58 protein-coding genes and 1 tRNA gene (1 of these 59 running past the window's edge) are annotated in these 57,671 nt (G+C 44.0%); 11 read left to right on the forward strand and 48 right to left on the reverse strand.

Features of this window, described 5'->3' with window-relative positions:
* Nucleotides 1-167 precede the first annotated feature (167 nt).
* Complete coding sequence (locus tag RA086_RS07760; protein WP_308703266.1) at nucleotides 168-890, forward strand: HAD family hydrolase; 723 nt, start codon at nucleotides 168-170, stop codon at nucleotides 888-890.
* 155 nt (nucleotides 891-1,045) lie between these two features.
* On the opposite strand, the gene RA086_RS07765 is transcribed toward RA086_RS07760, so the two are convergent.
* From RA086_RS07765 to RA086_RS07785, 5 genes are all read right to left on the reverse strand, one after another.
* A complete protein-coding gene (locus RA086_RS07765) occupies nucleotides 1,046-2,827 on the reverse strand; it encodes an ABC transporter ATP-binding protein (protein ID WP_308703267.1) in 1,782 nt (593 codons plus the stop codon).
* On the reverse strand, nucleotides 2,824-4,548 hold the full coding sequence (locus tag RA086_RS07770) for an ABC transporter ATP-binding protein (protein WP_308703268.1): 1,725 nt from the start codon (nucleotides 4,546-4,548) through the stop codon (nucleotides 2,824-2,826). Before RA086_RS07770 ends, RA086_RS07765 begins: the two co-directional genes overlap by 4 nt.
* Nucleotides 4,549-4,797: 249 nt before the next feature.
* Entirely contained in the window at nucleotides 4,798-5,796 is a 999-nt protein-coding gene (locus tag RA086_RS07775) for a D-2-hydroxyacid dehydrogenase (RefSeq protein ID WP_308703269.1), read from the reverse strand.
* Between the two features lie 66 nt (nucleotides 5,797-5,862).
* On the reverse strand, nucleotides 5,863-6,153 hold the full coding sequence (locus RA086_RS07780) for a GIY-YIG nuclease family protein (protein ID WP_308703270.1): 291 nt from the start codon (nucleotides 6,151-6,153) through the stop codon (nucleotides 5,863-5,865).
* Nucleotides 6,143-6,895, reverse strand: coding sequence for a tRNA1(Val) (adenine(37)-N6)-methyltransferase (locus RA086_RS07785; protein WP_308703271.1), 753 nt, complete (start codon nucleotides 6,893-6,895; stop codon nucleotides 6,143-6,145). The genes RA086_RS07780 and RA086_RS07785 overlap by 11 nt, the downstream gene beginning before the upstream one ends.
* 109 nt (nucleotides 6,896-7,004) lie before the next feature.
* On the opposite strand from RA086_RS07785, the gene RA086_RS07790 reads away from it, so the two are divergent.
* Entirely contained in the window at nucleotides 7,005-7,640 is a 636-nt protein-coding gene (locus tag RA086_RS07790; RefSeq protein WP_308703272.1) for a lysophospholipid acyltransferase family protein, read from the forward strand.
* Between the two features lie 19 nt (nucleotides 7,641-7,659).
* Here RA086_RS07790 and RA086_RS07795 read toward each other — a convergent pair whose 3' ends face one another.
* Both RA086_RS07795 and RA086_RS07800 read right to left on the reverse strand, forming a co-directional pair.
* Nucleotides 7,660-7,896 (reverse strand): YneF family protein, encoded by a 237-nt coding sequence (locus tag RA086_RS07795; protein WP_137616293.1) that lies wholly within the window; start codon nucleotides 7,894-7,896, stop codon nucleotides 7,660-7,662.
* Nucleotides 7,897-7,992: 96 nt separating this feature from the next.
* Nucleotides 7,993-8,256 carry a DUF896 domain-containing protein gene (locus tag RA086_RS07800; RefSeq protein ID WP_308703273.1) on the reverse strand — a complete coding sequence of 88 codons (264 nt, stop codon included), beginning with the start codon at nucleotides 8,254-8,256 and terminating at the stop codon, nucleotides 7,993-7,995.
* A gap of 132 nt (nucleotides 8,257-8,388) precedes the next feature.
* Here RA086_RS07800 and lexA point away from each other — a divergent pair, with 132 nt between their 5' ends.
* The gene (gene lexA, locus RA086_RS07805; protein ID WP_308703274.1) at nucleotides 8,389-9,018 is read left to right on the forward strand and encodes a transcriptional repressor LexA; all 630 of its coding nucleotides are present in this window, start codon (nucleotides 8,389-8,391) and stop codon (nucleotides 9,016-9,018) included.
* 40 nt (nucleotides 9,019-9,058) lie between these two features.
* Here lexA and RA086_RS07810 read toward each other — a convergent pair whose 3' ends face one another.
* Nucleotides 9,059-9,694 (reverse strand): DNA alkylation repair protein, encoded by a 636-nt coding sequence (locus RA086_RS07810; RefSeq protein WP_308703275.1) that lies wholly within the window; start codon nucleotides 9,692-9,694, stop codon nucleotides 9,059-9,061.
* A 97-nt stretch (nucleotides 9,695-9,791) separates the two neighbouring features.
* Between RA086_RS07810 and RA086_RS07815 the strand changes: the two genes are divergently transcribed.
* Complete coding sequence (locus tag RA086_RS07815) at nucleotides 9,792-10,409, forward strand: hypothetical protein (RefSeq protein WP_308703276.1); 618 nt, start codon at nucleotides 9,792-9,794, stop codon at nucleotides 10,407-10,409.
* A gap of 87 nt (nucleotides 10,410-10,496) precedes the next feature.
* Here the strand turns inward: RA086_RS07815 and RA086_RS07820 are convergent, their stop codons facing one another.
* The 19 genes from RA086_RS07820 to rnz all read right to left on the reverse strand — a co-directional run bounded on the left by RA086_RS07820 (nucleotide 10,497) and on the right by rnz (nucleotide 27,902).
* A complete protein-coding gene (locus tag RA086_RS07820; RefSeq protein ID WP_308703277.1) occupies nucleotides 10,497-11,666 on the reverse strand; it encodes a hydroxymethylglutaryl-CoA synthase in 1,170 nt (389 codons plus the stop codon).
* A 37-nt stretch (nucleotides 11,667-11,703) separates the two neighbouring features.
* Entirely contained in the window at nucleotides 11,704-12,087 is a 384-nt protein-coding gene (locus RA086_RS07825) for a hypothetical protein (protein ID WP_308703278.1), read from the reverse strand.
* A 377-nt stretch (nucleotides 12,088-12,464) separates the two neighbouring features.
* Entirely contained in the window at nucleotides 12,465-13,712 is a 1,248-nt protein-coding gene (locus tag RA086_RS07830; protein WP_308703279.1) for a Fic family protein, read from the reverse strand.
* Nucleotides 13,713-13,910: 198 nt separating this feature from the next.
* Nucleotides 13,911-13,998 (reverse strand) — tRNA-Ser (locus RA086_RS07835).
* 119 nt (nucleotides 13,999-14,117) lie between these two features.
* Entirely contained in the window at nucleotides 14,118-14,537 is a 420-nt protein-coding gene (locus RA086_RS07840) for a hypothetical protein (protein ID WP_308703280.1), read from the reverse strand.
* A gap of 167 nt (nucleotides 14,538-14,704) precedes the next feature.
* A complete protein-coding gene (locus RA086_RS07845) occupies nucleotides 14,705-15,454 on the reverse strand; it encodes a class I SAM-dependent methyltransferase (protein ID WP_308703281.1) in 750 nt (249 codons plus the stop codon).
* A gap of 27 nt (nucleotides 15,455-15,481) precedes the next feature.
* Nucleotides 15,482-16,723: a tyrosine--tRNA ligase gene (tyrS, locus tag RA086_RS07850; RefSeq protein ID WP_308703282.1), complete on the reverse strand. Its 1,242-nt coding sequence runs from the start codon at nucleotides 16,721-16,723 to the stop codon at nucleotides 15,482-15,484.
* Between the two features lie 248 nt (nucleotides 16,724-16,971).
* On the reverse strand, nucleotides 16,972-18,039 hold the full coding sequence (locus tag RA086_RS07855; RefSeq protein ID WP_308703283.1) for a hypothetical protein: 1,068 nt from the start codon (nucleotides 18,037-18,039) through the stop codon (nucleotides 16,972-16,974).
* Nucleotides 18,029-19,099, reverse strand: a complete 1,071-nt coding sequence (locus tag RA086_RS07860) for a hypothetical protein (RefSeq protein ID WP_308703284.1) — start codon at nucleotides 19,097-19,099, stop codon at nucleotides 18,029-18,031. Before RA086_RS07860 ends, RA086_RS07855 begins: the two co-directional genes overlap by 11 nt.
* Nucleotides 19,100-19,321, reverse strand: coding sequence for a hypothetical protein (locus tag RA086_RS07865; protein WP_308703285.1), 222 nt, complete (start codon nucleotides 19,319-19,321; stop codon nucleotides 19,100-19,102).
* Nucleotides 19,321-19,992 (reverse strand): ABC transporter ATP-binding protein, encoded by a 672-nt coding sequence (locus RA086_RS07870; protein ID WP_308703286.1) that lies wholly within the window; start codon nucleotides 19,990-19,992, stop codon nucleotides 19,321-19,323. Before RA086_RS07870 ends, RA086_RS07865 begins: the two co-directional genes overlap by 1 nt.
* On the reverse strand, nucleotides 19,976-20,365 hold the full coding sequence (locus RA086_RS07875) for a GntR family transcriptional regulator (RefSeq protein WP_308703287.1): 390 nt from the start codon (nucleotides 20,363-20,365) through the stop codon (nucleotides 19,976-19,978). Before RA086_RS07875 ends, RA086_RS07870 begins: the two co-directional genes overlap by 17 nt.
* A 137-nt stretch (nucleotides 20,366-20,502) precedes the next feature.
* Nucleotides 20,503-22,257, reverse strand: coding sequence for a thiamine pyrophosphate-dependent enzyme (locus tag RA086_RS07880; protein WP_308703288.1), 1,755 nt, complete (start codon nucleotides 22,255-22,257; stop codon nucleotides 20,503-20,505).
* A 99-nt stretch (nucleotides 22,258-22,356) separates the two neighbouring features.
* Nucleotides 22,357-22,773: an Rrf2 family transcriptional regulator gene (locus RA086_RS07885; RefSeq protein WP_308703289.1), complete on the reverse strand. Its 417-nt coding sequence runs from the start codon at nucleotides 22,771-22,773 to the stop codon at nucleotides 22,357-22,359.
* Between the two features lie 125 nt (nucleotides 22,774-22,898).
* Nucleotides 22,899-23,417: an adenine phosphoribosyltransferase gene (locus RA086_RS07890; RefSeq protein ID WP_308703290.1), complete on the reverse strand. Its 519-nt coding sequence runs from the start codon at nucleotides 23,415-23,417 to the stop codon at nucleotides 22,899-22,901.
* Nucleotides 23,418-23,435: 18 nt separating this feature from the next.
* The gene (gene recJ, locus RA086_RS07895) at nucleotides 23,436-25,772 is read right to left on the reverse strand and encodes a single-stranded-DNA-specific exonuclease RecJ (RefSeq protein WP_308703291.1); all 2,337 of its coding nucleotides are present in this window, start codon (nucleotides 25,770-25,772) and stop codon (nucleotides 23,436-23,438) included.
* Nucleotides 25,773-25,800: 28 nt separating this feature from the next.
* Nucleotides 25,801-26,151, reverse strand: coding sequence for a LapA family protein (locus tag RA086_RS07900; RefSeq protein WP_308703292.1), 351 nt, complete (start codon nucleotides 26,149-26,151; stop codon nucleotides 25,801-25,803).
* Nucleotides 26,152-26,166: 15 nt separating this feature from the next.
* On the reverse strand, nucleotides 26,167-26,958 hold the full coding sequence (locus RA086_RS07905; protein WP_308703293.1) for an SDR family NAD(P)-dependent oxidoreductase: 792 nt from the start codon (nucleotides 26,956-26,958) through the stop codon (nucleotides 26,167-26,169).
* 8 nt (nucleotides 26,959-26,966) lie between these two features.
* Entirely contained in the window at nucleotides 26,967-27,902 is a 936-nt protein-coding gene (gene rnz, locus RA086_RS07910) for a ribonuclease Z (RefSeq protein WP_308703294.1), read from the reverse strand.
* A 147-nt stretch (nucleotides 27,903-28,049) separates the two neighbouring features.
* Between rnz and RA086_RS07915 the strand changes: the two genes are divergently transcribed.
* Complete coding sequence (locus RA086_RS07915) at nucleotides 28,050-28,331, forward strand: hypothetical protein (RefSeq protein WP_308703295.1); 282 nt, start codon at nucleotides 28,050-28,052, stop codon at nucleotides 28,329-28,331.
* Between the two features lie 55 nt (nucleotides 28,332-28,386).
* Here RA086_RS07915 and obgE read toward each other — a convergent pair whose 3' ends face one another.
* Nucleotides 28,387-29,682: a GTPase ObgE gene (gene obgE / locus RA086_RS07920; protein ID WP_308703296.1), complete on the reverse strand. Its 1,296-nt coding sequence runs from the start codon at nucleotides 29,680-29,682 to the stop codon at nucleotides 28,387-28,389.
* A 431-nt stretch (nucleotides 29,683-30,113) separates the two neighbouring features.
* Between obgE and RA086_RS07925 the strand changes: the two genes are divergently transcribed.
* From RA086_RS07925 to RA086_RS07940, 4 genes are all read left to right on the forward strand, one after another.
* On the forward strand, nucleotides 30,114-30,869 hold the full coding sequence (locus tag RA086_RS07925) for a DeoR/GlpR family DNA-binding transcription regulator (RefSeq protein ID WP_308703297.1): 756 nt from the start codon (nucleotides 30,114-30,116) through the stop codon (nucleotides 30,867-30,869).
* Nucleotides 30,866-31,792, forward strand: a complete 927-nt coding sequence (pfkB, locus tag RA086_RS07930) for a 1-phosphofructokinase (RefSeq protein ID WP_308703298.1) — start codon at nucleotides 30,866-30,868, stop codon at nucleotides 31,790-31,792. The genes RA086_RS07925 and pfkB overlap by 4 nt, the downstream gene beginning before the upstream one ends.
* Nucleotides 31,793-31,809: 17 nt before the next feature.
* Nucleotides 31,810-33,777, forward strand: coding sequence for a PTS fructose transporter subunit IIABC (locus tag RA086_RS07935; protein ID WP_308703299.1), 1,968 nt, complete (start codon nucleotides 31,810-31,812; stop codon nucleotides 33,775-33,777).
* A gap of 119 nt (nucleotides 33,778-33,896) precedes the next feature.
* Nucleotides 33,897-35,219 carry a metallophosphoesterase family protein gene (locus RA086_RS07940; protein WP_308703300.1) on the forward strand — a complete coding sequence of 441 codons (1,323 nt, stop codon included), beginning with the start codon at nucleotides 33,897-33,899 and terminating at the stop codon, nucleotides 35,217-35,219.
* Between the two features lie 44 nt (nucleotides 35,220-35,263).
* Here the strand turns inward: RA086_RS07940 and uvrC are convergent, their stop codons facing one another.
* The 3 genes from uvrC to RA086_RS07955 all read right to left on the reverse strand — a co-directional run bounded on the left by uvrC (nucleotide 35,264) and on the right by RA086_RS07955 (nucleotide 39,503).
* Nucleotides 35,264-37,078, reverse strand: coding sequence for an excinuclease ABC subunit UvrC (gene uvrC, locus RA086_RS07945; protein WP_308703301.1), 1,815 nt, complete (start codon nucleotides 37,076-37,078; stop codon nucleotides 35,264-35,266).
* Nucleotides 37,079-37,291: 213 nt separating this feature from the next.
* Nucleotides 37,292-38,032: an amino acid ABC transporter ATP-binding protein gene (locus tag RA086_RS07950; protein ID WP_308703302.1), complete on the reverse strand. Its 741-nt coding sequence runs from the start codon at nucleotides 38,030-38,032 to the stop codon at nucleotides 37,292-37,294.
* Nucleotides 38,025-39,503, reverse strand: coding sequence for an ABC transporter substrate-binding protein/permease (locus RA086_RS07955; protein ID WP_308703303.1), 1,479 nt, complete (start codon nucleotides 39,501-39,503; stop codon nucleotides 38,025-38,027). Before RA086_RS07955 ends, RA086_RS07950 begins: the two co-directional genes overlap by 8 nt.
* Nucleotides 39,504-39,707: 204 nt before the next feature.
* Here RA086_RS07955 and RA086_RS07960 point away from each other — a divergent pair, with 204 nt between their 5' ends.
* Complete coding sequence (locus RA086_RS07960) at nucleotides 39,708-39,875, forward strand: SPJ_0845 family protein (protein WP_308703304.1); 168 nt, start codon at nucleotides 39,708-39,710, stop codon at nucleotides 39,873-39,875.
* A gap of 50 nt (nucleotides 39,876-39,925) precedes the next feature.
* On the opposite strand, the gene RA086_RS07965 is transcribed toward RA086_RS07960, so the two are convergent.
* The 11 genes from RA086_RS07965 to rpsO form a co-directional block, all read right to left on the reverse strand.
* Nucleotides 39,926-40,333 (reverse strand): iron-sulfur cluster biosynthesis family protein, encoded by a 408-nt coding sequence (locus RA086_RS07965; protein WP_308704435.1) that lies wholly within the window; start codon nucleotides 40,331-40,333, stop codon nucleotides 39,926-39,928.
* 222 nt (nucleotides 40,334-40,555) lie between these two features.
* Nucleotides 40,556-40,852 carry a nucleoside triphosphate pyrophosphohydrolase family protein gene (locus tag RA086_RS07970; protein WP_308703305.1) on the reverse strand — a complete coding sequence of 99 codons (297 nt, stop codon included), beginning with the start codon at nucleotides 40,850-40,852 and terminating at the stop codon, nucleotides 40,556-40,558.
* Between the two features lie 2 nt (nucleotides 40,853-40,854).
* Nucleotides 40,855-41,448 (reverse strand): ribosome biogenesis GTP-binding protein YihA/YsxC, encoded by a 594-nt coding sequence (gene yihA, locus RA086_RS07975; RefSeq protein WP_308703306.1) that lies wholly within the window; start codon nucleotides 41,446-41,448, stop codon nucleotides 40,855-40,857.
* 115 nt (nucleotides 41,449-41,563) lie between these two features.
* Nucleotides 41,564-42,805 (reverse strand): ATP-dependent Clp protease ATP-binding subunit ClpX, encoded by a 1,242-nt coding sequence (gene clpX / locus RA086_RS07980; protein ID WP_308703307.1) that lies wholly within the window; start codon nucleotides 42,803-42,805, stop codon nucleotides 41,564-41,566.
* Between the two features lie 221 nt (nucleotides 42,806-43,026).
* Nucleotides 43,027-44,346 (reverse strand): trigger factor, encoded by a 1,320-nt coding sequence (gene tig, locus RA086_RS07985; RefSeq protein WP_308703308.1) that lies wholly within the window; start codon nucleotides 44,344-44,346, stop codon nucleotides 43,027-43,029.
* A 203-nt stretch (nucleotides 44,347-44,549) separates the two neighbouring features.
* Nucleotides 44,550-45,737: an elongation factor Tu gene (gene tuf, locus RA086_RS07990; RefSeq protein WP_308703309.1), complete on the reverse strand. Its 1,188-nt coding sequence runs from the start codon at nucleotides 45,735-45,737 to the stop codon at nucleotides 44,550-44,552.
* 215 nt (nucleotides 45,738-45,952) lie between these two features.
* Nucleotides 45,953-46,870 carry a hypothetical protein gene (locus RA086_RS07995; RefSeq protein ID WP_308703310.1) on the reverse strand — a complete coding sequence of 306 codons (918 nt, stop codon included), beginning with the start codon at nucleotides 46,868-46,870 and terminating at the stop codon, nucleotides 45,953-45,955.
* Between the two features lie 62 nt (nucleotides 46,871-46,932).
* Nucleotides 46,933-48,663 carry a ribonuclease J gene (locus RA086_RS08000; RefSeq protein ID WP_308703311.1) on the reverse strand — a complete coding sequence of 577 codons (1,731 nt, stop codon included), beginning with the start codon at nucleotides 48,661-48,663 and terminating at the stop codon, nucleotides 46,933-46,935.
* 15 nt (nucleotides 48,664-48,678) lie between these two features.
* Nucleotides 48,679-49,554 carry a 4-hydroxy-tetrahydrodipicolinate synthase gene (gene dapA / locus RA086_RS08005; protein WP_308703312.1) on the reverse strand — a complete coding sequence of 292 codons (876 nt, stop codon included), beginning with the start codon at nucleotides 49,552-49,554 and terminating at the stop codon, nucleotides 48,679-48,681.
* 129 nt (nucleotides 49,555-49,683) lie between these two features.
* Nucleotides 49,684-50,877 carry an MFS transporter gene (locus RA086_RS08010; protein ID WP_308703313.1) on the reverse strand — a complete coding sequence of 398 codons (1,194 nt, stop codon included), beginning with the start codon at nucleotides 50,875-50,877 and terminating at the stop codon, nucleotides 49,684-49,686.
* Nucleotides 50,878-51,022: 145 nt separating this feature from the next.
* Nucleotides 51,023-51,292, reverse strand: coding sequence for a 30S ribosomal protein S15 (gene rpsO, locus RA086_RS08015; RefSeq protein ID WP_122551502.1), 270 nt, complete (start codon nucleotides 51,290-51,292; stop codon nucleotides 51,023-51,025).
* A 227-nt stretch (nucleotides 51,293-51,519) separates the two neighbouring features.
* Between rpsO and rpsT the strand changes: the two genes are divergently transcribed.
* The gene (gene rpsT / locus RA086_RS08020; protein ID WP_308703314.1) at nucleotides 51,520-51,774 is read left to right on the forward strand and encodes a 30S ribosomal protein S20; all 255 of its coding nucleotides are present in this window, start codon (nucleotides 51,520-51,522) and stop codon (nucleotides 51,772-51,774) included.
* A 98-nt stretch (nucleotides 51,775-51,872) separates the two neighbouring features.
* Here rpsT and holA read toward each other — a convergent pair whose 3' ends face one another.
* The 6 genes from holA to coaD all read right to left on the reverse strand — a co-directional run.
* The gene (gene holA / locus RA086_RS08025) at nucleotides 51,873-52,913 is read right to left on the reverse strand and encodes a DNA polymerase III subunit delta (RefSeq protein WP_308704436.1); all 1,041 of its coding nucleotides are present in this window, start codon (nucleotides 52,911-52,913) and stop codon (nucleotides 51,873-51,875) included.
* The gene (locus tag RA086_RS08030; RefSeq protein WP_308703315.1) at nucleotides 52,891-55,092 is read right to left on the reverse strand and encodes a DNA internalization-related competence protein ComEC/Rec2; all 2,202 of its coding nucleotides are present in this window, start codon (nucleotides 55,090-55,092) and stop codon (nucleotides 52,891-52,893) included. The genes holA and RA086_RS08030 overlap by 23 nt, the downstream gene beginning before the upstream one ends.
* A 69-nt stretch (nucleotides 55,093-55,161) precedes the next feature.
* Nucleotides 55,162-55,647 (reverse strand): ComE operon protein 2, encoded by a 486-nt coding sequence (locus RA086_RS08035; RefSeq protein WP_308703316.1) that lies wholly within the window; start codon nucleotides 55,645-55,647, stop codon nucleotides 55,162-55,164.
* A 52-nt stretch (nucleotides 55,648-55,699) separates the two neighbouring features.
* Nucleotides 55,700-56,452 (reverse strand): helix-hairpin-helix domain-containing protein, encoded by a 753-nt coding sequence (locus tag RA086_RS08040; protein ID WP_308703317.1) that lies wholly within the window; start codon nucleotides 56,450-56,452, stop codon nucleotides 55,700-55,702.
* A 121-nt stretch (nucleotides 56,453-56,573) separates the two neighbouring features.
* Nucleotides 56,574-57,617 (reverse strand): SepM family pheromone-processing serine protease, encoded by a 1,044-nt coding sequence (locus RA086_RS08045; protein WP_308703318.1) that lies wholly within the window; start codon nucleotides 57,615-57,617, stop codon nucleotides 56,574-56,576.
* On the reverse strand, nucleotides 57,617-57,671 hold the 3' end of the coding sequence (coaD, locus tag RA086_RS08050) for a pantetheine-phosphate adenylyltransferase (RefSeq protein ID WP_308703319.1). Its footprint extends 431 nt past the window's final position; the window shows 55 of its 486 coding nt (coding positions 432-486); its start codon lies beyond the right edge, outside the window — the gene reads right to left on this strand; the stop codon is at nucleotides 57,617-57,619. Before coaD ends, RA086_RS08045 begins: the two co-directional genes overlap by 1 nt.

A 57,671-nucleotide genomic window follows, 5' to 3' on the forward strand; every position in this document is an offset into this window, starting at 1 on the left:
GGAACTCTCCCGAGCACATCCAGCGTCATCCCGACGAGTGTGAATTGGTTTTAACACCGAAAATTAGTATACCGAAGTTTGGCCTCGCTTGCAAGAATTTTCAGCGAGAATTTGTGAATTTCACAAAGTGTGTTAAGATACTATCTTGCATAGGAGGCTCAATTCACATGATCAAAGCCATCATTTTTGATGTAGACGACACACTCTATGATCAAAAATCACCATTTGGCACGGCGTTAACGCAGACCTCACAGTTACGTTTTACACCGGTCGAATTGGCTGACGTTTTTAAACGTTTTCGCGACTTTACGGACCGCACATTTCATCAAGTCACCGCCAAAGAACTCAGTCTAGAAGCTTGGCAAACAGCACGTTTACGCTATGCTTTGACTGATCTGGTCACGGAAACGATTAGTACCGATTGGGCGATTCAATTCGAAATGGCTTATCAACAAGCCTTGTCCGAAATTAAACTTTTTCCAGGATTAGCAGCCGTGTTGGAAAAGTTAAGCCACTGTTTTCAAATTGGGATCATTACGAACGGTCCTGCCAACATTCAGCGTGCTAAATTGCATCAGTTACAAATTGAACGCTATGTTCATCCTGATAAAATTTTCATTTCCGATGAACTCAGTCTCGCCAAACCGGACCCATCAATTTTTACGACTTGGGCCCATCAAGCGGGCCTCAGAGCAAATCAAGCGGCTTACGTTGGTGACAACGCCGCCTTCGATATGACCAGTGCTAAACATGCTGGTTGGCAAACATTTTGGTTCAATCACCGCAAAAATCAACAAGCACAACCCGCGGTGATTCCAGACCAGATTATTGAAACACCAGCTGAACTAAATGAGTTGTTAATGGCACTGGCAGAAGCTGCCGCCGTTTGACCTAAATAAGTCACAGCCACCCAGGAAATTTTTCTGGGCTTTTTTGTTTTTTTAATGATCCTATTCAACCATTTTTAAGATCAAAAAATCGATGGCGCCCACTGCTATGCAGCCTTGCCATCGATCTGATATTTTCACAGTTTGACTGTTGAAGCTTAGTCAAAGACCATTTGGTTTCGATAAAGTTCCGCATAAAAACCATGCTCTTTTAACAACGCCTCATGATTACCTTGTTCAATGATCGCACCGTCTTTCAAGACCACGATCTTATCGGCATTCAAAATTGTCTTCAACCGATGCGCGATCACAAAACTAGTACGGCCTTGAATCACATTATCCATCGCAGCTTGAATCTTCGCTTCCGTCACCGTATCCACATTGGAAGTCGCTTCATCCAAAATTAGCAAACGCGGATTGGTTAAGATCGTACGTGCAATCGACATCAGCTGTTTTTGTCCCGCCGAAAAGACACTCTGTTCATCAGAAACGCGAGTCTCATATTGATCCGGCAAACTTTCGATGAAATCGTGGATATTCGCTTGTTTGGCAGCAGCCACCACGCGTTCCATGCTGGCATTAGGCTCACCGTAACGAATATTATCGGCAATCGTGCCGGTAAACAGCTGTGGCTCTTGCAACACAATCCCCACATTTTGCCGTAGCGCATTGAGTTCAAATTTTCGAATATCCGTGCCATCAAACATGATTTGGCCGCTGTCGACATCGTAAAAGCGATTCAGCAAATTCATCACGGTCGTCTTACCAGAGCCCGTGGGACCAACTAATGCCACCATTTCACCGCGATGAACTTGGATCGTAACGCCATGCAAAATTTCTTTACCCGGCACATAGCTAAAATGAACCTTATCGATCAAAAGCTCATTGTGAATCCCATCTGGTCGAGCCCCGTTCACTGGGCTAACTTCATCGGGTTGATCACGTACTTCGTCAATCCGTCTGGCCCCGGTAATCGCCAACTGAATCATACTGTAAAGACTTGTGAGCGACATGATTGGTTGATAGTATTGTTGCGCATAATTCACAAACACGACCACTAACGCCAGCGCGGCCCCTTTAGACAAGCTACCGTTCAACGCCAACCACGAACCAAAGAAGATCACGATCGCCGTGTTGAGCAATGACATGCCTTGCATGAGGGGATTCAAGATCCCAGACCAAATCTGACCGGTTAAAGCCGACTGCCGGACCTGATTGTTATAGTTAGTAAAACCACGTAACGAATCGTGTTGTAACCCATTGGTAATCAAGACTTTCTGACCCGTAATCTGTTCGTTGATATAGCCATTCAGCCGCCCGATATCATCTTGTTGCTGATTAACGGCTGTCCCTGCTTTGCGCATCACCAATGCTGCAATAATGAGGGCAATTGGCGTAGACGCCATGGTAACCCATGCCATCGTGGCATTTTGATTGAACATCACAATCAGCAAGCCAACGAACTGAGCCACAGCCAATAACACTTCGAGCAACGCCTGATTCATGGCATTAAAAATATTATCCAAATCGGACGTAAAACGTGCCAGTATGTCCCCATCACTATGCGTATCAAAATACTTGACTTGCATCCGTTGCATCTTTCGGAACAGACCGACCCGCATTGTCCCGGTAGAATAAGCGGTCACCCGTGCAAGAATTAGACTCGCAATGAAGATTGTCGCTGCATCACCGATATACAGTAAAATATAAATAATCAATGTATGATTAAATTTTCCTAAGCTCGCCTGTGCCCGCGTCGCAGTATTGGTCCATTGCCCTAAGTAAGTCGTTAGCTCCTCAACCGCACGGCCCAAATAAGTTGGCGCAATCACGATACACCACGTCGAAAAGGCAATCAAGAGGGTGCTTAAAATGAACCCTCGCCAATATTTTTTCAAATAATGCCAATAATACTTACCAGCATTCCGTAGATCCGTCATTTTACCCCCTCCTCACGTGCTTTTTGTGTTTGATAAATCGCTTGATAAATGTCATTAGTTTGTAGTAACTGCTGATGAGTGCCGCTCCCGCTAATTCGGCCACCATCCAAGACTAAGATTTGGTCTGCACGGATGATCGACGCAATCTTTTCGGCAATTACCACAGTCGTCGTCGAAGTCAAATCACGGTCCATGGCCTCTTGAACTAATTTTTCCGAGCGCGCATCTAATGCCGAAGTCGCATCGTCTAAAATCAGGATCTCAGGATCAGCAATCACCCCACGTGTAATTGCGAGGCGTTGCTTTTGACCACCTGAAAAGTTTTGCGACCGCTCTTCAACAGGTGCATCATAAGTTTGTGGCAACCGTTCAATAAATTCCGAAGCTTGAGCCACGTTGGCTGCCCAACGCATATGGCTCGCTTGTGCGTCTGGTCGAACTTGCTTCAAATTACCAGAAATCGTGCCTGAAAAGAGTGTCGAACGTTGTAAAACGTAGGCAACGGTTGCCCGAAGTGCCTTTTCTGGAATCTGACGAACATCGACCCCGCCGATTTTCACTTGACCACTATCGGGATCATACAGGCGGGCAATCAGTTGTGCCAGCGTTGTTTTGCCAGAGCCCGTCGCACCCACAATACCAAGCATTGCACCAGCCGCAACGTTAAAGCTGACGTCCTTTAAGGTTGGCTGATCATCCCCCGGATACGTGAAAGTCACGTGGTCAAAGCTGATATCACCGGCCAAGGGTGACTCCGTTTCGCTTGCAACATAAGTCATGCTAGGTTGCGTCTCTAGGACTTCACTGATTCGGCCAATTGAGATAACGGCCCGCGACGCAAAGGTCATTAAAAAGCCACCATTGATCACGGCATACAAAATCTGCATTAAATAAGAAATGAAGCTGGTGATTGCTGCGAGATAGCTTGGATGTGTCGTAATGTTTTGACCAACCAAATAGACGGCCATCCCCACCGCTAAGTTCGCCGTCAAAAAGAAGATTGGCATCAGGATTGAAAACCAGTACCCAATTTTAGCCGTCACGGCTGTCAACTGATCTGACGCGTGCGAGAACTTTTTGATTTCGTTTGGTTCTTGAACAAACGATTTAACAACGCGAATCCCCATCAAATTTTCCCGCGTTACGGTATTAACGTTCTCAATATCTTGCTGCGTTTCAGCAAAATACTTAGTCATGTGTTGTACCGCAATCCAGGTCGCAAGCAAAATGATTGCCATCATCACGATAATGACCCACCACTGCTCTGGCATGGTCACAATCGCCAGAATGAAAGCACCCAGAAACAGTAATGGAATCCGCGTGATCTGTTGAAAACCTGCCATGACGATCTGTTGGACTTGGTTGACATCATTAGTCATTCGCACGACCAAGTTAGACGCCGAAAACTTTTCAACGTCGGCATAGGCAAAGAATTGAATTTTTGCATATAAATCTGATCGTAAATCCGTTGCGACCCCTAAAGCCACGCGTGCCGAGTAGATCGTATTAACGACCCCACCGATAATGCCCAACACCGCTAATCCAAGCAACAAAATGCCTTCACGAAAAACCGTTTGTTGATCATCCTTGATAATGGCCGTCATCACCACCTGTAACAATCGTGGCTGCCATAAGGTGGCAAACACTAACACTATCACGGACAACATCGCAATGGTGACATCCACGTGATACCGTTTAAAATAAGGCATCAACACTTTCATTCTCCAATTCCTCCCTCTAAATCAACTATCCTAAGCGTACCCGAAAGTAGCCGGTTTCACAAATAAAATATAACTATTTTACATCATTAATATTTTAAAAATGATTTTCAAAAATCAAACAATCCCTTGTTACCAACCAGCCGCCATTTGTTAGGAGGTTTCGGCAGACGTCAATCGTCTCGTTGAATCATTTTTTTGAGACAAAAAAACACCCATCCGAAGATGAGTGCTTCCTTTATTCAGGAGAAATTAGTCAAACTTAACTTGCGTATCAGCTTTACCAGTTTCGATGAATTGTTTGTTGTTGTCCATTGAGATATGCACCATGTTATGAACAGCTGGTTCAGTATAGAACGCAGTATGTGGTGTAATCAAAACGTTGTCGCGGTTGAATAAGTTCATGAAGACCTTATCATCAATCGTTTGACCTTCAAGATCCTTGTTAAAGATCTTAGTTTCGTATTCATAAGTGTCAAGGGCGGCACCGGCAACTTTGCCACTGTCTAAAGCCTTGATCAAGTCTTCTGAATCAACGAGTGTCCCACGGGCAAAGTTCAAGATGTAGGCGCCATCTTTCATCTTGCTGAAGGCATCAGCATTTAACATGTGATAGTTATCCTTCAATGCAGGAACATGTAAGGTGATAACGTCTGATTGAGCGAATAATTCGTCCAAAGTATCAACGTACATGCCAGTCTTTTCAAGTTCAGCATTACGATAAACATCGTAACCGATAACCTTTGCACCAAAACCTTTGAAGATATCGATAGCAGCACGGCCAATACGACCAGTACCAACGACACCAACGGTCATAGTGTTTAATTCTTTACTGATGTTTGGTGCCCAACGGAAGTCTTGTTTAGCCAACTTCTTGTTGAACAATGGGGTTTGACGTAACAATTGCATCAATTGGGTTACTGATAATTCAGCAATCGCATTTGGTGAGTATGCAGGTACGTTAGAAATCTTCAACCCACGTTCTTTAACAGTTGGGACGTCAACATTGTCGACACCAACGTTACGAAGTGAGATGTTCTTAACACCTTCGTCAGCCAACTTGTTCAAAACAGCAGCGGTGTAATCCTTTTGTTGGTATACATCGGCACCGTCAAAACCTTTAGCCAATTCGGCAGTTTTTTCGTCAAGTAGTTCTGAAACTAACTTAACTTCAACATCGGGATGCTTTTCCATCCATGTCTTGAAGAATGGACGTTCGTCATCACGTACAGCATAAGCAATAATTTTCATTACAAAAATTCCTCCTATATATTGATACATTAAATATTATAACAGTAAATGTCAGAAAAAGAATGACTATTTATGAAAAGGTTGCAAAATTTTTACATCGTGCGCAGCCAAATACTGTAACTTCGCTGTTCGTGGTTGATGCTTAAACGCATATTCGGCTTTCAACGCCGCAGATTTATTATCAAAAGTCTCGTGATAGATCATTTTCAGTGGTCGGCGTTTGCGAGGCCGTGTGTATTTGGCCCCCTTGCCGGCGTTATGTGTGGCTAAGCGCCGTTCAAGGTCATCCGTAAAGCCACCATATAAGGTGTTATCTGCGCATAGCAACACATAAAAATAATACGGTTTAGTTGCCATAAAGTAGTTGGTGCACCTCTTCTCCATAACTGCCATCCGCTTGATAGACGATCACTGGCGGTAACACCCGCACCCCATTTGGTTTACCATCCTTGATCATTTCAATTAAAACCATGTTGGCTTCACGATCAGCCTTGGGATGCACAAAGCGGAGTCGTTTGGGGGCTAAACGATGTTGCGCCATAGTCCTAAATAAGTCATCTAGCCGCTCCGGGCGATGGACAAAATAGGCCTTACCATTCATTTTCAGTAAATCGCTCGTCACTGCCATAATCTGAGCTAAGTTAGCGGTGATTTCGTGCCGGGCAATGGCTAAATGGGGATTAGGATTTTTTTGGCTGGCCGGTTGGTCCTTAAAATAAGGCGGATTGCATAACACCACATCAACTGAATCTTTCGGAATAGTTTCTGTGACAGTCAGTAGATCAACATTTAGTACTGAAAGTTGATCGTCCAAATCATTTAATTGGATGCTTCGCTGCGCCATATCCGCTAACCGCGGTTGCAGTTCAACTTCCGTGATATGCCCACGTGTGGTTGAACTCACAAACAGGCCGACCGCCCCATTGCCTGCACAAAGATCGACAGTTCGTGTCTTGGCGGCTTTTGGGACTTGCGCGAATGCCCCTAATAAAACCGCATCTAATGAGAAAGAAAAGACGGTCGGGCTTTGAATGATTTGAATTGTTTTACTATATAACTGGTCGATTCGTTCATCGGCCTTCAACGCTACCGTAGTCATGAATTCCCTGCTTTCATTAAAACTCATTATCAGCATATCATAATATACTTGCAGAATGCCTAATTTTTCGTCATACTGATGGCAGTCAATTATCGAAAGGAAGTTTGCGATGTTCTACTCTTTCATGCGCGGACTAGTACGGGTCATCATCACGATCATTAACGGTCGCCCACACTATCAAGGACGCGAAAAATTACCTCAAGGTGCTTACATTCTCGTTGGCCCACATCGCACGTGGTTTGACCCCTTGCTCTATGCCTTAGCGGGTAGCCCGATGCAATTCAGCTTTATGGCCAAAGAAGAACTGTTCAAAAATCCAGTTTTACGCTTTATTTTGTTGCATGCCAACGCTTTTCCTGTTGATCGAAAACATCCGGGGCCTTCTGCCATCAAAACGCCAGTTAAATTTTTGCGACGTGGCAAGTTGTCCTTGATCATGTTTCCCTCCGGAACACGACATTCGCAAGAACTGAAGGGTGGCGCGACCGTCATTGCCAAAATGGCTGGTGTGCCTTTAGTGCCAACCGTCTATCAAGGACCATTAACTTTCAAACGTCTTTTTAGTCGGCAACGAATTACCGTCCGTTTCGGTGACCCGATTGCTGTTGATCGAAAGTTGAAACTTGATGATGCTGGTCAAAAACAGATTGAAACGAAAATGTTGGCGGCGTTTGATGATTTAGATCGTCAAATCGATCCTAATTTTCACTACGTCGACCCAGCCGAAAAAAAACACGCCAACTAAGGCGTGTTTTTTATTAGCATTACTTACTGTCGTTTTTAGAAGCAGCTTTCATGGAGTTTAACATTTGATGCAATTTCTTTTCGGATGGGCGTTGACCCATTTGCATCATCATGCTGCGCAACATTTCTTCACTAATTGGTGGATTTTGCTTCAAGTAGTTTTGCATGTAGTGACGAGCACCAAAGAAACCACCGGTAAGACCGACTAACACGCCGATCAGCACGATTAAGATCCAAATACCAGTAGACACAGTCATTCCCCTCCCTTATTACAGTCTTCAATAAACTAGTCTACACAAATTACTTGTAAAAGAAAAGGAAAATTTGTGATTGACAAATTTTCCTTGTAAGCGCTAATCATCACGTAAGCCGCGGTCCCGTTGCACTTGACGGACTTTTTCTGGCGTAACTTCTTGGCCACTTTTATCGTACACTTGTAACATTTCTACTTGTTGCCGAAAACCGGCCCGAAATTGTTTTAAATACTTTTGGCGTAATTCTTTGCGTTCGAGTTCTTCCAACTCGGTCAGCCCTTCTGCCTTGGCTTTACGTGCCAATTCATTGATTCGGCCGATTAATTCTTTTGAAATCAATACACTCACTCCTTTCAAAAGCATGAATAGAATACTCGATTTTTGACCTTAAATCAATTAAAAGTATTTGTCAACCGAACATTTGTTTGAAAGCGTGAAAGACCTATGCTACAATGTTTTTAACAACTAAAAGAAAAAATAAAATGAGGTGCCGAGATGAGTAAAACATCTGAAAGCAAACAAATGGCCGTTCTTCGTTTCATTTATGAACGTGTCAATGAAAAAGGTTATCCGCCGACCGTCCGTGAGATTGGCGAAGCTGTTGACTTATCTTCAACTTCTACCGTTCACGGTCACATTTCACGTTTAGAGAAAAAAGGGCTCATCCAAAAAGACCCTACCAAGCCCCGCGCAATCGAAGTAACGCCCGCTGGCTATGAGATTTTAGGCGTAGAAACCACGCCTCATCAGATTCCGATTTTAGGAACAGTTGCCGCTGGTCAACCCATTTTGGCGGTTCAAGAAGCCACGGATTACTTCCCGATTCCTAAGGATTTGGAGACCTTTGGTGGTGACTTGTTCATGCTGACCATTCGTGGTGAAAGTATGATCAACATCGGTATCTTGAATGGTGATCAAGTCATTGTTCGCCGACAAAGTGCAGCGGACAATGGTGATATCATTATCGCCATGACTGATGAAAATGAAGCAACCTGCAAACGTTTCTTCAAGGAAGCTGACCATTATCGACTTCAACCAGAAAACGACACCATGGCGCCAATTATTTTAAACAATGTCTCTGTTTTAGGCAAAGTTGTTGGCCTCTATCGTGACATGCTCTATTAATTAAAAAGCAATCGTCTGCCACATGACGGTTGCTTTTAATTTACAAGTATTTACTGCCCTCACGAACAGCCAGTTTTGACAGATCATGCTGATTAATAAAGTTAGCAACCCAGCCAGGCGCCGTTTTGCTATAGTCCCGTAACGCCCAGCCAATCGCCTTTTGAATAAAAAATTCTGGATTGTCTTGCTGAGCCTCAATTGCTGTAGCGAGAAATGTTTGATTTGTTTGGTCTTTTAGACTTAACTGTAAGGTAATCCCGACACGTTGCAGCCACATTTTGTCAGTCATAATAAATTCAGTTCCTTGGGTCGTCAAGGTATCTTGATGGACCAAATACAACGTCATGACTTTACGCCAGGCATCAACGCTATCCCACCACGCTTTCACAGAGATCTGGTCGCGGCACCAAGCTGCAAGTTCTGGGGACAATCGTTTGACGTTAGCCTGCGCGAGATCAATCGCAACATACTGGTATTCACGTACCGGTTGACCATAGTAAAAAGTCAGCCAGCTTTGCAATTCAACCAAGTCCAGTTTTTTACTAGCTTGAATTACAGGTCTCGTCAAAATTCGTCGTTCCGTGGCTTTGACGCCTAGAAAGTCGAATTTATCACGCATATAGGCTGCCATGGCGGCTTGATTTTCTGGATGGCTAGGTAAAAATAATGATGGCAATTGAAAGTCTCCTCTGAATTTTTCAAAATTTAGACTCGTCAGCTAATAGTTCAATGGTATAATGATTACACTAATTTAAATATCAGGAGTTGGTCACATGTTATTCGTAGCCATTATTGGCTTACTTGTTTTTTTACTCGCCTTTTTCTCAGTCTTATCTGCACGTCAAGATGGCGGCGGTTGGAAGTTTCTCGCGGCGGTTGCCACATTAAGTGCGCTGGTCACTGTCTTTGCCATTATCAAGCTACCTTACTGGCCCTATAATCAAACTCATACGGCCAAAACTGCTACCGCCACGAGCAGTAGCAGCAGTAAGAGCAAAACTGCTAAGATTGGCTCATCACAAGTGGTCTTCAATGAAGCCGACCAAACAAAAGCGGCTGCAACGACCAAGTTAAAGGAAGACAGTATTTTAAAGCAACTCAAGACAAACTACGAGTCTTTAGGTACAGTCAGTTTGGACCGTCAAACAAAAACTTTTACCATTACACCAACGTCTAAAAAGTATGTCAAATCTTTAAAGACGGTCAAACAATATCCATCGAAAAATGAAAAAGCAATTGCTACTATTACCGAAAATTACAGTTCACTTTCCAAATCAGTACAAAAGCATTTGACCAAGGGCTACACGGTTCGACTTCTTGAACCCGGTACAACGGATACGACCTTGCTAAGTGTCAAAGATGGCGAAGTCGTGACCAACAACTTTAAATAACACAAACGAGTCTGGTATGAAATCCAGACTCGCTTTTTTTTTACATTTACAGCTAATATGCAAACGTCTTTTGCCATAAGACCTAGTTTACGCCCATTGATCTAAATATTGACGTTGCTCATTGATTTGGCCTGTTAGGACAAACCGATGCGGATCATCCTGAAACGCAATCGCTTGATCTGCGGGATCTAACTTTAATTGGGCCTCAAATAAAGCTTCATACTCAGGAACACTGACACGCCGGCGATTGGCTAGTCGTTGTGGTAATCCCAAGTCCAAGCCACGCTGATAGCCAGGTTGCAAATGACCCGTGTAGAATTCTCCCTCTGCGCCTGAGCCATAGCTGAATAAGCCAATTAAATCGCCAGGTTGCAGCTTTGCATCGGTGAGTAGCAATGACAACAAGCTTAAATATAATGAACCCGTATATAAGTTACCGACTTTGCGATTAAGTGATCGTGCACAGTCAAAGTGCGCTAATAAAGCTTGTTGCTGCGTGGGAGTTGCTAACGGTAGAACGCTCCGCAACGCCTTCAAACCCATTTTTGTATAGGGCAAATGAAAAACTAATGCTTTAAAATTGGCAATAGTCGTACTGGTTTGTGCCAAATAACCCTTAAACACATCTTGAAAATAATCAATATAAATATTTGAAGAGTATTTGCCATCTACCAAGGCCGTCGTTTGATAAATCGGCCGCCAAAAGTCCATCACATCTTGACTTAGAACGACGGAATCATCAGTCAACGCCAACACTTGTGGTTCGGCACTGATAAGCATGGCCATTGCGCCGCCACCTTGCGTTGGTTCACCCGGCGTGTGCAAGCCGTAGCGCGCAATATCCGTCCCAATGACTAGGGCCTTTTTATCTGGATGGACTTGAACATGCGATTGGGCTAATTTCACCCCGGCAGTCGCCGCATAACAAGCCTCTTTCAATTCGATCGTCCGGACCCGTCGATTTAATCCCAATAGCTTGGCGACATAAATTGCGGCCGCCTTGGAATTATCTACGCCAGATTCAGTTGCCACGATCAACAGATCAATTGCGGCAATATCCGCCTCTGTCAACATGGGTGCGGCCGCATTAGCTGCTAAGGTCACCGCATCCTGACTAGGTGGCACGACCGCCATCTGTGACTGCCCAATGCCAATTAAATATTTATCAGGTTCCGCTTGCCGTGCGAGTGCTAATTCCGACATATCAACATACAACTGTGAACTAGCAAAATGTAACTTATCAATTCCGACTTTCAAACAAATTCCTCCAATTTGGGTGATACAAATTGTCTTTTTAATGGTCGCGTCCTAAATAATGAAAATCAGGGTCAATGCCCTCTTTGTAGCATGCAAATGACTTGGCTAATTCATTATGAAAGGTCACCAAAATTGCTGGTGTTGCCCATGTCGATGCTCCCCAGAAAACTGTATCATCAAATTCACGATAATCATTAGGATACCGATAGTACCCCCACTCGTCATCCCAAATTGTGCCATGCGTATTCAGCCAATCTTCAGCTAAACCTGCCTGCACCATTGCGATCACATCGTGGTTATCAGCGATTAATTGCGCCAACTTGTCCCAGTCTAATTGCCAGTCATGTTGACGCGGATTCTGTGACCGGGTCCCAAGTGGGGTATGTTGCAAATCAATTGGTTTGAGATCAACAAAATCCATCTAAGTCACCTCTTAGTACTTCCACACTCAAGTGTACTTAAATCTGAGGCGTTCAGCAAGTGTCTAGCTTGAGAAGGTCACAACTAAATTTGCATTTAAAAACAATCCTTAACCGTCTCATCGTCCCCCAAAATAAAGATTAAAAAAGCTCTCAACTGACTTGCGCTAGTTCGTCTGATATTGAGATGACAAGGATTCCCATACTTGCTTTTATAGCCAAGAACGGGAATTCCTTGTTACTATCACCTAGGTTTTGAAGTCTGATCATGAGTACACCAATAAATTATTATTGGACGTTCCAAAGCTTTTAAAAGATAACAAAAACGCCGTTAAATTAACGACGCTCTGAAAAGATACACGATATGAATTTAAAGAGTTCAGTCTTCAAAAAGTTTCCCTTTTATATCATCAGTCAATCCATGAACCTTAGGATTACCGCTAATGAGTTTAATAAATCCTTTTTCTTCTAATTCATCAAGTGCTTTATTCAACAAATAACGGCTTACCTCTGTGATACCAACCATGTCAACATCTGTGATTGCACCGACATAGTTGCCAAATATTTCTTTTTGACAAAATATATAAAGAACATTCTGTGCTAGATCTGACAGTTCATCATTGTCTGTAAGCTTACTTGCTATCATCATTTTCTTAATACCATCATCTAACTTTTCAATAATTGAATATTGCCCTTTTTTCAAAAGTCTCATCATGCTTATGATAAAACTTGTTGCTTCTCCTTGATTATAAGGATTAGACATATCCGTAAAAGCTTTATAATAAAGATCTTTATTTTGCACAATAGCAGATGAAAAGTTTATTGCTGACATCATATCTAGTTTTCTGGAAAGATATGAGCATGCAATAAATCTACCTGTTCGTCCATTCCCATCATAGAATGGATGTATATACTCATAATAATAATGTGCAACAAAACATTTTGGGAGAGAGGGAATGTTTTCATCGTTCATCTCTGTAACTAATGAACTTAAATGACTAATTATCTCATCTTCACTAGCATCACCTCTATGAATTATTCGCTCTCCAGAATTAATAACCTCTCCTTCTTTTCTGAATAGTTTTCCATCGGGCATATCGTCAGCTTTTTCTATTTCATCGCTAACTAGTTCATTCCATATATCTCTAAAATCCTTCACTTCATGAATCGTGTTATATTTATTCTCTTGAAATTTCAAATATAGCTTTACTAATCCAGAAAAACGGCCGTTCTTATTATTCTTCATCAGCTTATCTATAGTTAAACTTATTTCTTCTCTGGAGCTTCTAACGCCTTCAATATCATTTGTACTCTGAACTTCGTCTATCAGATTATTAAAAAACAGTTGTGTTTGTGCTACCTGCGGCAATTGCGACATCATTTTCTCAATCGTTTTAGATAGAGAATCAATATCTTCCTGTAATCTATATATCTGAACACTTGGTAAATAAAAAATTTCAAATTGTTCTTTTGTTCTAAACTCACGTTTAAAAGGTGACATTATTAAACCTGTATAAATTGACAACTCATTATTTTTCCTGCTATTCACTGTCTCTTTGTATTTGTCCATACTATTATTTGAAATATTCTCATAGTACACAGATTTTAAATTTTTGTATTTTTCCAAAGTAGTCATCTACTTTCTAATTCAACTTGCAAAAAACAGCTTATTTTTATATGTTGGCTTAACTATACATGCTTGCATTTATGAAAACAACAATTTTTTACAAAGTTGAACTATCACTTATCTTGTTAAACACAAAATCCCCGGACAAGTCAGTTGCGACTAGTTCGGGGATTTCAGAAGATATAAACAATCGATTTAAGGAGAGTACAGGATTTGAACCTGCGCGCCGGTATTAGCCGGTTCGCCGGATTTCGAGTCCGGTGCATTACCACTCTGCCAACTCTCCATGTGGTACCTAAATAGTATAGCATAATTTTAGTCGAGAACAAATATTTATTCAGAACAATTATGCCAGAATTGGCTTGGAGTTAGGTAATCATAAAATTTAAATTTATTGTTGGAATGCTAGTCGAAGCTGGTAGTGAGCCCTGCATAATTGGGTATTTCGTGATTAGTAGAAGCGGGTATTAATTCATCACAAATGACAATCGAATGAGCTAATGCAGCCGAATCCAAGGTTCCCAAGAGCGTCAAAGGTGAAACTGAATCACCAACGCGTACTTGCCAGTCAAACTGACCGCGAGACACTCGGTCAGTTTGATTGTCCCGCAATCCAAGCCAATATTGATGATCATTGATTGAGGTCAATAACATGCCTTGAGTCGTCAACTCACGAACCTCACCGTCAATTGGTGCATGGACTGCTTCGGTAGTTGGTCGAATTGCTAAACGTGTTTGTGCTGGTAAATTTTGTTGTGTGATTGATTGACCATTAACTGGAATAGCTAACGATTCTTTGGTTTGTGAACGATGAAGTAACCACATATTGAGCGCCTCCTGTATTTATCTTTCAAGGTCACTCTAACTTATGAAACGCGTTCCATGTCAATGGATAAAACCTAAATCTTTATTCTTGGCTTTCAAACATTTCCGGATTTTTCAGCAGGTCATGATTTCCATAGTAGGAAAAGCTGCAAATTCAGTAGTAACAACTACGCTGGTTTTCTGGCTACAATCATAAAACGATCCGCAAAGGTTGCGATGCTTCCCTGTTCCTTGATCAGCTGATCTAGTTGATGCAGTCTTGGCAGACAAGCCTCAACGGAAAAGTTTGGAAACTCCCAAGGAATTACGGTTGCATAATACACGATCGCGCCAACATCAAAGAAACTCATTTTGCTAAAGGCAACCGCTTGCTGTTCAACACGCATGCCAGCATACTGCAAGCGTGCGCAGGCATCAATCAAGGTATTATCTGGATAGGCAGGGTTGTAATTTGGGTCAAGAAATCGCGACAATGCAAAGTTGTTGGTAGCGCCAACTTGTTCGGTAATAAAAAGACCACTGGGCCTTAACTTATTCAGAGTCTCTTGGATTGCTAATGCGCCATGACTATTGGTGATGATATCGAAGCTATTATTGGACACATTCGACAGATCTTCGTTTGAATCTGCAATCACAGTCACATCAGAATTAGCATACTTTTCGCGCAACAATTTTAGATTTGGCGCCCAGCCCTCGGTGACAACCGTCTTGTTTTCAGGATGCTTGAAGCTATCCATCAATTCGCCACCACCTGTATCGACATCTAACCACATTAAATCATCTTCAAGATTGGCTTTTACCAGGTCCCGATAATTCCAAGGCAACTGTTCACTTCGCCAACGACCGTCCAAATGGCTAAAATCCCATCCGTGCATCGCTAACTGACTTTCAGCTTGCCATTCATCAACTTGTTTCATGCGTTTTCCTTTCACTTTATGACAACTTTATTTATTAAGTCTTATTTTTAGGAAGTTCCGTTTTCCAACTTGTACTACCATACCATCATGAACTTCAATGACACCCTGAGACTCACTCAGTTTTTTAGCATTAATTCTCAAGCCACCATTGTTAAGCATTCTCGTCACAGCACTTTTAGATGAAAGCAGTCCTGTTTTGGTAAACAATTCTTGCACAGACGTTGTTTTATCCCATAACCAGTCAAATTCTGTGATATGACTCGGAATGCTTTTTTGCGAAAAAACTTTTTTAAATTCGGTCTCTGCAAATTGAGCCCTTTCAGAATCATATAATTGGGTAATAATATCTTTTGCCAAAGCAGCCTTAACATCTCTAGGATTCACTTCACCATTCTTCAGTTGTAATTCGAGATTTTCGATTTTCTGAACGCCAAAAGACGAAATCAATTTATAATAATCTAGCATTTGAGAATCCGAAATAGACATAATTTTGCCAAAGATATTTTCCGGACTTTCATTAATGCCAATATAATTATTTTTTGATTTTGACATTTTTAACTTACCATCAAGTCCAATTAACAGTGGCATGGTTAAAATAACTTGTTTTTCCTGGTTAAAATGTTCTTGTAAATGCCTACCAACTAATAAATTATAACGCTGGTCGTTCCCACCTAATTCAACATCAGTATGCAGTGCAACTGAATCATAGCCTTGAAAAAGTGGGTAAAGAAATTCGTGCAAATAAATCGGCGTCTGATTGGAAAATCGCTTGGTAAAATCATTTCTTTCTAGCATCCGGGCAACGGTAGTCGTTGACAATATATCAATCAGTTGCCGCGTATCCAATGACGCCAGCCAAGTTGAATTGTAATGGATTTCCACTTGATCCATATCCAATACTCTTGCAAATTGCGCAACGTATGTCTGAGCATTTTTTTCAACGTTGGCTTTAGATAATTGGTTTCTGGCTTCTGATTTTCCAGTTGGATCCCCAATCATTCCAGTAAAATCTCCAATGACCAATTGAATAATATGCCCAAACTTTTGAAACTCTTTTAACTTCTTCAAGACAACTAAATGTCCTAAATGGATGTCCGGCGCAGACGGGTCTAGTCCGAGCTTGACATGTAATGGCTTATTTTTGACAACCGACATTTCTATTTTCTTTAAAAGCTCTGCTGGTTCAACAATACTAGTCGCATTTGATTTTAAGACGTTATATTGTTCTCTGATTCTTTTTTCCTGTATGTCTGTTAAATGATCACTCATGTCCGTATCACCTTTTTCCTTCAAATTTTCTCTTCGTAAGTAACCGCTTACATAAATTGATTACCAAACGTTTGGTCTATATGCAACCAGTGTATGCTATCTATACAAAAAATCAATCACTTTTTCAATTTAGAACTGTCGACAACTGATTTATAGCGCGCTTCTTAATTAAGATACCCGCACAACCAAAAAAACGACTATCAAATTTCGATAATCGCCTCATACTATTCGCTATCATTTCACCGCAATTATGCCATCAACTGCCACAAACGTTGACACCATTTTGGTCGATAAATCCAACCGACCAAACCAATTAGGCCCACCAGCCATCCAATTAAAAGGCTAAGCCAGTCCGTACTGTCTGAGAATATGCCTGTTAGCAACCGATTCAAGCCAATGCTTAAAGGCAGGCTCAAAATCAAGACTAATGGCAACCGCCCACCGTTAAAAATTACTAACTGAGCTTGCTTTTCTTCAGAATACCGCGCCGCGAGCCGTTGTGACCCCCACCATGCAAGTCCCATGAGCAGTATCGTGATTGCACAACCTAGCTCCCAATGACGTGATAGGTCATCCGCCCAAACATGGGTCGTTGCATTTTGTAAAGCTGCAATTGGGACCCACCAACCTAGATACGCAACCGTTCCTAACATAAAAACAATCAGGACGTTGTTTACGATCATCGTTGCCAAGCCAGCGAGAATTATTAAGCAACTCCCAACCAAGATGTCACCGGTCAAATCCTTTAGCCAAGTCATGCCGTTAAAATAGGCAAAATAGGCCGCCGGAATCCGTGACCACAAGATGATCAAATTAGCGATACTACCTGCAGCAATTCCCAAAGCAACTGTTCCAACATAGGTCAAGCTCTGTTGCCGATAAATCTCAGCACGTCGATAACCCAAAGATTGCAAAAATTCATTAAAAAATCGTTTGCGTGTGACCCAAATCATCACAGTTCCTGCCAAAATACTCATAAAAAAGCAAAATTGATTAATTCCAGTCCCAAATTTGCCACGCACTGTCCCGGTCGTCTTCGTTGGTTGACGTCGGTACAATTGAAGCTGATTAGCACGATACGCTTTAATAAAGTCGGCTTTAGACGAATAACTCCGGCCGACTGTATCGACATAGCGCTGTGTTGCGCGCTGATACCGGACCTGACTAGCCATCAATTGTGGGGTACTTTGATCCTGCCAAGCTTGACTGCCAATCATCCCCTGATAAGCGCCGATGCCTAATAATCCCATAAAAATCACTAATAAGACTGGCCAATGTTGTTGCCAGATTAACTGTTGCAATCTTTTACGCGCCATGACGCACCTCCACTGATCGGTATCGTTGATAATTGACTCCCACCAGCAAGATTCCTAGCAAGACGATCATGCCAATAATTTCATACCACGGCAAGACACTCATCATAAATGGCCGTAGCAAGAAGTCGCCAATCAACGATCCGCCAGCGATAGTCATGACCCCGACCAATAGCCATTGTTGTAATCCCGTTGGTCGATAGGCACCCGTTCTTTCGGCACTCCAAGTCAGACTTAACCGCCAAATCAGGCCAATGCCAACCAAGGTGACCCCCGCAATGATTCCGCTGGTGACGACCGCATGTGCGTCAACCCAGGATTCTGGAGACGCGGCTTCTTCACCAAAGAACAGCGCTGCGTAACCCGCATTGGACCATAGACCCGCAATAAATCGCCAACTCAAGCCGGCCAACAGCCCAGCTAACCAAAATCGATCCGTCAATTGTCCCATGAACCAGCCTAGTATGAGTAAGCCCAAGCTGATCATAACGACCACCAGACTATTTTCAATCAGGCCAGGTAGATCACGATAAATTTGATAGCGCTCTGGGATCACCAGTATAATCCAAAGCCAATGCAACATTTGTGCAACCAGAACTGATGCCACCACCGCTAACCCTTGTCCCAGCTGAGTCACAAAAAGTTGTGTGCGTGTCACACCTAAACTAAACAATAATTCTGCATAATGTGTTCTGCGTCCCCAAAATGCCAAAATCAGACCCACGATTAGCGTCACAAGGTAAAACCAAACATTTGGTGCGACATCCGTTCTCAGCTGATAATCATGGACCTTAAATTGATCTTTTTGGAAAAACTGATTTTGGGCAACCCAATAAGCCGCCAACGTCACTTGTTTACCATTTAGCCGATAGTTCTCTGGATGTTTTTGATAGTCTTGGGCCTGGCTGATACGAAGCTGCGGCGTTTGCTGAACCTGTTGGGCCTGCAACTGCGTCGTTTTCACCGCGGTTCCCATACCAATCAATAGAATCACCGCGACAAACCCGAGTAACCAATGCCAGCTTTGAGACCACCAAAGACGATTAACTTGTTTGAACGTCATCTACTCACCACCTAAAACAGCGCGTACATCACCTAACTTGACGCGGAAAACATCCGTAATGGTTAGTGGACAAGCTGTCATCATTACTGGTTCAGCGGCCTTTAGTGCCATATCAATTGCCGGTGTATACCTATCAAAATAAACTTCCAACACACGCCCATAAACTTTGATCAAGTCCCCATGTTGCTTGACAACGTCCGGTAAGGTTTTCGTTTTAAACACTAGTTGAAGCTTTTTAGCCTGCTGGCGGAGCGCCTCCAGATCATAGTCTCCACCAATCGATGATCTTTTAAAAATAGGGCTTGATCACACAGACCATCTAGCTCTTCTAGGTTATGTGACGAAATCAAGAAGCTCGTTTGGTGATCAACGGCCTCACTGACAATCCGGGCAACAATGCGTTCACGGACTAAAATATCCAACCCATCAAAAGGTTCATCCAAAATAACATATGGGGCACCACTAACTAAAGCAAGCAAAATCTGGCTTAACATGCGCTGCCCTTTGGATAATTGCTGATAATGACTGGTTGCCGACAACTGTTCGGCCATGAGTAATTGTTGGAACCGTTTCCCATCAAAATGACTATAGCCACGCGCGTACATGGCAGCAATCTGCTTTAACGTCAAAGCACCAAAAAAATTATGTTGCGTATCGATATAAAACAATTGCTGTCGCATGCTAGGATGTTTCACCACCTCTTGTTCATCAATCAGCAGGCTTCCCGCGTCGGGTAAATAATGATCAGCCATTGTCCGAAACAGCGTCGTCTTACCGGCGCCATTTTGGCCGACTAATCCAATAATTCGCGCTGCCGGCCACTCAAAGCTCACTTCGGTAATAATTGGTTGCCGATTGATGATTTTACTGATGCCTTTAACTTTGATGCTCATCGACTGTTCCCCCTGTTTGATAGGCGCTCGCAACTAAAGCCTGAATTTGTTGCTCGGTGATGCCCAAGAATTGTGCTTCCGTTAAAATTGTGGCTAATTTTGTCTTCATCTCCGCTACCGCCAGCGGATTAATCATCGTTTTGGTTGGTGTATTCACGAAAGTTCCCCGTCCTTTTACGGTATAGACCGCCTGTTGATTTTCTAATAACTGATAAGTTTTGCTGACAGTATTCGGATTTAAATGCATTTCTGTTGCCATCGCCCGAATCGACGGCAACTTATCGCCCGGCTGTAAACTCCCGTCGACAATTTGTTGTTTAATCTGCATCAATAATTGTTCATAATATGGCGCACCGGTTGTCGCAAATGCCATCTTGCCACCTCATTTCAACGTGTGTATGACGTGTTCTATTTCAACTAGTACACTATCATGTCAGTTAGGCAATTGCAATAAAAAAATGCTGGGTTTGAAGTATTGTGGACTTCAAACCCAGCATTAATCATGCTAATTTAATTTTCAAATTGTTTTAATAATGTTGAGAACGCTGGTTGCGTCGCTTCATCCACCGCATATTGTTTCCGATAAGTAGCAATGGTCTTGGCGTCAAACTGATCAGGATCAACTGGCACAAAACTCGTATCAATCGGATCAACATTTTTAATTTTCGCATCTAAAACAATTGGCTTAGTATTTCCAGCAGCTTGCAAGGCTTCAATCTTAGTCATAGCCGTCTTCAACTCAGCCAAATTAGTCACCTTGAAGCCGATACCGCCCATATTATCCGCCATACCAGCCCAGTCAGCACCAACCAAGTCGATACCATATGGCGCTTGACCAGCGGTAATCTTTTCATGACCAATATATCCCAACGCTTTATTTTCCAAAACAACGTTGATTACTGGCAACTGATATTTCACTTCAGTCAGCAAATCTGGCATGACCATGGCAAAACCACCATCACCGGAGATACTCCAAACTTGCTTATCCGGATAACTTAATTTACCGGCCAAACCTGCTGGCAAACCAAAACCCATCGTCCCGTACCAAGCAGACATTGCAAATCGTTGGGCGTGGTCAAATGGTAATTGTCGAATTGACCATTCGGTATTATTTCCAACATCTAAGCCAAAGACCGCATCCGAGGTTGCTGCAGCTTTGATTGCCGCCATAACACCTTCAGCGGCCAGACCATCGTGATCATCTGCTGCCAAGTTGCCAAGCCAAGTTAACCAATTAAGCTTATCTTGCTTCGCTGCTCTAACAAATGGTGTGGCGTCACGTGTCACGCCGGTCGCGGCTAAGCGTGTCAAAAAGTCAGCGGCATCTGCCAAAATCGTTGTATCAGCATCGCGTTGCTTGCCTAGATCAGCCAAATTATTATTGACCTGAATAAATTTAATATTGCCAGGCAAAAAGCGTGCAAATGGATAGTTGGTCCCTACAAAAAGTACTAAATCAGCCGCTTGTGACACTTCAAAAGCCGCTTTGGTCCCCAAGCGACCACGTGACCCCATAAACAAAGGATGATCAGTTGGCATCACCCCCGTCGCCGGTGCCGTACTCAATGTCGGTAGGTTGAATTGTTCGGCCACTTTCACAACCGCCGCCTGTGCTTTGCGCGCGCCTTGACCGACCCACATAATTGGGTGCTTGGCCGTTTTCAATTCCGTCGCAACAGCTTCTACGGCCGCTTCATCCAAAGTTGGCTTTTGTGGCACTACCGCTAACGGTGCCGTCTTAAAACCATCAAAGTCAATGGTTTGACCAGATAAATCATCTGGCAAAATGACAACTGAAACAGAACGGCTGGCATATGCCGACCGAATCGCTTCATCAACAACATAAGGAATCTGGTCAGCATTAGTGACTTGTTTATGAAATTCTGCCACATCCGCAAAGACCGGATCTTGATTCATTTCTTGGAAAAAGTTCGTATTCATAATACCCGTCGCCGATTGTCCAACTAACGCCAGTACCGGGACGTGGTCCATCTTTGCATCATACAAGCCATTCAATAAATGAACTGCTCCGGGCCCAGCAGAACCAAAACTAACCCCAATCTTACCTGTTAATTTGGCATCAGCCGCTGCGGCCAATGCTCCCACTTCTTCGTGACGCACTTGAATGTAGTTAAGTTGCTTTCGCTCTTGATATAAGCCATCGACCGTATTATTAATCGAATCTGCGGTAATCCCGTAGAGATGATCAATGTCCCAACGTTCCAATACTTTGGCCAAGGCTTGGCCAGCTGTCATTTTTGTCATAGATTGATAACCTCCTGCATTGATGTGTTGTTTTCAAGCACAACTAAAGCCTAAATCAACCTTTAAAACCTGTCAACAATTACGTGCTATCACCCAAATTTATTGCGCATTCTCAATATCATTCATCACATCTTGTAACGTGATTCGGGCCATGCGTCCTTCAGCACTATTCTGAATTTCCTGATAATAATTGGTCATCACCCTCGGCATGACGCTGCCAACTGGGCAATCCTGCGAGGTGTCACGATCGACAGTTAAGAAGTCACGATGTGAGCTAACCGCCAAGTAAATCAGTCGTAAATTAATTTTAGCCGGATCACAGGCTAACTTTGGACGGGCAATACCACGTGTGGATTCTAGTAGCCCAGCCTTCCGTAACTTGCTCATCAATCGCCGAACCATCGTTGGATCAGTATTCAAACTAGCCGCAATCTGTTCGCTTTTCAATTGTTCATGCGGATGCAAAGCCACATAGGCCATGATATGGGTTGCATCACTCAACTGTGTATTTGCCATTTCTTCTCACCACTTTCGCCTGTCCTTGTTGTGTTAAATGGTAGCACAACAGTGTGTACGAGCACAATAAATCGACCTATAAAAAGTGAGCCAAAATCTTGATTCGATTTTGGCTCACTTTTTTTTTAGAATTCCATTAAACTCAATTTATCGTAACCTTTTAATTTGTCACTACCATGTAAGTCTTTTAACTCAACTAAGAAGGCCGTCCCGACAACAATTCCACCGAGTTCTTCAACTAACTGAATTGTCGCTGAAATTGTCCCACCGGTCGCGAGCAAGTCATCTGTGACGAGCACATTTTGACCAGGTTTAATCGCATCTTTGTGTAAATAAAGGGCTGATTGACCATATTCCAAGTCATAAGTGGCTTTGACGGTCGCCCGTGGCAACTTACCCTTCTTACGAGCTGGTGCAAACCCAACTCCCAATTCGTAGGCTACCGGACAACCAACGATAAAACCGCGGGCTTCCGGACCGACAATCATGTCGACATGCTTATCGCGTGCAAACTGCACGATTTGATCAGTGGCTTCACGGTAAGCTTCCCCGTCGGCCATTAATGGTGAAATATCCCGAAAGATAATGCCAGGTTCTGGATAATCCGGAATACTAGCAATATATTTTGTTAAATCTAATGCCATTGCTTATTAACAGCTCCTTTAATTCTTCACTGCAGCTTGGTCTTTGACCCAGATTTGAAGCGCTGCAGACTTACTATACAAAAGCGTTTCTTCAGCCACGAGTTCTTGCTCGCGTAGCTGATAACTTGGGGCGTGATGGAGATCCGCTTTCGGCGGATTCGAAACGCCATTCATGACACCATCATTTATTTTAACAAATCCGACCTCAAAAAACACCTGTATCATGAAAATAAGTAGATTCCGGTCTAAATGTAAGTGACCAGCAACTAATGAAAGTTGATGATGAATGTCCACATCATGATGTGCAACAGTAAATTTAAACAATTTCGCAAATTGCTCGCGGCTGGGCATACCAGTCAAATAGACCGAATCGCGGCGATACAAATACAAGGTCAACTGATTCAATGGTAAGGCCGCTAAAACCGCTGTAAAGTCAGCTAACGTATCTGGACAATCAACGATAAAGACTGGTTCATCAGCTTTGATCGTACTTAAATCAGTCATTTGATCCGAAACTAACACTGCTCGCGCCTGAGGTCCCATAAAATCCGTCAACCGTTTTAAGAGATTTTGATGGAAGAACAAATAGATCCCAGGTGTTTGAAATTGTTGTGCCGTCAAATGTTGCGTCCGCGCATCAATCACTTGTGTGCCGGTAACGGCAAGATCCTTCACCATAATCTGTGGCTTCGTTTGTCCTTGCCAAGTATTCGAACTTAATTCACCCACAACGGCTAAGTCAGCGGGACTAGCTTGAATCGCTGGTGCCGCGGCACCCATTGAAAAGGCAATTGCATCCAACTTATTCTGACCATCACTCAACTGTAGCTTCAAATGTTGCTGATCACTACCAATCGCCCGCACTTGTGGGACAGTTGTTGGGTTGAGTTCAAATAATGGTGCCGGATTATCCGTTCCAAACGGGGCTAATTGCTGAATCGCAGCCAACGTTTTCAAGTTGGCATCTTTAATGGCCAACTTACCGTCCAACGTCAACGTTGGTTGGGCATTATCAGCCAATTGTTGCTGATCAGCAGCGGCTTCTAAGGCGTGTTTCAAGGTAGCAAGTTGATCGGCCATCACGGTCAAACCAACCGCCATGTGATGACCGCCAAAGGCGACGAGATCATCACGAATCGGATCAATCGCTGCAAACAGATTATAGGCAGTCACACTACGACCACTACCTTTTAGGCGTCCATCCGAATCTTCGTTCAAGACTAATGTCGGTTTACCAGTACTTTCAACGATTCGACTCGCCACGATACCGAGCACACCTTCGTGCCAATCATGACCCGTAATCACTAAGGTTTGACGTTGCTGATTTTCGGCAGTTTCAGCTTGTTGCAAGGCCGTTGTCGCAATGTCCCGGACTAAGCCTTGCCGTTTTTCATTTAATTGATTGACCTGAGTCGCCAAATCAGTCGCGCGGTCATCATCAAAAGTCGTTAATAATTCAACGCCACTTTGTGCTGATTGAAGCCTACCGAGCGCATTCAAACGTGGTGCAATGCCAAAGCCAATACTGGTTTCATCTAATTTATCTGCGTCCAAGCCAGCTGCTTTGATTAACGCGGCTAACCCTGGACGAGCGGTCTGGCGTAAGACTTTCAAGCCCAACGTCACGATCGTCCGATTTTCACCAGTCAGGCTGACCAAATCGGCCACCGTCCCAATGGCTGCCAAATCCAACAACTCTTCTGGAACTTCTTCTAACAAAGCTGTCGCAACCTTAAAAGCCACCCCGGCACCCGATAAGTCGCCAAATGGATATTGGCTCTCTGGATGACGTGGATGCACAATGGCATAAGCTTTAGGTAAAACAGTCGGCATTTCATGATGATCCGTCACGATCACATCAATACCTTGTGCTTGAACGGCATCAATGACCGCATTACCAGCGACCCCATTGTCGACCGTCACAAATAATTTGGTGCCGGCTGCAATTAATCGATCAAATGCCGCCTGGTTTGGACCGTAGCCATCCTTAAAACGATCGGGAATATAATAATTAACCTGCGCCCCAATTTGGTCTAAAGTTTCAAACATGATCGAAGTACTGGTTAAACCATCCGCATCATAGTCCCCATAAACCGTAATCTGATCGCCTGCCACAACCGCTTCCTGAATGCGATCAACGGCACGCGCCATATCGTGCATTGCCAGTGGATCATTAAGCGGTTGCTGGTCAGCATGCAAAAAGGCTTCCGCCTGCGCGGTCGTGGTGAGACCACGTTCAATTAATAATTTTGCTACCAATTCTGGTACAGACAACGCTGTTGCCAACGTCGTCGCATCCGCCGTCAAGTTTTCACTGGTCGGTCGTGTCAGCCAGTTCTTTTTGGCCGCTAACATGGCATCCTTCCTTCCTTAAAAGTCACGCTTATTTCGTTGCAGGCTTAGGCTGTTCAACGGCCTTGCCCCGCGTTTGCTTGCCTTTGTTGTTCAAACGTAACGTTAAGCTCTTATTTTCCGCCGTTAATTTGGCGATTTTTTCTTGAGCAGCTGCTTGTTCAGCCTTGTGATTATTAGCCGTTTTTACCGAATTGAACGTCGCCATCAAAACAGCAATCGCCACGCCTAAGATCAACGTGATCACAATCACTAAGATTAAAGGCCACTGCACCTGAGCAAAACCAAAATTGACCTCCACCGGTTCAACATTTAAAATGGCAAAAACGATGATCACTAATACAATTACTAACGCACTCACTAACCGCCATTGATTTTTCATTTCAACGGCCCCCTTTTATTTAAAATTAAATACGGTCCCAGCTAACCAATCCCCTAACTTGGGGGCTAACTGGTAACCAAGATTAGCAGCCGCCATCAACCGTGGTCGATTTAACTCGCGTTGATGACGACCTAGTTTACTCACAATTAAGGCCGCAAATTTAACCGGATTTAACGCCAACCAAGCGACTGAATCTAAATATTGTCCCGTTGGATCCGCCGTTTTGAAGAAATCTGTTTCAATTGGGCCAGGATTGACGGTCATCACATTAATTCCAGCTGGTTTCAATTCCAGCCGCAGGGCATTATCATAAGCAATCAACGCCGCCTTGCTTGCCGCATAAACCGCTGACTTAGGCGTCGCAATCTTACCCGCAATCGAAGCCACGTTCACGATTTCACCGGCTGATTGTCGCAACATCCGCTGGGCTGCGAGTTGGCTCACTAACATGACGCCCAAGCTGTTCACCCGTAACATTCTTGCCGTCGTTGCATAATCCATCTCAACGGCTGGCACTAGATAGCCAAAACCAGCAGCATTGATCACTAGATCCAGCCGGCCAAATAATCGATCAATCTGTGTAAATAACTGATCGATTTCATTAACTTGCTCCAGATCACATTGGATCGCCACGGCCTGTGCTTGTGACAGAATTCGACACTGATCAGCCACTTTAGTCAAACGATCCTGTCGCCTTGCCGCTAAAACGACGTTGGCACCTTTTGCCGCAACTGCCAAGGCAATCTGGGCTCCCAAGCCACTCGACGCCCCCGTCACCAAGACCGTTTTTTCGGTTAAATCACCCATTTAATCACCTAAGCTTTCTGTGTTAATGGAATATCAATCAAATCAAAATCGCGAACCACTTTCGTATTTTTAAAAATCGTTTGCGCTTGTTTTTGTAACTCTTTCGCCAACTTGCCCGTATAACGTGCCGAGATGTGTGTCAGTAACAACTGCTTCACACCGGCCTGTTTGGCTACTTGGGCCGCTTGCGTACTCGTTGAATGATAGTAATTGTGTGCCAATTTACCTTCATCTTTGCCGAAGGTACTCTCATGTACCAAGACATTGGCGTGATAGGCTAAACTAACGGCATTGGGCGTCTGACGCGTATCACCCAAAATCGTCACAATGCGCCCCGGCTGTGGTGCCGCAATAAAGTCTTGACCATTGATGGTCCGACCATCTGGCAGCGTCACCGTTTCGCCTGCTTTGAGCCGACCATAGAGGGGGCCACTAGGAATCTGCATGGCTTTTAATTTATCGGCTTGCAGTTCACCTGGATGCGCCGCTTCTTCAACACGGTAACCCACACATTCAATCCGATGTTCAAGATGTTGAAATGACACTTTAAAAGTCGCATCTTCAAAAATCACACCATCCGTACCGAGTTCCTCGAAGTGTAATGGATAAGATAACCGAGTCCCCGAAACGCGTAAGGACGTCTTCACAAAGTCTTTCACACCAGCGGGACCATAAATTGTTAACGGTTCATCGCCGCCCTGAAAAGATCGTGAACTCAAAAAACCGGGCAAGCCAAAAATGTGGTCCCCATGGAGATGGGTAATAAAAATTTTTGTGATCTTGCGCGGTTTTAAAGTCGTTCTTAAAATTTGGTGTTGCGTCCCTTCGCCAACATCAAAGAGCCAGACCTCATTGCGTTCATCTAATAACCGTAATGCCGTGCTGGTGACATTACGAAATTTTCCCGGTGAACCGGCACCGGTACCTAAAAATTCTAATTGCATGGTTGCGTTCGTCCTTATCTGTACAGTCTGCTAATTATTTTACCGAAGATAATGATAATTAACAACGATTAGTCTTTGTTTTTGCTTTCATACTATTGTATCATTGCACGCAGTGATAATATAACGAAATATCAGGAGGGATGCAAAATGCGTCTCATTGATTTTAATTTATCGACTGCCGACTTGGATCGCCAGTTACCTTTATTTTGGGAACACGACCAACAACGCTCCCCCATCCAATCTCTTAATTTAACCGATCACCAGCTCGTGCTCACGCAAAAAAAAGCCGCAAAACCGATGACTTTAGATCAATTCTCGGCACGCACTCGTCAAATCAGTTCGCCGACCGGGTTATACGTGTTAACGGCAACTGGCGTGGAACCATTATTTGGCTACCGGCTCAGTGATGGGCAACTTTTACTAGGCTAATAGACACTAAAAAGATTCCGCTCACACGCTGTGAACGGAATCTTTTTGAAACAACTTAATCCATGAATTGGAATTGATAATCTAAGATTTGAATCGTATCGTCGTTCTTGGCACCGGCCGCACGTAACGCATCATCGATCCCCATCCCTCGTAATTGACGGGCAAAACGCATGACACTTTCTTCGTGTTCCAAGTTGGTCATCTTGAATAACCGTTCCAACTTTTCACCAGACAAGACAAACAATCCTGGTTCTGGATTATCGACCGTAAAGTCTTGAGTTGGTTCAGCGGTGTAATCACGATGTTCAACGTCATCAACACCCTTCACTGGGAATTGTGGCGTCGTATCCAATAAGTCTGCCGTTTGTGCAAGCAAGGCTTTGATTCCTTGTTGCGTGATCGACGAGATTGGATAAATGGCTGGTACCGTTGGTAAGGTCTGATCTGTCTTTAATTTAGCTTCAAACTTTGCTAAATTAGCTGCGGCATCAGGCATGTCCATCTTCGTGGCTACCACAATTTGGGGCCGTTTCAACAGATCTGGATCGTAACTCGTCAACTCATGATTAATCTTCAAGTAATCTTCAAATGGGTCGTTTTCTTCAACACCACTCATGTCGATTAAATGTAAGATCACTCGTGTCCGTTCAATATGACGCAAGAAACGAATCCCTAAGCCAACACCATTCGCCGCGCCTTCAATCAGACCGGGCAAATCAGCCATGACAAAGTCACGTCCATCATCTAATCGGACCATCCCCAGATTAGGCACCAAGGTCGTAAAGTGATAAGCCGCAATCTTAGGCTTAGCACTCGTGACCACGGAGAGTAACGTGGATTTACCAACTGATGGAAAACCAACTAAACCAACATCCGCCAAGACCTTGAGTTCCATCCGAATAGTCAGTTCATCACCAGGTTCACCGTTTTCAGCGATTTCTGGTGCCGGATTCTTAGGACTGGCAAAGTGAATATTGCCACGACCACCGCGGCCACCCTTGGCGATGACTAACTTCTGATCTTTCGTCACGATATCGCCAATGATTTTACCCGTATCAAAATCGGTCACGACCGTCCCAAGGGGCACTTTGATGATTGTATTGCTCGCGGAACGACCAGTCATTTGCTTGATCATCCCATTGCCGCCATTATCGGCTTTAAATTTGCGTGTGTAGCGGAAATCCATCAACGTCCGCAAACCTTCATCCGCTTGCACGATCACACTACCACCGCGACCACCATCGCCACCAGCAGGGCCACCGTTAGGGACGAATTTTTCACGTCGGAACGCCACCATCCCGTTGCCACCATTACCGGCTTTAACATCTACCTTAACTTGATCTACAAACATTTTTTTCTCCTGTTTCTTCTATATTATTTATCTACGAAATGACTCCGTGCGAAATTAGATACCTGACCTAGTATACAAATGTTCACGGCCGCCGTCAAAGTATCCGCGTCAGTAGTCAGCAACGACGTCTGATTGGTGCTGACGGCCTCAACCCATTTTAACCCGAAAACCAGAACACTTCATGATCACGATTGATGACGGTTGCTTCATTTTCGGTCATTCCCGTCAGGCATTCGATCATTTTTGACACCTAGCGCGCATAAAATTCACGCCGAAAATCATTTTAAACGCGGCATAACGTCATTAAATAGTCCCACAACGTGGTTATTGACTGTTTGATGACTGATTTTGAACTATTTTGACGTTTTTTGAAGGTTTTTGTTGTATTTTGATTGATGAGCGTGTATATTAATCTTCGGAGGGATTTGAAAGTGCTTACAGAAGAACGTCAACAATACATTTTAAATACGATCCGTTTCAAAGGCATTATTAAAATCAAGGACATTTGTTCAAAAACCAATTGTTCCGAGTCCACGGCACGCCGGGATCTGCAACAACTGGAAGAACAGGGTGACTTATTACGCGTCCATGGGGGCGCCAAATATATGAACTCGCTCCAAGAAGAACCGGCCATGAACGATAAAGTCTCACGTAATGTGGACGCTAAAGACCGTATCGCCCAACAAGCGGTGGCAAATATTCAGATCGATGATGTGATTTATTTGGACGCCGGAACCTCGACGCTCGCCATGATTCATCATTTGAATCCAAGCTACAACTTGCGCGTTGTGACGAACGGGGTCGTCCATGCCTCGGCATTAGCCGACATGGGCATCAAGACCTATTTGCTTGGTGGTAACCTCAAAGGGATCACCAAAGCCGTCATTGGCCCGGAAGCGGTTAAGTCGTTACAAGAATACCGGTTCAATAAAGTCTTTCTGGGAATCAACGGCGTTCACCCTAAATTTGGGCTGACGACCCCCGATCCCGATGAAGCCATCGTTAAGAAAACGGCCATCGCCCAGAGTGAAGAAGCTTTCATTCTGGTTGACAACACCAAGTTCGACCATGTTTCCTTTGCGCGGGTCGGTGATCTCGCTAGTGCGACGATCATTACGGATCAATTAACGCCAACTTTGGCCGAACAATATCAACCATTAACTACTATCCAGGAGGTAACTTCATGATTTATACCATTACTGTCAATCCTTCGATTGATTACGTGGTTCAACTGCCACATATGACACTCGGCAGTGTTAACCGACTTGCCCACACCGCCAAATTACCTGGTGGCAAAGGCATTAACGTTTCGCAAATTTTGAATGAGCTTGACCAACCAAACCGGGCCCTCGGTTTCATGGGCGGTTTTACCGGCACCTTTATCAGTGCCGCCTTAAAAGCTAAAGGCCTTGAATGTCATTTCACCAAGATTGCGGATGACACCCGGATTAACGTCAAGATTCACGCCGATGAAGAAACGGAATTGAACGGTGCCGGTCCTGATATCACCACACTGGAAATTGACGCGTTTTATCAAGAATTGGCTCATTTGACTGAGGATGACGTGGTAGTCATGTCAGGCAGCTTGGCTCCTAGCCTACCAGATACGTTCTATTACGATATTATTCAAAAAGTAAAGGCTGCTGGTGCTGACTTCGTGATCGATACGACCGGTGAAGCGCTGAAAAAGACTTTGCCAAGTAACCCATTAGTGGTTAAACCAAATAATCATGAATTAGCTGATTACTACCAAACCACATTCAAGAACCAAGCCGATATCATCGCCGCTGGTCAACGGATGCTCGCTGAAGGCGCTCAACACGTGCTGATCTCCATGGCTGGTGACGGTGGCTTGCTGATCACCCCAGACCAGGTTTACTTCAGCCCAGCACCTAAAGGCCACGTGATCAATTCCGTTGGCGCCGGTGATTCAATGATTGGTGGGTTCGTGGGGACTTTTGCTAAGACTCACGATGCCGTTGAAAGTTTCCGGTATGGCTTAGCATGTGGTTCCGCCACCGCGTTTTCAGAAGATATTGCCACCCGAGCTAAGATCAACGAAATTTTACCCTTAATTCAAATTAAATCTGTTACTGAGTCGTTGCATTAGAAAGGACTGTCACACACATGGATATCCGCGAACTATTACTAAAAGACGTCATGATTATGAACATGCACGCCACGACCAAGGATGAAGCAATTGATGAGTTAGTTCATAAATATGCCGAACAAGGGGTCATCAATGACGAAGCCCTTTACAAACAGGACATCATCAAACGAGAAGCCGAATCAACGACTGGCATTGGCGATGGCATTGCGATGCCACATGCTAAAGATAAAGCCGTCCAACGTGCCACCGTTTTATTTGCTAAAAGTGAAGCCGGTGTTGACTTTAACGCTTTAGATGGTCAACCCGTCCATTTGTTTTTCATGATTGCGGCGCCTGAAGGGGCTAATAACACCCATTTGGCTGCCTTAGCTGCCCTTTCCAGTTTACTAATTGACCCAAAGTTAGTTGGTAAACTGAAAAAAGCAACCACGCCTGAAGAAGTACAACAACTTTTCGGTGATGCCCAAGCTGCTAAAGAATTAAAAGAAGCTAAAGATGCCGCGGCGAAAGCTAGAAAGTCAGCCGATGCTTCCAGTGCCTCCGCTGACGAACAACGCCCTTATATCGTTGGGGTCACTGCCTGTCCTAATGGGATTGCGCACACCTACATGGCCGAAGCTGCATTGATCAAACAAGCCGAAGCGATGAATGTTGATATTAAAATTGAAACAAACGGTTCCGAAGGGGTCAAACATTTATTGACGGCCGACGAAATTTCCCGTGCCAAAGGGGTCGTCATTGCTGCGGATAAAAAAGTTAAAATGGCCCGGTTTGACGGTAAGCCATTGGTTAACCGCCCCGTCACGGATGGGATTAATAAGTCCGAGGAATTAATCAATGAAGTCCTCGATGGCAAAGCCCCAGTCTACCACGACGCTAACGGTGGCGAAGCAGACACTGATGACGCTGGCAACGCTAACGGCGGCGTTTGGAGTGAAATCTATAAAGACCTAATGAACGGGATTTCACACATGCTACCATTCGTGGTTGGTGGTGGGATCTTAATGGCCCTCTCCTTCGTTATCGAACAATTCGTTGGCGATAAGAGTTTAGCCTTTACCTTCTTCAATCAAGCCGGGAATATGGCCTTCGCCTTCATGGTACCCGTCTTAGCCGGTTATATCGCCGAATCAATTGGTGATCGGCCTGCATTGATGCCTGGGTTCGTTGGTGGTTTCATGGCCACCGTTTATACCGGTGCCTATGGTGGCGTCTATGTCGCCTCTCTTTCTGCAAACGCTAAGAGTCCTGCCGGTTTCTTAGGTGGGATTGCAGCTGGTTTCTTAGCCGGTTACGTTACTGTTTGGATGAAGAAATGGACGAAACACATGCCACAATCGCTTGAAGGAATGAAGCCGATGTTAATTTTCCCAATCTTGGGACTATTAATCGTCGCTGCTCTCATGTTCTTCATCATTAACCCAATTTTCTCAGTCATTAACCAATGGATCACCCACTTCTTGAACTCAATGGGTACGGGTAATGCGGTGATCTTAGGGGTCGTCCTTGGTGGGATGATGTCTATTGATATGGGTGGTCCTTTCAACAAGGCTGCTTACGTCTTCGCCACGGGAGCTTTTACCGCCACACAAGATGGGAACTTAATGGCCGCCGTCATGGCTGGTGGGATGGTGCCACCATTGGCTACTGCCATCGCGACTGCCTTCTGGCCAAAGAAGTTTACCGATGATGAACGTAAAGCTGGGATTTCAAACTGGATCTTAGGGATCTCATTCATCACTGAAGGTGCCATTCCATTTGCTACTGCTGATCCGTTACATGTGATTGGATCTGGTGTCATCGGGGCCGCTATCGCTGGTGGATTAACACAATTATGGAACGTTTCTGTCCCTGCCCCTCATGGTGGTTTATGGGTGGCACTACTGGCAACCAATATCTGGGGTTACATTGGCGCGACGGTCATTGGGGCCGTTATCGCCGGCGTGATCTTAGGCGTTTGGAAACCTGCTAAAACTGAAGCTTAATCTTATAAAAACTGACTGTCAGCCGACAGCCAGTTTTTTTGGACAAATAACTATCCAACCCTGCAATGTTACGGGTATAATGGAATTATTAATTTATTTATTGAAACGAGACGATTTTTTTGAAATTCCATTTACGAGTACTCACGTTAACGGTATTACTTGGTAGTGCCCTGTTGTTAACCGGTTGCCACCGCTCAGGAAATACGGGCCTAGCTCAAGTCAAGGGCCGCAATCTGACTGCCATGGTCATCAGCGACGACCATGTTATTGCCCCTAGTCTTCATGATAACGGCGAAGCCTTCGACACATACGCTGGCAATGACGCCGGTGCGGACTTGAAATACAGTGCAACGATTTTTAAAGCTTTCATTGCCAAAGCCCTCGCCACCAAGCCAGATATCGTAATCATGAGCGGCGATATTACCAATAATGGTGAAAAAGCGAGCCACGAGTATGTGGCTAAACAGCTAAAGCGCCTGACTAAACAAGGTATCCGCGTTTACGTCGTCCCGGGTAATCATGATTTGAATAATCCGATAACTCGGCGCTTTAAGGGTAAGAAACAATACGAAGCGGAAGCCATTGACGCGGCTCAATTTAAGCAGATCTACGCCAAGGCTGGTTATGATGCCGCAGTAGATCACGATAGTCATTCCCTGAGCTACCTCGTCAAACCCAGTAAAAAAACTTGGTTCCTAATGCTGAACTCCGCAATCTACAAGAGTAACTATCAACAAGGCAGTTCGACAGTTGGTGGTGGTTTGCCTGACGGGACGCTGGATTGGGTCGCTAAAGTTGGCCGTGAAGCCAAGAAACAGCATGCCACCCTCATTCCGGTGTTGCATCATAACATCATGAACCACACCATGATCAGTCAAGGTTATACGATTGGTTATGCCGACCAAGTTCGTGAGGTATTCAGCAAGGCCAATGTCAAATTGACCCTAACCGGCCATATTCATGCCCAAAGTATCAAGCATAAAATGATCAATGGCCAAGAGATCACCGATATTGCCAGTGGTGCCTTGATTATGGGCCAACATTATTATGGTACCCTCAAAATCGATCAACACACCGGCCAAGCGCAATATCACGCGACACCCCTCGACGTCAGCACCTATATTCAGCAACATCAAGGAACTAAGGCAGTCAAAGCCTATCAAAAGTATGACCACGATGTCTTATATGCTTCAGGTTACAACGCCGCTTTAAGTTCTTTGTACGAGGATCAAGACGAAAATCATTATTCGACTAAAAAGATCAAAACGCTCGCGACCGGCATGGGTGAAGCCAATATCGCTATGTTCCGCGGAACGCCGGTCAAAATAACGCCCGCAATCACCGCTTGGGAAAAGATGCCTGATTCAGTGCATTTGAAGCAATTTATCTTAAAAACTAAAAACCTCCACGGCAACTTAAAGTGGTCTGGCGATGTCCGCTAATAAAAAAACAACCGCAATCTTCGATGATTGCAGTTGCTTTTTTATTAGGTCGCACCCTTTTGATAATGTTTTGGCGTCACGCCACCGCCAGCAAGTGAAAACTTGACAGTTTGAGCGACCGTTGAAGAAATCCCTAGTTTTTGGATCTCTTCAACTGGTGCCGCCGCAATCTTCGTCATCGACCCGAACTGACGTAATAATTTATTCCGCGTCTTGGGTCCAACACCCGGAATCTCGTCTAAGCGTGAACTCAATGAATGCTTCGTATGAACTTGTCGATGGAAGGTAATCGCAAACCGATGGACTTCATCTTGAATTCGTTGCAGAAGGTAAAAACCCTGACTCTTTGGATCTAAGTTCAAATGGGCATCCCCCGCAGACGCCAACAAGTCAGCAGTCTTATGATGATCATTTTTGACCATCGCGGCGACCGGCGTATTTAGGCCTAACTCGTTTTCTAAGACGTCTTTGGCCGCATCCAATTGAATGTCCCCGCCATCCATTAAAATCAAATCAGGCAAAGCTGCGTGTTCTTTAAGCAATCGTGTATACCGACGACGAATAACTTCACGTGTTGACGCCGCTTCGTCGGCATGATCAACTGTCCGTAATTTATATTTGCGATAAAGTTTTTTATTGGGCTGACCATCCGTGAAGACGACCATCGCAGAAACTAAATCGGAACCTTGAATATGCGAGTGGTCAAAGGCTTCGATCTTATGACCCGGTGGCAACCCCAAGGCATCCGTAATTTCTTTCATGGCCCCGGTTGTCTTCTGCTCATCCATCTCAAGGAGTCGAAACTTCTCTTCTAAAACGATACGCGCATTTTTCTCAGCTAAATCGAGCAGTTCGCGCTTTTGACCACGTTGTGGCGTCCGTACTGGAATGCCTAAGATGTCACTGAGCACTTCCTTATCCAATCCAGCCGGCACTAACACTTCACGTGGTAAGACGTTATTTTTTCGATTATAAAATTGCAAGATGAAACTAGTCATTTCTTCCGGCGCAGTGGAAACAATCGGGAACAAGCGCTTTTCACGCTTCATTAACCGTGCTTGCCGAATGAAGAAGACTTGGATCGACAACCAGCCTTTATCCAAATAAAAGTTGAACAGATCGCGTGGCGTGTTGTCGTTTGAAATGATCTTCTGCTTTTCAACGGTCATCTCAATATAGGTTAATTGATCCCGTAGCTCAGCCGCCCGTTCAAATTCCAACTCAGCTGCAGCCTTGGTCATCTGTTGAGTTAATTGCTTTTTAACGGTCTCTACATGGCCATTCAAGAACGATTTGATCCGTTTAATCTGTGCTTCGTATTCGGCAACCGGAACCGTTTTAAAACAGGCGCCTAAGCATTGACCCATATGATAGTACAGACATGGCCGCTTTTGAAAGCCGTTACAACGGCGGAGCGGATAAACTTTTTGAATGAAGTTAACCGTTTCTTGGGCCGCATACACGTTCGGATAAGGGCCAAAATAATAGCCACCATCTTTACGAACATCACTGACGATTAAGATCTGTGGATCACGTTCGTTGGTAATCTTAATATACGGATAACCCGTCCCTTTTTTCAGTTTAATATTGAAATAAGGTTGATGCTTTTGAATCAGCGTGATTTCCAACAAAAAGGCTTCTTTGTCGGTCGAAGTCACGATGAATTCGAAATCAGCAATTTCTGAGACCAAGCGGGCCGTTTTCCCAGTGTGGCTACTCTTAAAGTATGACCGCACACGATTTTTTAAGTTCTTCGCTTTCCCAACATAAATGATCTGGCTATTTAAATTTTTCATTAAATAACAGCCAGGTAATCCCGGTAATAGCGAAAGTTTATGTTCAATATGAGCCGAAGCCATCTAACGCCCTCCTTACTTTAATTCAGCGTTATTAGTATACCGCCGGGACGCCGCCGGGACAAGCAATCCGCCCAGCCGTTACTATATCCAGCCATTTTTCTTAGGCGTTGCTGCCGCACTCACCCAAAACTCACCATAACTGACCTCATTTCAAAAAAACGCGTTGCCGAAAAAAACACGGTAAACCCGTTTCGGATTTTACCGTGTTAGTAATTACATTAATATTTTGGATAAGAAATCCTTAGCGCGATCAGTTTCTGGATGGGCAAAGAAATTCTCTGGTGTATTGTTTTCTTGAATATAGCCATCCGCCATGAACCAGATTCGGTCCCCAACTGACTTAGCAAAGCCCATTTCATGGGTAACCACGACCATCGTCATGCCTTCTTTGGCTAACTCTTGCATGACATTCAAGACTTCGCCAACCATTTCAGGATCTAAGGCCGAGGTCGGTTCATCGAATAACATCACCTTAGGGTCCATAGCCAAGGCCCGCGCAATGGCGACCCGTTGCGCTTGCCCACCAGATAAACTGGTTGGAAAAGCATCCGCATGGTCATCTAAGCCGACTCGTTGTAACAACTCATGAGCACGCTTCGTCGCCGTGGCATCATCGGTACCTTTGACCTTCATGGGTGCTAATTTGATATTTTCCAAGACCGTCATATTCGGGAATAAATTAAAGCCTTGAAAGACCATTCCCATTTTTTCACGCAATGAATTGACACTCTTTGTATCCAACGTCGTTAAATCTTGACCTTCAAAGGCAACTTTACCACTCGTCGGCGTTTCCAATAAATTTAGGCAACGTAGGAAGGTACTTTTACCCCCACCAGAAGGTCCGACCACAACGATCACTTGGCCTGGTTCAACCTTTTCGGTAATATCTTTTAAAACTTCGTTGTCCCCAAAGCTTTTCGCTAAGGCTTCAACTTCGATTACTGGTTTAGTCATGTTGCATCTTCCTTTCGAAGTAGTTCAAGATCCGTGACGCGGTAAAGGTCAAGATGAAGTATAAGACCATGATGACAACGATTGGTGCCACCCCACGATAGGTGTCAGAACGCACGATGTTACTTTGATAGATCAATTCAGTGACCCCAATAATGGAAACAATCGAACTATCCTTGATCAAGGTAATAAATTCGTTCCCTAATGATGGCCAGATGTTCTTCAAGGCTTGTGGTAAGACCACAAAACGCATCGTTTCACCGTTAGACATCCCTAAACTACGAGCCGCTTCTGTTTGCCCATCGTCCACGGAGTTGATCCCGCCACGAATGTATTCAGCCACATATGCCCCAGAGTTCAAAGAAATCGCAATGATCCCTGAAGTTAAGGCTGGTAAATTGACAAACAAGCCTAGACCGAAGTAAACAAACATGACTTGAACCATCATTGGTGTCCCACGAATAAATTCAACATAGGCCGTTGCAAGCCAACGTAAAGCGGTTTTTAAGACGCCACCTTTGGCCATCCGTGCTAACGCTAAGACGATCCCAATAATGAACCCGAAGAAGACAGAACAAACGGTAATGATCAAGGTGTATTCAATCCCGGTTAAGAAGGCTTTCCAATAGTGGCCCATTGACGTATTAACCGTGTTTGTCTTCAAATATTTCCCGGCAGCAGGCAAATAATCCTTTTTAACTAAATTGTCCTTTTTAATCTGATCAACTGTCTTATTAACTTTATTGACTAAGCTCGTGGAGCCCTTACGGAATGCAATTGCTGAACTAGTCGCAGAAGCGCTCATATTAAAATCAGAAGGAATCGCCGCTAATTGTTTGTTGTTTGACACATAAGCTTCGGCGGAAGGTTTTTCCATCGCAACCCCAGCTAATTTATGGCTTTGGAGTGCCAAAATTAAATCTGATTGAGAGGTCATCCCTTTAACTTTAGTATTTTTCGTTTGCTTCTTAGCAGCGTTATATTGTGTTGACCCAGTTTGGGCACCCAAAGTTCCGCCTTTGAATGAATCTTTGTTCTTATATTTACCCGTATCCGTCTTATTAATGACGATATCATAACCGCCTTGATAATACGTATGGGTGAAAGCCACATTTTTTCGACGTGCTGGCGTTGGGTTCATCCCAGAAATGATCATATCGACCTTCCCAGTCTGTAACGCCACCAATAAGGAGTCGAAAGACATTGACTTGATTTTTAGCTTCACACCCAAGTCCTTAGCGACCTTCTGACCAATTTTGACATCCATCCCGACAATCGCACTCTTACCGTTGACCGTCGCTTGGAATTCATATGGTGGATAGTCTGGTGAAGTCCCCATCACCAAGACACCCTTTTTCTGAATCTTTTCTAATGAGTCATCCGTTGCAGCTTGGGCGTGTTGATTACTCAATGGCACGACCATCATCAAGACTGCAACTAGCATGGCTAGCAGTAACCCGTATTTTTTCTTCATAAGCGTTCTCCTTGTTTTCTTTTTACAAGAACAAAGTATAGACGTATATGATTATTTATGCAAGTATTTTCGATAATTTCTTTATTTTATGCATAAAATAGTCATTTATGCACACTATAACCCCTTAATACTGTATAAAAGACAGATTGCTGACAAACACGTAAAAATTTGCTATGATTAAGAACAATTGAAAGGAATGATTGCATGAGTTTAAAAGTCCAACGCCAAGATAACTTAGATAAACTATTCGACAAGTTTGCGATTGGCCCCGATGATAAGGATAAGCTGAGCACTAAAGCCATCCAAGAAACCATCGACGAACACGCTAAACGAAAAACGGCCCAACCTAAAAGTAAAGACGCAAAAAAGTAATTAAAAAAATCACGCTTACCATGGATTGGTAGGCGTGATTTCGTGTTTAATTAGCAAATTTTAGTGCCGATCGTTGTCATTTTTTCGCGACGTTCCGCTTCAGTTTCTGGCGTAACATTCCGCCAATCAACCACAGATAACGCCCCGTCCAACATGCCACTATCATCTTTCAAGGCTAAGCCGTTGTGCCACCGCGAAATGTTGAGTCCGTGGCCTAAGAAATCTTCGTCAGCCGGTGCCGTTGCCATATCGTAGTCGACATTATTGTCTAACGGAATCGTATAAGTCGGATCAGCATCTTTTAAAATGACCAATTGGAACTTATTTCCAATCGCACAACTCCCACCTAAGCTAGAGTATTTATTGGAACCATCATCAGTCGTCAAAATAACCCGACTCCCGGCTGGAATCTTGTCTGCCAAATAAGCTTGTGCGTCATCTTTGATATTAATCTTCATCATTCAACACCCTTTCAATTATGACAATTGAGTTGTGTGCAACTCTTTTAACACTCTAAATATATCGCACCGGCCTAAAGAATGCAATTAAAGTGCTTACTAAAAATTAGTTGATCACCGCTACCATCAAAACTGCCACTTAAAGCGTCGATAATTTAGTCGAATACGAGATCAACTGACCAAAAAAAAGCCCAACATCAGACTCAATGTCAGGCCAAACGGTTATTTTGCTGCTTTATCATTTGGATATTTATGATTTAACTTAGTAATATTTTGTTGGGCAACTTCATCAAAGGGAATATCAGCCCATTCAGCAACTTGCGATAAGTACCAGAGAACATCGCCCATTTGCTTGGTTAATTGGTCCTTATTCAAGCTCTCGCCGTGGAAAGTGTACTTCTTGACCAAATCAACAACTTGTCCGGTTTCGGAGGCTAAACCTAACGATAAGTTCGTCAAAACCTGTTCATTCCCGTAAAGCGTCCGATTTGCCAACGATTGATAGTCATTAAATTCCAATGCTACTTGCCCCCTACTGTATGTGCTTCGATCCATTGCCAAATGGCATCCTTGCCCGCTTTAGTTTTAGCTGAAAACGGAATAAAGTCATCACCGGCCTGAAAATTCAAAGTTTTCTTAATAAGACTTTCTTGTTTGTTCCACTTACCACGCGCAATCTTATCACTCTTGGTCGCAACCACGAGTAATGGCATTTTATAGTAATGCATCCACTCATACATGGTCACATCGTCTTTAGTAGGCGCGTGACGCGCATCAACTAAGATGATAACCCCACGTAAAGTACTGCGGTTGGTTAAATAAGTTTCGATCATTTGACCAAATTTTTCGCGATCTTTTTTCGAAACTTTGGCGTAGCCATACCCTGGCACGTCGACAAAATATAACTGGTCTTCAACCTTGTAAAAATTTAACGTTTGCGTTTTACCAGGCTGGCTTGACGTCCGCGCATAGCTATTGCGGTTGATCAACACATTGATCAAAGACGACTTACCAACATTCGAACGCCCGGATAAAGCCACTTCTGGGTAACCGGTGGTGGGATATTGGCTGGTCGCCACGGCACTCATGACCAGTTCTACGTTATGCACTTCCATCAAAAAAACTCCTCTACCAAATAGTCTTTACCCATTCTAACACAATTATCCGCGACGATTGGTCTAGTTTAATTGATGAAATCGGGGGTTAACCGCATTCAGGACCACGATAAGCTTACGCCCATCGCAGTTCTGAATGATCTTCAACGGTCGCTTTATTGATAATGACCTTCTTCACGTCTTTACGACTTGGAATATCAAACATGATGTCACGCATCGTGTCTTCAATAATTGAACGCAACCCACGAGCACCTGTATTCCGTGCTAAGGCTTCGCGTGCAATTGCACGTAAGGCATCATCTTTGAAATCAAGCTCAGCACCATCTAACGCAATTAACCGTTGATATTGTTTAACTAAGGCGTTCTTTGGTTCCGTTAAGATCCGGACCAAATCGTCTTCGGTTAAGCGTTCCAAGGCGGTTAAGATTGGTAACCGACCGATAAATTCTGGAATCAACCCAAATTGTAATAAATCTTCGGGAACGACTTGTTGCATGATACTCTTGGTATCATCCAAGATGGCATTCTTGCCGTCTGTGTCATTACCGAACCCGATTGTCTTATCACCCAAGCGGCGCTTAACAATGTCTTCAATGCCATCAAAAGCCCCACCAACGATAAATAAGATGTTGGTCGTATCAATCTGAATGAACTCTTGTTGTGGATGCTTACGACCACCCTGAGGCGGCACATTCGCAATCGTGCCTTCTAGGATCTTCAAGAGTGCTTGTTGAACCCCTTCACCGGAAACATCCCTAGTAATGGAAACATTTTCACTCTTCTTAGCAATCTTATCAATTTCATCAATATAGATAATGCCTTTTTCAGCACGTTCCACATCGTAGTCAGCATTTTGCAAAAGCTTCAAGAGGATGTTTTCAACATCTTCCCCAACGTAACCTGCTTCAGTTAAGGTTGTGGCATCCGCAATCGCAAATGGCACATCCAAGATCCGTGCCAAGCTTTGGGCTAAGAAAGTCTTCCCAGAACCAGTTGGACCAACTAAACTAATGTTACTCTTTTGTAATTCAGGGCCATCAGAGTCTTTATCGCTATCTTCCATCGCTTTAACACGCTTGTAGTGATTATAAACAGCCACTGAAAGAGTCCGTTTTGCTTCATTTTGACCGATAACATATTGGTCTAATTCGTCAACAATTTCCTTAGGTGTTGGAATATCTGTTAATTCATGGGTTTGTTCTTCACTAAACTCTTCATCGATAATTTCTTTACATAAGTCGATACATTCATTACAGATATACACGCCGGGGCCGGCGACAATTTTTTTAACTTGATCTTGTGACTTTCCACAAAACGAGCAGTTAACTGGGCCGTTTGTCTCGGTATTTTCAAACATTCATTCTCACCTCATCGATGTATTTACATGGATTAATCATAACAGAAAACCAGGGCTAAAACCAGCACTGGCCTTGTTTATCCTCGACCAATACTATAACACGCTGTTTTGAAAATCCGAAATGATTTGCCTATAAACTTACAAACATGGGCTCATGTGTAAACTAAAAGCCTCAAGGGTAATCCCTCAAGGCTTCTAGTGACTGAACTAATAATGATTAATTAGTCTTCGCTGTCTTCTTTTTTGTCTTCAGCTTTAGCATTTTGCTTTGCTGAGTCCGCAATCAAATCAACAGCTTGGCGAATGGCAATATCATGTGACAACATGTCATCAGTTAAAGCACCGCGAACAGCGCTTTCTTCCATGTTATATTGGCCAGCTAAGTCTTTTACTTCAGCATCAATTTCATCCTTAGAAGGTTTGATGTTTTCAGCTTCAACAACGGCTTCCAAAACTAAGTTAGTTTTGACCCGACGTTCAGCATCCGCAGCAAATTGCTTGTGCAAGTCGTCTTCAGAAGTTCCAGTCAACTTGTAGTAAGTCTTAGGATCGATACCTTGTTGTTGCATGTTAGCCAAGTATTGATCCATTTGACGATGGATATCGTCTTCCTTCATGGCATCAGGAACGGCTTCAATTTCAGCATTGTCAACAGCTTGGTTTAAAGCTTCGTCTTCAATGGCATCATGAGCAGCCTTTTCTTTTTGTTCTTTAAGTTCATCCTTGATCTTAGCTTTTAATTCTTCAAGCGTGTCAACATCTTCATCAACATCCTTGGCAAATTCGTCATCTAATTCAGGGAGTTCCTTAGTTTTAACTTCATGAATGGTTACCTTGAAAGTAGCTTCCTTGTTTTGTAAGTCTTCAGCTTGGTAATCTTTAGGGAAAGTTACCTTAACTTCTTTTTCGTCACCAGCTTTAACACCAACTAATTGGTCTTCAAAGCCAGGGATAAATGAGTCTGAGCCTAATTCAAGGGAGTAGTTTTCTGATTCGCCGCCTTCAAATGGCTTGCCATCAACAAAACCTTTGAAGTCAATGACAACGGTGTCGCCCTTAGCAGCTGGTTCGTCTTCTTTCAAGACTAATTCAGCTTGCTTTTCGCGACGTGATTCTAATTCAGCGTCAACGTCTTTAGCATAAACTCGTGTATTTTGACGGGTCACACTAAGTTCCTTGTAATCGCCTAATTTAACTTCTGGTTGTACAGTAACAACCGCTTTTAAGACCCAAGGCTTGCCCTTTTCCATGCTATCAACATCGATTTTGGGTTGGTCAACGGGTTCAATTTCAGTGTCTTTAATCGCTTGTTCGTATGCTTCTGGGAGCACGATGTTCAAAGCATCTTGATAGAGTGCTTCTTCACCATACATTTGATTGAAGATTTGACGAGGAACCTTACCCTTACGGAAACCAGGGACGTTTAAGTTCTTCTTAGTACGTTGGAAGGCCTTATCGATTCCTTCTTTGATCTTGTCAGCACCAATTTCGAATGTTAATTCGCCTTGGTTGCCTTCTTTCTTTTCCCACTTTGCAGCCATTGTATTCCCTCCGAAACATTAATATTTTCTACAATTCTAGTCAATTGCATACTGGTTAAGTTTAACCTATCAACACCATAAAGTAAACAAAATCAGTTAAAAAAGCGCGTAATCTGGCGTTTTATTGTAAATTTTCTTAAAAAAAGAGACTCGGAAGAAATCTTCCAAGTCTCTTAAATGAATCAATGAAAATCAATTAGAGATTAGTCATCAATTTCAGAAACAACACCGGCACCAACAGTATGGCCACCTTCACGAACAGTGAATTTAGTACCCTTTTCAACAGCAACAGGGGAAATTAATTCAACTGTAAATGTAACGTTGTCTCCAGGCATAACCATTTCAACGCCTTCTGGCAATTCGATAACACCAGTAACGTCAGTGGTATGGAAGTAGAATTGAGGACGATAGTTTGAGAAGAATGGCGTATGACGGCCACCTTCTTCTTTAGTCAAGATATAAACTTCACCCTTAAAGTTCTTATGGGTCTTGATCGAACCTGGCTTAGCAAGAACTTGGCCACGAACGACTTGTTCCCGGTTAACACCACGTAACAAGGCACCAACGTTATCGCCGGCTTCACCTAAGTCAAGGGTCTTACGGAACATTTCAAGACCGGTAACAGTTGACTTCAATGGTTCGTCATGCAAACCAACGATTTCAACTTCATCACCGACTTTAACAGTCCCACGATCAATACGACCAGATGCAACAGTCCCACGACCAGTGATTGAGAAGACATCTTCAACAGGCATTAAGAAAGGCTTTTCAGTATCACGAACTGGAGTTGGGATGTATTCATCGACAACGTCCATTAAGTGTAAGATAACCTTTTCTTGTTCTGGGTCGCCTTCGAGAGCTTTCAAAGCTGAACCACGGATAACAGGAATATCGTCACCAGGGAAATCGTATTCTGAAAGTAATTCACGGACTTCCATTTCAACCAAGTCAACTAATTCGTCATCATCAACAAGATCAGTCTTGTTTAAGAAAACAACGATATAGTCAACACCAACTTGGCGAGCCAAGAGGATGTGTTCACGCGTTTGTGGCATAGGACCATCAGTTGCGGCAACAACTAAGATGGCACCATCCATTTGAGCGGCACCAGTGATCATGTTTTTAACGTAATCAGCATGTCCTGGGGCATCAATATGCGCGTAATGACGCTTTTCTGTTTCGTATTCAACGTGCGCGGTGTTGATAGTAATACCACGTTCACGTTCTTCGGGAGCGGCATCAATTGAGGCAAAATCTTGAGCTTCTGCTAAGCCCTTTTCAGATAATACCTTTGTGATTGCAGCTGTCAAAGTAGTCTTCCCATGGTCAACGTGGCCGATAGTACCAATGTTTACATGGGGTTTTGTTCTTTCATAATGTGCTTTTGCCATTAAATGAAACCTCCTGTGATTTTCGCAAGAATAATGTCAGTACAAATAATGCTCCGACAATTCTTTAGTTAATATTATACTACATCCTAATGAAAAGGCCAAATCACTCACCCATCACTAGGAATCCTTAAACATTATATATAGTAGGCCCTCTTTTGTAAACAGATATTATTCAAAAAATTGAATTTTTGTAAGAAAAAGCTTATTGCTTTCAATTATTGGGCGAATTCGAAATTTAATTGTTGGATTTTTTGTTGCATCGCAAACATCTTTTGAGTGGAAACAGTTACTTTTGGGGATTGCTGTCCAGTTTGACTGGTTACCAGTCCCGTGAGCCATTCTTGTGAATTAGTCACAATTCTTTCAGGATGCGGATATAAATACATTAATTCCAATGAGAGACTACGCTGTAGACTTTCATATAATGTCACGTCTTGATTAGCCAAGCGTTGTTGCAACTCCGCTTGCAGTGTCTCACTGATCGAATCAGCACCCATGGGGGGTAATTCAACGGGAACGACTGTAATCTTGGCTTGATCCAGCGTTTCAAACTCAACTGGCTCGCAAACACCTAATCCACGTAATGTATATAAAACCTCTACCCGTGAAAGTTGGTGTAAAAACGGATCAATTAAGAGAAATTTGGCGGCAGTTAAATATTTGCTCAACGTTAACCGTTTGGCCGCGTGCAAGCGTTCAGTCTGAGCAATGACTTGCAAATCAGATAGATGATAAAACTGTTTCATCGTTATTATTAACGTTTGCTGTGTCGTCGCCTCAGCTTGTTTTTCAGCCGTCAAGATTTTGGCTTGAGTGGCCGTTAGCCAAGCTGGTGCAGATGACCGCAGTTGTGCAGAAAGCCGAGCCTGAATAAATTGTTGGCTTTGCAACAAACTAGTGACTAACACATCGGCAGTCGCATCCGTCGCTAAATAGGTTTCCTCATACTCTAAAGCCAAAGTACTTGCTTGCGTGTATTTTTTTGTGTGCATCAAGGCCGTCACTAACTGTTGATTCAACTCGTAACTTTGTTTGAGTTGATAGGCTGCTTCAAACTGACTAGCCGCACTTGACCAAGCGCCATCTGTGGCCGCTGCTTTACCGTCAGTAATTAATTGCTGAAAGGTTGCCATTTTGTCCCCTCCTTTCTAGAGACCAAAAAAGTCGGGAAAATCCCGACTAATTTAAGTCAATTTTAAGCTTCATCTTCAGATTCAGGCTCAGTCGTTGCCGCCTTAGTCTTCTTAGTATGACGTCGATGGTGCTGATTAACTTCCATGATGACTGGTAAAATCACCGGGTGACGCTTCGTTTGATCCCATAAATAATGGTTCAACTTTTCACGCACGGCTTGTTTTAAATGACCCCAATCAAATTCTTTATTATCTAAATTCGATTGAACCGTTTCTTTAACCAGTTCAGCACTTTCTTGCATCAAGTCTTTACTTGTCTTGACGTAAACAAAACCACGTGACGTGATTTTAGGTGTCGCAATAATCTTTTTCTTCTTACGGTCAATCGTAACGACTGCCACGAAAATACCATCTTCTGATAAAATTTTGCGGTCGCGCAAGACGATATTACCAATGTCGCCGACACCAATGCCGTCAATCATCGTATCGCCAACTTCAATTGATCCCGCTAAATGCATCTCATCGCCGTCATAAACATATTGATCGCCCTTGGCTGCAATAAAGATATGATCAGCAGGAATGCCCACTTCTTTGGCAAACTCAGCGTGTGATTCTAGTAGCCGGTATTCACCTTGAATTGGCATGAAGTACTTCGGCTTCATCAAGTTCATCATCAATTGTAAGTCACGTCTTGTCGCATGGCCGGAAGAATTCATTTCGTCAGCAATTGCTTTGACATCCGCACCTGCACGATAAATCATGTCGCGAGTTTTAGCGACAACCGTTTCCATTGAATGTGAAGGCGTCGTCGTAATGAAGACCAAGTCACCAGCTTCGATGTTCACTTTGCCTTCTTGCTTATTCGACATCCGTTGCAGCGCTTTAATTGGTTCGCCCATACGACCCGTTTGTAGAATAACCACTTGAGACGGATCTAATTTTTCAATCGACTTTAATGGGACCACCACATCATCTGGCATCCGTAATTTTTTCAATTTCAAGGCAGTGTTGATGATACTTTCAACATCCCCAGGCATTAAAGCAACCTTACGCCCGGATTGTGCTGCGGCATCAAGAACTTGTTGAATCCGCAAAATATTGGAAGCAACCGACGCCACAATGATACGGTCCTTTTGATATTTGAAAGTCTCCAAGACATAGGACGCAATAGCATGCTCGCTAACCGGTTGGTCAAAGTTTTCGGCATTAGCAGAGTCACTTAACAAGGCTAAGACACCTTTTGACCCAATCTCAGCTAACCGTGCAAAATCCGTTTGATAATCCGGCGTTGCGGTTTGATCAAACTTGAAATCACCAGTATAGACAACTTGACCAACATCAGTTTGCAAGACGATACCCATTGAGTCAGGAATTGAATGCGTTGTCCGGAAGAACGATACAGTGACATTCCCGAAGTCGATCTCTGTCTTTTCATCAACCACGTGAAAATCATTGAACTTTTTAGCCTTAGGATCTTTTTGTAACTGAATCTTTGCTAATTCAATAGTGAGTTCTGAACCAAAGACTGGCACATTAAACTCATTTAAAAAGTATGGTAAGGCACCAATTGCATCTGCATGACCATGGGTTAAGAAAACTCCCACGATACGATCGGCATTTTCACGTAAATAACTGAAATCTGGAATCACAATATCGATTCCCAGCAATTCATTTTCCGGATACTTCAACCCACAGTCTAATAGGTAGATGTCCCCATCGACCTCGACTGAATACATATTTTTACCATTTTCACGAACCCCACCAAAAGGGGTAATTTGAACTTTACTGCTCAATTATTTCACCTTGATTCATTTAATATTAAGAGTTGCATACAATTTAGTTTGTTGCTCAGCATTCAACGGCAAAATTGGCAGCCGTGGTTCGCCGACCAATTGGCCTAAATGATTCAACGCCGCTTTGACTGGCGATGGTGATGGTGCACTAAAAAGTGCCGCCATCTTCGGTGTTAAATCTCGTTGGTACTTAGCGGCCTTGGCAATCTCGCCCTTTGCGACCGCTTGGAACATTGCCGTCATTTCATCGCCATAGATATGACTCGCAACAGAAATCACACCGGCACCACCAATTTCTTTAGCTGCTAAGCTTTGAGAGTCCTCACCCGTATAGACCAGAAAATCTGCTGGCGCATTTTCGACAATTGCGCCATATTCTTCCATGGAAGTACATTGCTTAATGCCGATAATGTTAGGATTTTGAGCTAATTCCAAGACTGTTGGCACCGTCATTTTGACGATCACCCGACCTGGAATATTATAGATGATCACTGGTAGACCGCCTTGGGCTGCAACCGCCGTAAAATGCGCGATCATCCCAGCTTGGTCTGGTTTATTATAATATGGCACAACTACTAGTGCCGCATCGATACCCTTGATTTGGCTGACTTTTTGCGTAAACGCAATCGTCGCTGCCGTACTATTAGAACCAGTTCCAGCAATTATAGGGACTCGCCCGTTAACGATTGCCGCGGCTTTGGTCAATAACGCCAACTTCTCAGCTTCGGTTAAAGTTGGGGCTTCACCCGTCGTACCACCGACTAATAGGCCTTGCGTACCATGAGCCAGTAAATGCTCAATCAGACTCGCCAAGCGCTCGTCATCGACTTGCTGTTGATCGTTAAAAGGCGTCACCATTGCAGTCATTAAATCAACATTTTGAAAGTTCATCAATTAAAACTCCTTATAGATAAAATTTTTACAAGTATCTGCATACTTGAGCCGAATAAATAACTCTCTTCAGTTTACCACATTTTAAACTAAAGCAATAGCTAGGCTACCCATCCCACGGTTAAGCCATTAGCGCTGACGTTGCCACTGAAAATACCCTAACCATAATCCTAAAACTAGTAGTTCCAAAAATGCCGTCACCAGAAAAATAGGCTGGTAACCCCAATGGTTAGCAATTATGGCTGCTAATCCTGGTCCAATCACATTTCCAGTCGATTGAGCTGACTGATTGAAACTAAAGACACGACCGAATGTTGCTCGTGGGACGCGTTCAACCGTCAGTACTTGAATTGCTGGCAATAACGCTGCATCCGCAAGCCCCAATATGAAGCGCAGACCGACTAACTGCCAAACTTGAGTCACTAAACTCGTCAAGGTTAAATCGCTAATCGCTAAGACCAAGAAAACCACTAAGCAACGTGTCGCCCCCAACTGATCCAACCAACGCCCCACCCGACTCGCCATCAATACTGTGGCCAACCCTGGCGCCGCCGCGACTAAGCCCGTCAACAACACGATTTTACTTGGATTAGGGCTTAATTGACCAACAAATAAGCTAAGTATTGGGGTCACCGCATTCGTCGTCGCTTGAATAACCAATAAAGATGAAAATAACGCAACGAAAAAAGGCGTCCCAATCTGACGGAGCACTGGGCGCAACGGCGGTAAGGCGGAACGACTAATTGGGGTGACTTGTTCTTGAACTCCCCACCAGGTCAAGCCAAAGACAAGTGCCATTAACAAACCCGTCACAAAAAAAGCGCCTCGATAACCGACGGTGCTTGCCAGACCGCCACCTAACAGCGGTCCTAGTAGTGTTCCAGTAATGCTTCCGGTAACGAGTTTACTCAACTGTTGACCGCGAGTTGCTGCCGGCGTTGTGAGCGAGACTAACGCATTGGCATTATTAATGTAACCGGAAAAAGTACCCTGCAACGCCCGCAAAATCAAAAGTACGGTGACGTTTGGTGCCAAACCGACCCCAATAATGGTAAACGTCATGACTCCTGATGCTCGTAGACACATGAGTTTGCGCCCCTTTTGATCAGCTAACCGCCCCCACAATGGTGAGACGATTGCCTTGCTCGCATAAGTAATCGCAAACGCCGCCGCACCTAAAAGATTCAGCTGTGCCGTTGAAAAGTGACCCAACGTTTGAATGTAAAGCACGATAAACGGCAAAGTCATCGCATTTCCTAATTCTGTGATCAAACTTCCTAACCATAGAATTCGAAAATTTCGTCTTAAATTAATTGTCATCATTGACCGGCCCCTCCGTTATGAACTAGTTTTCAGTATAGCGAACGGCCGTTTGGTTTTAGTCAATTTTATGTATCATTTATGTAATGGTCATCAAAAAGTTTACAAAAAAAGAACCGCCAGCAGGCAGTTCCTCTGAAAATCAATATTAACGACGAAGACCAAGATTTTGGATCAAATCACGGTAACGGTTAACATCTTCCTTACGCAAGTATGCTAATAAGTTACGACGATGACCAATCTTCTTCATCAACCCACGTTGTGAGTGGAAGTCTTTCTTGTGAACACGTAAATGTTCGTTTAATTCGTTGATGTCTTCAGTTAAAACTGCAACTTGGACTTCAACAGAACCAGTGTCGCCTTCGTGACGGGCATACTTATTAATAAGTTCCGTCTTCTTTTCGCGTGAAATTGCCATGTGTATCAACCACCTTTCGAATAATTGCCCCAAACTGAGTAAGTCGCTGGTGGTGCGCGATAAACTAAGTAAAGGGTTGCTGAACACTTGATATAGTCTAGCAAACAACGCTTAGAAAAGCAAGCCTAATAACATATCAAGATAAATTACTTTACACATAACAGTTGCAATCAGGCCGGGGCTTATGTATAATAGCATTTGTTGAAAAAATGATGGAGGTGAATCTGATGCCAATTATCAAATCCGCTATTGAACGCGTGAAAACAAACAATAAAGCAAATGCTCGTAACACCACTCAAATGAGTGCAATGCGAACTTCTGTTAAAAAATTCGAAACTGCTAAAACCACTGGCGCTGACAACGTCGATGCTTTATACTTAGCAGCCGTTAGTGCTGTTGACAAAGCAGCTTCTAAAGGGCTTATCAAACGTAATAAGGCTGCCCGTGACAAGTCACGGATGGCTGCTCGTTACGCTAAGTAATGTGCACTTCGGGCTCCCAAGCATTTGCTTAGGAGTTTTTTAATGCCAAAAATCCACTTTAAACGTGCTGTTTCGACGTTTAAAGTGGATTTTTTGGTTTAAGCCAACCGAACCGTTCGACGCTCATTAACGAATTGGACCATAAACAATTCAAAAAGCAATTCCGGATCACGCTGGGTCGTCTTCATTTGGACTTCCGTTTGTAGTAATCCTAAATAGGCTGCTCGCAAAGTTGCTTGATCAAATTGGCGAACAACTTGCATCGCCAACTTAATTCGATAAGGATGTACCTTCAGCGTGCTAGCTAAACTCCCTTGACTATAGCCAGCCCGTTCTAAAATCTTCACCTGTAACAACAATCGAAATTGGCCTAATAAAATAGCGTTGATTTTTAAGGGCGCCTCTTGAGCTGCGACTAGTTCATGATAAAGTTCAACTGCGGCTTGCGTCTGGTATCGTAAAACATCATTGACCAAGTCGAAAACATTCTTTGTGAGCGACTTGGTCACCAGTGCCTGAACTGCAGCCAAATCAATCCGTTGCGATTGTGCCGCGTAGATCATCAATTTAGGCAGTTGGGCCATAATCAACCCTAATTGGCCATCGGTTCGATTAAGTAATTCCTGAAAAGCCGTGGGTTCAATCGAAATCTGCTTAGCTTGTAAAGCCTGTTGCACGTATGCTTGGGTCTCACGTTCAGAAACTTGATTGACTTCAATCATCGTGGCTTGTTTCTTGAGCGTCTTCACTAATTTCTTACGCGCGTCTAATTTTTCATATGGCGCCATTAAAACTAAAATCGTCCCTGGTTCCGGTTGATCAAAGTATTTTTGCAACGCATCTAAATCATGATCAATTTTGTTTTTTTGATGTTCTCCCGTTAAAAAATAAGGATGATTGATGAAAACTAAGCGACGTTCACCAAAAAAAGGTGCCGACATCGCATCGTCCAAGGCCACTGCCACGGGCGTCGTTTCCATATCATAACTCCCGACATTCATCGTCTGTTCTTCACTCGGAATAACTGATAATAAGGCTTGTTTAACTTGATCTGCTAAGTAATCCACCGTCCCTAAGACCACGTAGATCGACGCTAATTGTCCCGCCTTGATTGCCTTAATGGCTTGCTGTGCGTTGATAAAAATTACCTTCCTTCAAAAATGTCTCCCAGTGACTGGCCTGACCGCCACCAAAGTGATACGTGATCATCCCTTGACACGCTGTCGAATAGGTCAAAATATGTTGTTGTGCTAACGTTGTCAGAGTTTCGGCATTGGGATGCCCATACCGATTATGCCGTCCGACCGATAAAATTCCTCGTTGTACTCCCAATTGCTGAAGCGCTTGTGGATCTGAGGCAGTTTTACTGCCATGGTGTCCTAATTTTAACACATCAACCCTGAGGGCTGGATAGCGCGCGACAATTGCCCGTTCGCCCGCACGATCAAGATCACCGGTAAACATGAACCGTTGACCGCCAAATTGCCCTGTTAACACCAACGAATCTTCATTTTCGGCCTTTCCGGGTTGAAAAGGATGAACCGCCGTTAGGCCATCCGCAAATTGCTGCCCCGCTAACGCTTCGCGGACGATTGGCTGCCCAATTGCCGGGTGTAAGAGCTGTCGAAATTTTGGTAAGGCCGCCATACCCGCTGGCACGACAATTTGGCGGACTCGAATCAATTGTAACAATTGCCCTAAGTCACCCATATGATCAACATCTTTATGGGACAGGTAAACCGTATCAATCTGCGAAATCCCTAATTGATGTAAATAATTGACCGTCACCGTTTCGACGCGAGCCCGTGGACGTGTCCCCTGTTGCCACTTGGGTCGTGGAAACTGTAGTCGCCCGCCAGTGTCGATCAAGCTCACTGAACGATTAAACGGTTGCCGAATCAAAATCGAATCACCTTGACCAATATCAATAAACTGGACCGCCCCACGCCAAGGCCAATGAATACTGAATACCATGCCCGCATAGACCAATACTAGCTTAACCGCTAAGCGTCTTGTGGGATGGCGCAACAGCCATAATGTCATTAGCGCAATCACCCATGCTAACCAAGTGGGTGGCCGCCCAATCGTTAACAGTCCCGGTAAAGTACCTACCCAGTTGATGATCGCTTGAAAGCCATTTAAGCCCCAATCGCACCAAGCCGCAATGTTCGCGGACCAAAAACCAACACTGGCACCAAGCAAGGTTAGTGGCAATAAAATCCAAGTAAAAATCGGCGCCACTAAGACGCTCACGGCAATGGTTAATAGATGCCATTGTGATGTCGCCAATAAAATCACCGGCAAACTTAATAACTGAATCCAGCCAGATAGCCGCCAAACAGACAGCCGTGGCAGCAAGATTAACAATAGTGCCAAGCCATAACTCAACTGACCACCTAATTGCAATAGAACGAGTGGATTTTGCCAGATTCCCAGTAACAGTGCCACACTCCAGCCGGCCAGCGCATGCTGCCGTTGACCGGTGACTAGTTGCCAAGCCAACGATAGCATAACGGTTACAACCGCGCGTTTTAGGCTATCTGCCCCACCACCAAGTATTAAATAGCTTGGCAACAAGACTAGTAGCCAGCCATCAATTGTGGGACGGCTAAGGTGACAACGAATCAACCCCCAGCGTAGCAAGCCAATCAATAAAATCACATGCATACCCGACAAGCTAAATAAATACAGTAATCCAAGTTGCTGGACACCCGTCATGGTTGTTCGAAAAGTTGCCGGTCGTGACCCAATCAGTAAACTAGTCGCATAAAGTTGCAAGGTCTTCGGTAAGCGTTCACTAGCTATCATGAATTGTTTGCGCCAATGATGCAGTAGATCTGGTCCCTGCCACCAACCAGTGCGCGGTGCCAACCGAACCTGTCGCACATCAGCAATGGTTAATTGCCGATAAATGCCATGGCTGCGGTAATAATTGGGCGCATTAAATTGGCCAGGATTGGTGGGTGGTGGCACCGGTGATACTTCTCCTTGGACTTGCCAAATCGTGCGTCGGTCAAGTTGCTGCAATTGACGTTGTTCATTAGCATTGGCCAAGCGACCGTAACTGATCACGCGACCATAACGACTGTCCGCAATCAGTTGGTATTGACCCCCATTAACACTAATTTGATCAGGTTGTACCGTTAATTGCGTCGTAACGGTCCGCGGATTTTCGTGCTGAATATGTGCAAAATGGGTGTTTTGGCTGATCAGCCACCCACCTAACACGCTTAAACACACTAAATTGAGTCCCAAAATCGACCAACGCTTTAGACAACTAATCCGTAATAACCAAGCCAACAATAAAATGGCGGCCACCCATTGTTGACCTACTAGCCAACTACTCAGCAGACCGCCACTCACTGCGGCGAAAAATAGCGCCCGCAACTAGTTACGATTTAATAATATCTGGTCTAACCCTAATTTATCGAGGTCAGTTTGGTCAAATGCCACCTGTTGCAAAGCAACCTTTTTACGTGCAATCAAACGCATCGCGTAGGCATCATTGTGATAATTACGTAAATAGTGAATCTTAGTGATTCCCGCTTGGAGCAGCATCTTTGTACACTGCAAACAAGGAAAATCAGTCACATAAATTTCAGCTCCGGCCGTGGCGGCACCAAACTTGGCGCATTGCAAAATCGCATTCATTTCAGCGTGAATGGTCCGCATACAATGGCCGTCAACTAAATAACACCCTTCATCGATACAATGCACGTCCCCAGACACAGAACCATTATAACCACCAGCGATAATACGCTTATCACGCACGATTGTTGCCCCGACGGATAATCGTTCACAAGTACTACGCGTGGATAACAAAACGGCCTGCATCATAAAATACTGATCCCAAGGAATTCGTTGATCTTTCATTATTTTGCCTCGCTTTCAATGACAGTAGTATACCAAATTGTCAGGCATCCGACTAGACAGTCAGTTGGTCTTTAAATTTAGCCAAGGTTTTTTCCCCGATACCGCCCACCTTAGTCAATTCAGAAACACTTTTAAAGCCACCATGTTGGTCACGGTAAGCAATAATCTTTTCAGCCTTCTTTTGACCCACGCCAGACAATTTCTGTAACGCCGCGACATCCGCAGTATTCAAATTGATTGTCCTATTGGTTGGCGCTGAAGCACCAGCGACACCCGCTACCGATTTAGCCTTAGTGACGGGTGTGGCTGTGCTACCGCTCGCACCGGTATTGGCAGTTGCTGGCACACTCGCAGCTGGCTTGGCAATGGTTGTGGCAGGTTGTTCGCCCTTAGCTGGCACGTAGATGACCTGCTGATCTGTCACTTTTGCCGCCAAATTAACTTGCGTTTGATCCGCTTGTGGCAGCATCCCTTGCGCGAGTGATAGGACATCCGCGACCCGCATCTCAGGCTTGACCTGATAGATTCCAGGTTGCTTTACGGCCCCTTTCACGTCCACATAGGCCGGACCACTGGCAGTATGCGTCGCCATGGCAACTTTAGCGCTACTGGCTTGCTGCTGTGACGGCTTGCTGGCATGCGACGATGAACTGGGTGCTAGCGCCGCATCCGCCGGGCCAGGCGTCACTGGTGGCCGTAATCCGGCAACTAAGATGATCACACCAATACCTAAGCAGCTGATGAGCCCTACAACACTGGTGATAAGGCGATGAGTTTTAACCCAACTAATAATTTCGATTCTCATAATTTCCCTCCTAACACCTAATAGTTACGTAGAAGGTTGGCAAAGCCCATGTTGGAAATCAAAATTAAAAGACGTGACGTTGGGAACTAACAAAAAAGACTGTGACTAGTGTCACAATCTCTTAATGTGTCGTTAAATATTTAATTGCTTGGTTAAATGAACTTACAGGAACGACCTTCATGGCTGGCGCATAGCGTTTCGCCGTTGCTTTGGCAAGTTGATAATTAGTCTGATGATCTTCTTCCAAGGCCAATAATGCTTTAGTCGGTTTAACGTATGGTGCAAAGAAAATCGTCGCACCGGCCTTTTTGGCCGCGATAATTTTCTTGTCAATACCACCGATCTCACCCACCGAGCCGTCAGGATTGATGGTTCCTGTGCCCGCAATCTTACGGCCGTGGCGGATATTTTTACCCGTCAACTGCTGATAAATTTGCAGACTAAACATCAGTCCAGCCGAAGGGCCACCAATTTCACCAGGATCAACTTTAACGGGAATCTTCGTTGTTACTTTGACGTTATCGGTCAGACCAACCCCGATACCCGCGCGATGTGTGCTTAATTTGATTAAAGGCGCCGTGGCCCGTTTTGTCTTGCCATTATGCTGATACGTGATCGTCACCGTTTTTCCAACGCCACGACTCGCAATATACTTCTGATAGCCCTGAGCGGTCGTAAAATGATGCCCGTCCACTTTTGTAATCGTATCACCGACTTTGACCGCACGCTTAAACTTAGAATTTGCTTGGACTTCTAAGACATAGATGCCACGATAAGTCTTGTGATAACTGGCATGTGCCGCAGCGTAAGCAGTCGCGATGGCTTCATTGATCGCACTCTGCATATAAAAAGTCTGAACTTTTGCCGCCGTTGCGTCATCCTGACCATCATTGACCGTGTCTTCACTCACAACCGAATAATGTGGATTTACTTGCGCATACAGCCAAGTAATTGGCCGTGCCGGAGCCTGCAAAACAGACGTTAGCATGAATTTTCCTGAACGTTTGTCGGGATGGCCTTTAATTTTAACAAAAGACTTCAAATTATTCGCACTGCCGGGACCTTCAATATAGTACGGTAGCGGCACATAAAATAGCCCTAGAATGAGGATCACGACTAAAATGGCAATCCAATAACGATGTAAAATCTGTTTAAACTTAGCCATTAGCGTTGTTCCTTCAAGCGTTGTGTCAGTTGCTTAGCGACTGCGGTTGGCACG

Source organism: Lactiplantibacillus brownii (assembly GCF_031085375.1).
In the GTDB taxonomy this organism is placed as follows: Bacteria; Bacillota; Bacilli; order Lactobacillales; family Lactobacillaceae; genus Lactiplantibacillus; species Lactiplantibacillus brownii.

What these genes read in the sequence shown, in the direction of transcription:
- RA086_RS07760 (WP_308703266.1), top strand. Translation starts at nt 168, where the DNA reads ATGATCAAAGCCATCATTTTTGATGTAGACGACACACTCTATGATCAA.
- RA086_RS07765 (WP_308703267.1), bottom strand. Translation starts at nt 2,827, where the DNA reads ATGACGGATCTACGGAATGCTGGTAAGTATTATTGGCATTATTTGAAA.
- RA086_RS07770 (WP_308703268.1), bottom strand. Translation starts at nt 4,548, where the DNA reads ATGAAAGTGTTGATGCCTTATTTTAAACGGTATCACGTGGATGTCACC.
- RA086_RS07775 (WP_308703269.1), bottom strand. Translation starts at nt 5,796, where the DNA reads ATGAAAATTATTGCTTATGCTGTACGTGATGACGAACGTCCATTCTTC.
- RA086_RS07780 (WP_308703270.1), bottom strand. Translation starts at nt 6,153, where the DNA reads ATGGCAACTAAACCGTATTATTTTTATGTGTTGCTATGCGCAGATAAC.
- RA086_RS07785 (WP_308703271.1), bottom strand. Translation starts at nt 6,895, where the DNA reads ATGACTACGGTAGCGTTGAAGGCCGATGAACGAATCGACCAGTTATAT.
- RA086_RS07790 (WP_308703272.1), top strand. Translation starts at nt 7,005, where the DNA reads ATGTTCTACTCTTTCATGCGCGGACTAGTACGGGTCATCATCACGATC.
- RA086_RS07795 (WP_137616293.1), bottom strand. Translation starts at nt 7,896, where the DNA reads ATGACTGTGTCTACTGGTATTTGGATCTTAATCGTGCTGATCGGCGTG.
- RA086_RS07800 (WP_308703273.1), bottom strand. Translation starts at nt 8,256, where the DNA reads ATGCTTTTGAAAGGAGTGAGTGTATTGATTTCAAAAGAATTAATCGGC.
- lexA (WP_308703274.1), top strand. Translation starts at nt 8,389, where the DNA reads ATGAGTAAAACATCTGAAAGCAAACAAATGGCCGTTCTTCGTTTCATT.
- RA086_RS07815 (WP_308703276.1), top strand. Translation starts at nt 9,792, where the DNA reads ATGTTATTCGTAGCCATTATTGGCTTACTTGTTTTTTTACTCGCCTTT.
- RA086_RS07825 (WP_308703278.1), bottom strand. Translation starts at nt 12,087, where the DNA reads ATGGATTTTGTTGATCTCAAACCAATTGATTTGCAACATACCCCACTT.
- RA086_RS07840 (WP_308703280.1), bottom strand. Translation starts at nt 14,537, where the DNA reads ATGTGGTTACTTCATCGTTCACAAACCAAAGAATCGTTAGCTATTCCA.
- RA086_RS07845 (WP_308703281.1), bottom strand. Translation starts at nt 15,454, where the DNA reads ATGAAACAAGTTGATGAATGGCAAGCTGAAAGTCAGTTAGCGATGCAC.
- tyrS (WP_308703282.1), bottom strand. Translation starts at nt 16,723, where the DNA reads ATGAGTGATCATTTAACAGACATACAGGAAAAAAGAATCAGAGAACAA.
- RA086_RS07855 (WP_308703283.1), bottom strand. Translation starts at nt 18,039, where the DNA reads ATGGCGCGTAAAAGATTGCAACAGTTAATCTGGCAACAACATTGGCCA.
- RA086_RS07860 (WP_308703284.1), bottom strand. Translation starts at nt 19,099, where the DNA reads ATGACGTTCAAACAAGTTAATCGTCTTTGGTGGTCTCAAAGCTGGCAT.
- RA086_RS07870 (WP_308703286.1), bottom strand. Translation starts at nt 19,992, where the DNA reads ATGAGCATCAAAGTTAAAGGCATCAGTAAAATCATCAATCGGCAACCA.
- RA086_RS07875 (WP_308703287.1), bottom strand. Translation starts at nt 20,365, where the DNA reads ATGGCATTTGCGACAACCGGTGCGCCATATTATGAACAATTATTGATG.
- RA086_RS07880 (WP_308703288.1), bottom strand. Translation starts at nt 22,257, where the DNA reads ATGACAAAAATGACAGCTGGCCAAGCCTTGGCCAAAGTATTGGAACGT.
- RA086_RS07885 (WP_308703289.1), bottom strand. Translation starts at nt 22,773, where the DNA reads ATGGCAAATACACAGTTGAGTGATGCAACCCATATCATGGCCTATGTG.
- RA086_RS07890 (WP_308703290.1), bottom strand. Translation starts at nt 23,417, where the DNA reads ATGGCATTAGATTTAACAAAATATATTGCTAGTATTCCGGATTATCCA.
- recJ (WP_308703291.1), bottom strand. Translation starts at nt 25,772, where the DNA reads ATGTTAGCGGCCAAAAAGAACTGGCTGACACGACCGACCAGTGAAAAC.
- RA086_RS07900 (WP_308703292.1), bottom strand. Translation starts at nt 26,151, where the DNA reads ATGAAAAATCAATGGCGGTTAGTGAGTGCGTTAGTAATTGTATTAGTG.
- RA086_RS07905 (WP_308703293.1), bottom strand. Translation starts at nt 26,958, where the DNA reads ATGGGTGATTTAACCGAAAAAACGGTCTTGGTGACGGGGGCGTCGAGT.
- rnz (WP_308703294.1), bottom strand. Translation starts at nt 27,902, where the DNA reads ATGCAATTAGAATTTTTAGGTACCGGTGCCGGTTCACCGGGAAAATTT.
- RA086_RS07915 (WP_308703295.1), top strand. Translation starts at nt 28,050, where the DNA reads ATGCGTCTCATTGATTTTAATTTATCGACTGCCGACTTGGATCGCCAG.
- obgE (WP_308703296.1), bottom strand. Translation starts at nt 29,682, where the DNA reads ATGTTTGTAGATCAAGTTAAGGTAGATGTTAAAGCCGGTAATGGTGGC.
- pfkB (WP_308703298.1), top strand. Translation starts at nt 30,866, where the DNA reads ATGATTTATACCATTACTGTCAATCCTTCGATTGATTACGTGGTTCAA.
- RA086_RS07935 (WP_308703299.1), top strand. Translation starts at nt 31,810, where the DNA reads ATGGATATCCGCGAACTATTACTAAAAGACGTCATGATTATGAACATG.
- uvrC (WP_308703301.1), bottom strand. Translation starts at nt 37,078, where the DNA reads ATGGCTTCGGCTCATATTGAACATAAACTTTCGCTATTACCGGGATTA.
- RA086_RS07950 (WP_308703302.1), bottom strand. Translation starts at nt 38,032, where the DNA reads ATGACTAAACCAGTAATCGAAGTTGAAGCCTTAGCGAAAAGCTTTGGG.
- RA086_RS07955 (WP_308703303.1), bottom strand. Translation starts at nt 39,503, where the DNA reads ATGAAGAAAAAATACGGGTTACTGCTAGCCATGCTAGTTGCAGTCTTG.
- RA086_RS07960 (WP_308703304.1), top strand. Translation starts at nt 39,708, where the DNA reads ATGAGTTTAAAAGTCCAACGCCAAGATAACTTAGATAAACTATTCGAC.
- RA086_RS07965 (WP_308704435.1), bottom strand. Translation starts at nt 40,333, where the DNA reads ATGAAGATTAATATCAAAGATGACGCACAAGCTTATTTGGCAGACAAG.
- yihA (WP_308703306.1), bottom strand. Translation starts at nt 41,448, where the DNA reads ATGGAAGTGCATAACGTAGAACTGGTCATGAGTGCCGTGGCGACCAGC.
- clpX (WP_308703307.1), bottom strand. Translation starts at nt 42,805, where the DNA reads ATGTTTGAAAATACCGAGACAAACGGCCCAGTTAACTGCTCGTTTTGT.
- tig (WP_308703308.1), bottom strand. Translation starts at nt 44,346, where the DNA reads ATGGCTGCAAAGTGGGAAAAGAAAGAAGGCAACCAAGGCGAATTAACA.
- tuf (WP_308703309.1), bottom strand. Translation starts at nt 45,737, where the DNA reads ATGGCAAAAGCACATTATGAAAGAACAAAACCCCATGTAAACATTGGT.
- RA086_RS07995 (WP_308703310.1), bottom strand. Translation starts at nt 46,870, where the DNA reads ATGGCAACCTTTCAGCAATTAATTACTGACGGTAAAGCAGCGGCCACA.
- dapA (WP_308703312.1), bottom strand. Translation starts at nt 49,554, where the DNA reads ATGAACTTTCAAAATGTTGATTTAATGACTGCAATGGTGACGCCTTTT.
- RA086_RS08010 (WP_308703313.1), bottom strand. Translation starts at nt 50,877, where the DNA reads ATGATGACAATTAATTTAAGACGAAATTTTCGAATTCTATGGTTAGGA.
- rpsO (WP_122551502.1), bottom strand. Translation starts at nt 51,292, where the DNA reads ATGGCAATTTCACGCGAAAAGAAGACGGAACTTATTAATAAGTATGCC.
- rpsT (WP_308703314.1), top strand. Translation starts at nt 51,520, where the DNA reads ATGCCAATTATCAAATCCGCTATTGAACGCGTGAAAACAAACAATAAA.
- RA086_RS08035 (WP_308703316.1), bottom strand. Translation starts at nt 55,647, where the DNA reads ATGAAAGATCAACGAATTCCTTGGGATCAGTATTTTATGATGCAGGCC.
- RA086_RS08040 (WP_308703317.1), bottom strand. Translation starts at nt 56,452, where the DNA reads ATGAGAATCGAAATTATTAGTTGGGTTAAAACTCATCGCCTTATCACC.
- RA086_RS08045 (WP_308703318.1), bottom strand. Translation starts at nt 57,617, where the DNA reads ATGGCTAAGTTTAAACAGATTTTACATCGTTATTGGATTGCCATTTTA.